The sequence below is a fragment of the Ruminococcus sp. OA3 genome, assembly GCF_022440845.1.
Lineage (GTDB): Bacteria > Bacillota > Clostridia > Lachnospirales > Lachnospiraceae > Ruminococcus_G.
The window spans coordinates 749,092-806,762 of the sequence record NZ_JAKNTO010000001.1 but is presented as its reverse complement, the minus strand read 5'-3'; the positions used below and the strand labels follow the sequence as shown (position 1 = coordinate 806,762).

The window sequence follows — 57,671 nt, the reverse complement described above, 5'->3', positions numbered from 1 at the left end:
GCAGGCTCTTGCGCAGGGGCGCTCCATCCTGGAAATTGCATCGTAAGGACAAACCTGCTTACATTTGCCGCAGCGAATACACTTTTCCTGGTCAATGATCGATTTTCCCTTTTTTACTATAATAGCTCCTTTGGGACAGACCTGGCGGCAGGGATGTGCCACGCAGCCTCTGCACATATCGCTCACCATATAACTGTTGGGTTCACAGGCATCACAGGCAGACGGGATAACCTGCATCAGCGGCGGTTCATAGTATTTTTCATCGATGTTACTCTTATCCACACCGGCAGTGATATGTACAGCACGGTTTTCCGGTCTCAGGGACATACCCATGGCAAGACGCACACGCTCACTGGCAACAGCCCGTTCGCGGTAGATACTGTCACGGTATTTTGCGCGTTCCTCAACAATATGATACGGTATCGCTTCAATCTCACCCTTAAAATGCTCCTGATCCGATTCAAATGCTATCCTTGCAATTTCCCTGAAAATCTCTTTACGGATCTTCTTAATCGGAGTGTCCAAACCTCTCATCGCTTCTCCTTTTCCCTTTCCATAAAATCCAAACAATCTGCGTCAATGATATGGTTTGATATTACCATTTTTCAAAGTATTTTACCATCCATTTTTTATGTGTTTGTAAATTAATGCATCAGAAAAGGACGGTCGCCCGTCCTTTTTTACTGCACTCCATTCTGATGCCCATGTCTTCTGATGATCACAGAAACCCCATCCGGTATCACCGTAATACCCGCATTCTTTTTCCCCAGGTATACATCCGCCAGCCCAAGCGCCTCTTCAAAATCCGCGGCATACGTCATATGCATTGCCTCTATCATCTCCCGGGGCGCCTGTGTCACCATGATCACATGATAGTTCATCAGGATGCGGCACAGAATCTGTGCTTCCCACTGATCCGGGACAGTTTCATTCCGGTCTGTTTCCAGAATACGTTTCATGATCACATTTTCAGATTTCTCATTCGCAAAGAGATCATAGAAATTCTGCCCCCCATGCCCGTCGCTGCAGCTGGAGCACATGATAATTACACCGCCTGGCCGGCATGAAGCCTCTGCGGCAGTCATTCCCTTAACTGTCTGGTAAATATTCTGGTCCAGAGGATATCCGCCGTTCGTGGTTACCACGATATCGGACATAATGGCATCAGTACCGAAAAGTTTATCAGCAAATGCACAGCCCGCCTGATGCGCCTTCTCAAAATGTCCGGCAAAAGCCCGGATCACCTTTTTATTCGCATCCAGAACGACGTTTACGATAAATGCAAGCTTCGCACGCCCGGCTGCCCAGACCATATCCCTGTGAACAGGATTCCCCTCCAGGATACCGGTCCGGGCATTCGCATCCGCAATAAATTCTGAACAGTGATTTGCCAGTACTGTCCTCCTGCTTGAAACCCCCGGCAGAACACTTTTGCGCCCTCCGGAAAAGCCGGCAAAAAAGTGCGGTTCAATAAAACCTTCTGACATCAAAAGGTCAGCGTCAGCAGCAACGCGGTTGATCAGCAGTTCTCCCCCCGAAGGCAGCGTGCCGAGCTTCACCATGTCTTCTTCCTTATCACTTTGATGTACTACAAACCGGATAGCGGGATCATTCACAATACCGTCTCCAAATTTGTCGATCAGTTCCTGCCGGGTTGTGGGACGGTGGAATCCCGTGGCGATCAAAATGGTGAGTACCGCCTTCGGGCTGCCTTTTTTTATCTCTTCCAGTACCGGCGGCAGAATGACCCTGCTGGGCACTGGCCTGGTATGATCACTGGCTATCAGTACAATATTACGTTTTCCCCTTACCAGTTCGGACAGAGGCTGTGAGCCCACCGGTGCAATCAGTGCCTCTTTTACAAGTTCTTCTTCTGATTTCTGTTCACTGTATGCATGGGTCCCTGACTGAAGGATTCCATTCAGCCGCTCCCCGGGCACTGTGATATCCATCGCTCCCCTTCCGAATGGCAGATTAATTTTAACCATTGTCATCTCCTCTTTTTACTCCTCGCATACTTTATGTGGATTCAGGATATTTTTTGGATCAAAAGCATACTTGATGCCTCTCATGAGGTTCATGACCTCTGGATCCTCAGCCTCAAACAGATACGGCTTCTTGGCATATCCAATTCCGTGTTCGCCTGAAACTTTTCCATTAAGCTCTCTGGATTTCTTATAGATAAGTTCCATCGCCCTTTTCATCCGGCATTCCCACTCTTCATCTGAAAGCTGGTCTTTCAGAATATAAACATGCAGATTTCCGTCACCTGCATGGCCGAAGCTCTTGACCCGGACTCCCGCCTCTTCTTCAATACTGTGAATATATTCCACCAGTGTATTAACCTGGCTGCGGGGAACTACAACATCAACTTCATCCATATATGTGGTCGAACCCTTGATCGCTTCCAGAAAAGCCCCTCTCGCTTTCCATATAGAATCATTTCGTTCCTCGGTATCGGAGATCAGCACGTCATATGCTCCCTGTTCCAGACAGATCTGAGCTACCCCATGATAATCTTTCTCTATCTCCTCTGTGGATGCCCCGTCAAATTTCAGCAGCAGGTAGGCATCCGCCTGATGATCCGGAAATTTCCTGCCCAGATATTCTTCAGAATCCATGATAACTTCACGCTGCATAAATTCAACCGCGGTTGGAATAGATTTTGATTTAATAATAAGGGGGACCGTGCCGATGGCCTGTTTCAGTGAGGGAAACGGTACGAGCAGGCTGATGGATTTTTTAGGAAGAGGCAGCAGCTTGAGCACTGCTTTTGTTACAATACCAAGTGTGCCTTCTGACCCCACGATCAAATCCTTTAATGCGTATCCGGAACTGTTTTTTACGACCTTTCCACCAAACTCCACAATCTTTCCATTCGGAAGCACGACTTCAAGTCCCCTTACATAATCCCGCGTTACCCCATACTTCACCGCACGCATCCCGCCTGCGTTTGTACTGATATTTCCGCCTATTGTTGCAGATTTTTCCCCCGGATCCGGCGGATAGAAAAAATCATGGTCTTCTGCAAAAGAGGCAAGCTCCATCAAAAGGACACCCGGCTGTGCCGTCACTGTCAGGTTATCCTCATCCAACTCCAGAATGCGGTTCATCAATGTCGTCTCTATTACAATACCGCGTTCCATGGGAACACACGATCCCACCAGCCCTGTTCCCGCTCCCCTCGGTGTCACAGGGATTTCCTGTTCATATGCATAACGCATCACATCCGAGATTTCCTGCGCAGTCAAAGCCCGTATGACAACATCCGGAGTACTGAAAGTACCGCTCAGTTCATCATGGCAGTATTCTTCATTTATGTGTTCTCCCACGAGCACCCTGTCATCATCACCGATCATTCTGCAAAGGGTCTGAATATCATTGTTATCGATCTTCTTATATGCCATTATGATACCTCCTTGTTTTCCCTGATGCGTGCAGTCAGTCTCGGAACTACCTTATAAATATCACCCACGATACAGTAGTGTGCAGTCTTAAAAATACTGGCCTTTTCATCTGTATTGATCGCAACTATACAGTCTGAATTGTTCATTCCGGCAGCAAACTGAACGGATCCGGATACTCCGCAGGTAATAATCAGTTTCGGCCGCACTGTCCTCCCGCTCAGACCCACCTGCTTCTTCGCATCCATCCAGCCTGCTTCAACAATGGGTCTTGTACAGGCAAGCTGTCCCTCCAGCAATTCTGCCAGTTCCCGGAGCATGCCAAGGTCTTCTTCCTTTTTGACCCCCCTGCCAGCTATCACAAGCACATCGGCTGTCTCGATCGTTTTCTCCGGCTCTTTTGCTCTCACATTGAGAACTTCAATCCCTGTGGCAAGCTTTTCCTCCGGAATCATGCAGCTGACGACCTCTCCTGATTCTGATACCTCCCTGACAGGCGCATTCATCACCTTATAACGAACGGTTGCCATCTGGGGACGGTTGTCCGGTGTACAGATTTCTGCCATAATATTGCCGCCGAATGCCGGCCTGATCTGGATCAGGTCTGTATCTTCTCTGATATCCAGTACCGTACAGTCAGCAGTCAGACCGGTCTTAAGCCTTGCCGCAACGCGCGGTGCCAGCTGACGCCCCACCGCAGTCGCCCCCACCAGGATCACTGACGGCATCATTGTTTTGATATGGTCTTCAAATGCGTTTGTATATGTCTCAATATTAAAATCCTTCAGCTTCGGCTGATCATAGACGTATACTTTATCCACACCGTAATGCAGCAGCCGGCGGCTGCATTTTTCCACTCTGTTCCCCATCATGACCGCGTAGACCGGATGATGAATTTTAGCTGCCAGTTCTCTTGCTTTTCCAAGCAGTTCATAAGTGACTGGATGTATTTCGCCATCCACATGATCAACGTAAACCGTGATCCCTGTCCACATACTTTTGTCAATCTGCTGTTTAACTTTGTCATCTATGTAAGTAACGGCGCCCTCCGGTCCCTTTTTCACACAAAGTTTACATAATTTACAAGCGGCATTAACACCGAGCTTTCCGTCCTTTTCTTCTAACGCACCAAACGGACAAATGTCAATCAGCGCCTGTATGTTCTTAATCTTACTTTGATCAATGATTAATTCTGCCATATTTCCTCCTAGATAAATTTTTGTTCCTTCAGCATGTCAAACAGCCGCTCAGCCACCGACTCACCTTCCCAGTATTCATGCCGTACATCCGATGATGGCGGGAATATACGCTGTACCTGTGTCGGAGATCCATTCAGCCCATAATGTTTTTCATCTGTGTCATCCATATCCGTAAGAGACAGTACCGTAATCTCCCTGTCTGCAGTAGCCATCTTTTTCAGATAAGAAGGAAGGCGCGGCTGAAAGATATCTTTGTCTACCGCGAGCAGACATGGAAATCTTACTTTAACGGTCTCCACATCCCTCGGCATATCCATCTCCACAGTAATGCTGTCCTCTTCCGCCATTATAATTTTCCGTACGTTGGATACACTGGGAATGCCAAGCCATTCACTGATCTCCGCGCCTACCTGCGCCGTATCGCCGTCTGTCGTCTGTTTTCCGCATAGGATCAGATCAAAATGCCCCGCCTTTTTGATTCCCTGTGAAAGAGTATAGCTGGTGGCAAGTACATCCGCCCCGCCAAATTTCCGGTCAGACAGCAGGATCCCTGCATCTGCCCCCATTGCAAATGCTTCTCTGACTACCGCTTCCGCCTGAGGCGGTCCCATGGTTATGACTGTGATCCTTCCCCCTTTTTCCTCCCGCAGCTTTAACGCTGTCTCAAGGGCATATAAGTCATACGGATTCATCTTGGAATCCACGCCGTCCCGCATGAGAACTCCCGTTACAGGGTCTACATTAACCCTGTTCGTCTCCGGCACCTGCTTGATACACACTAAAATCTTCATAATTTCCTCCCAGATATTTTATTCGCCCTTAATTGGTAGGACCAATTGTTTTTCATTATATACCTAAATCGCCCGTATGTCCAGATGTTATATGAATAAAAATAGAGTGACCGTGTACATCCGAACCAGGTTCAGATGTACACGGTCACTCTAATCGTATCTGTCACCTCAATGCAAGTTGTTCATCCACCGTTTCAAAGTGAAACTTTATTGCCTGCTCCGCTTTCTCACTATCGTGCTCTTCCAGTGCCTGCACAACCTGTTCATGTGCTTCCTGCAGCTGTTTTTTAGCTTCTGCCGACACCATGATATCACTGTGCATGTCACTGATAAAGGATTCCGTTACCGAACTTAAAGCCTGCAGAATCTGTATTATAGGCTTGTTCTTTGACGTAGCAGCAAGAACGGAATGGAATCGGGCATCCAGTCCTGCATTTATACTCTCATCGTCTTTACGCATTTCCTTTACGATGGCACCCAGTTCTTCCAGTTCCTCTTCTGTTCTGTTCAGCGCCCCGAGCTCCACAGCCTTCTGCTCCAGTCCCGCACGCAGCTTGCTGATCTGAGGATATTCAATCCGCTGCAGCATAAACATCATGGATAGAAACTCGATCAGATTTTTCTCAAAGTTCCCGGATATATAATTTCCTGCTCCCTGCTGGCTTTCAACGACTCCCATCATCCCCAGCGTCCGGAATGCTTCTCTGACCGTGTTGCGGCTGACTGAAAGCCTGGCTGCCAGTTCACGTTCAGGCGGAAGTTTTTCTCCCAGCTGATAGTCTTCGTTCATGATACCGTTTTTGATATAACGGAACACTTTTTCATATGCTTTCTCATTCATCTCTTGTTTTTCTTCCATTTCTTCCTCCCTGTGGAATAACAAATGCTGCCCCCGCCTTAAGATATCTGCAGGGTGCAGCATTTAACATTGTTATAATGTAACTGTTCGTGAAAGCGTATCTCCGCCGTCTTGAACAGTTACGTTCTATTACAGTTCCGGTACGTTCGGCCTGCTGGTATCATAAACCTCCGCTGCGTCAAACAGATCAGCCGTCTTGCGCTGTGTCGGATCTTCCATAATCTTATCCTGATACAGACGATACCCATCCAGGTTCCTTCTTCCCTGCCGTACATAGTTGTCACGGACCTGTACAAAGTATTGTGTAGAATCTACATTACAGAAGAAATTATATCCTTCAGATTTCAGGTAATTAAATTTCTCATTATCCGCCGCATAATCATGCCAGTCTCCCAAATCCTCGCCATGGGCAAATATGATCGTATCCGTTCCACCGACGAGCGGCGACACATACGTCTCCCATTTCTCCGTATCCGCTTTCAGATCGTCCAGTGAGATCTGTGCGATATGGCGATGGCCCCAGGTATGACTCGCAAATTCCCAGCCATCCTCTTTCATGGCATCTGCCACTTTCTTGGCCTGGGCACATTCTTCATCGTAGTTAAAGTCAGGATGTGCATCCAGCCATGCCTTCTGGTCCTGTCCGAGGTGCTCCGGATCACGACTCTCATATACGCCGTCTGTGCGGTATCCCAGAATGCCGTTGTAGCCTGTCAGTGCAATGATCCCTTTCGCCCCGCGGTATGAGGCGTCAGGATGTTCTGCGATAAACTGGTCCATCAGCGGTACGACGTCATACGCACCCGTCGTCACCGTCCCGTCGTCCTCAATGTATTCGCATGTCGGCTTTCCATTATCGTCGAGTACTACCCTGGATGCGATCCCCCTTCCATCATAGCTGTGATAATAGGAAAGATCGTCAAGGGATAGTACAAATGCTTTTTTACCCGGAGGCAGCATGATCTCAGCTTTTGTAAAATGAACCGTTCCATCTGCATCCGTGGTCTGATTCACCAGATCACGCAGACGAACCATCACATAGCCATTGTCATACATTGACTGCGTAATCTTGTTAAATTCGCTGACAGTTGTCATCCATTGATTAAATCCGGCAGTAAGCGGGTCGTCAGGATTACCGAAACATTTATCAGGATCGACTACGAGTGAGTGGTAAAATATATGAGTTACCTGATCGATATTCACCGGCACACAGCTGGCTTTTGTCGCCTCATATTCCTCCGTCTTTGCCGCCACGTCAGAATCATTTGCCGCATCCGGAACTTCCTGGAGCTTTGCGATGGCAGCATCATAATCATACTGCGCTGCCAGCAGTTCAGCTTCTGCAAGTATACTTTCCTTGTCCCCCTGTCCGGCCTCTGTCGTTGTCTCCTTTGCTTCTTCTGTCGGTTCCGGTGTGTCTCCCTCCGCCACTTCCGGTCCATTGCCGGCCTCCTCCTGTCCCTTCTGGCTGTTCCCCTTCATCTGTTCAGCCAGAACCCAGATAGATCCGCCAAGAATCACAAGCAATACGAGTAGAATGACGCTCTTCACCATCAAACGTTTTTTCTGTTTCCGACGTTTTTGTTCCTTCCTGCTTAAATTTTCTCCCATTTAATAACCCCTTTCTCTGACAAGAACTTTGTATGGCTCCATTGTAAACGAAAATCTGACGAAAGTCGAGCCTTTTTGCAGCACATTAACTTCTCTGCCGGTGCACCTCATACATTAGAAGCGCTGCTGCCACAGCTGCATTCAGGGACTCCAGCTTTCCCTCCATTGGTATTCTTATCCTGCGCTGGGCTCCCACTGTCAGTTCACTGCTCAGCCCATTACCCTCATTTCCAATTAAAAATGCCGTTCCTCCCCGGTAATCTTCCCTGTCATACGTATTTTGCCCATCCAGATGTGCCGCATACGTACAGATGCCTTCTTTTTTCAACATTTTCAAGATCTTCTGCAGATCATCCGCATACAGAAACGGCATCCGGTAGACTGAACCCATCGTTGATCGTATTGTCTTTGGATTGTAGATGTCTACGCTGTTATGGCTCAGAATGATGCCGTCCACACCTGCTCCTTCTGCCGTGCGGAAAATAGTCCCCACGTTGCCTGGATCCTGAAGGTCCTCCAGCACCAGGAGCAGTGGACTCTCTTTCTTCAGCAGCTCTTCCAGCGTATAATGAAACTGCCGGATCAGGCATAGTATCCCCTGTGGTGTGATAGTATCCGACATCTGTTCAAAGATCCTGTCCTCCACCACCTCGCATGGCAGATTCTCCAGCTGTTCGGGTAGTCCCTTTTCACGTTCAAAAGACTCCGACATATAAACCTGCAGAACATGTTCCGTGGGTGCCTCCAGTGCCATTTTAACGCCTTCTGCGATAAAACAGTCCTCTTCCCTGCGCAGTCTCCCTTTCTTCTGCAGTTGTATCACTCGTTTCACCTGACGATTTGCTGTACTTGTTATCATATTACTTTAATTTGCCCTTCATTCTTTCTAAATCAATATTATTGCCGATCAGTACCATTGTCGCTCTGCCGTCCACCTCTTCATCAGGATTCAGATTAACTCTTATATCCTCATCCTTCTTCAGTGCCACTACATTAATGTGACAGCGGCCCCTTAAGTCCAGTTCACGTAGTGTTTTGCCGGCCCACTGCTCCGGCACTTTCATCTCCACCATGCTGAATGTATCGGAAAGGGAAAACAAATCTTCAAATCCCCCTGATACCAGATTTCTTGCCACCCGGACGCCTGAATCCTGTTCCGGAAATACGACCTCATCGGCTCCTATCTTTTTCAGTATTGTCGCATGCAGCGCACTGACAGCCTTTGCCAGCACATACGGAACATTCGCCTCTTTTACAAGTATGGTGCCCATAATACTTGTCTCCATGTCCTCAGCCAGCGCAATCACCGCCACATCGATGCCGTCAAGACCAAGGCTGTGAACCGCTTTCGGGTTGGTCATATCTGCATGCACTGCACAAGTCACTTCATCGGCTATCGCCTCGACAATCTCCCTGTTCTTGTCGACTGCGAGAACCTCACACCCGCTCTGTGCAAGCGTCATTGCGACACTCCAGCCAAACTTTCCAAGCCCAAATACGGCATACTGTTTTTTTCCCATACTTCTCACCTATCCTATCATAATCTGTTGTTCCGGATACTGAATCTGCTGCTTTTTCCGTCTCTTTCTTACGAGTGCCAGCATCAGGGTGATCGGACCGATCCTCCCTATATACATGATCACCATTATAATAATTTTGCCGGCCCACGGCAGATGAGGCGTCAGCCCCCTGGTCAGTCCCACAGTGCCGAGTGCCGACACCACTTCGTACGCCGCATCCAGAAATGGCGCGTCTGCTGCCAGTGTAAGCAGCAGGGTCCCCGTAATCGCCACAGTCAGTCCGACCGATACGACAACCACTGCCGTTCGGACATTGTTCATGGAAATCCTGCGTTTAAACAGCACAATATTCTCTTCCCCCTGAATAAACATGCAGACCAGCAGCACCACAAGCGCTGCCGAAGTTGTCTTCATCCCCCCTGCAGTTCCGAGCGGTGAACCTCCGATAAACATCAGCACCATTGAAAGCAGTGCCGTCGCATCTGAAAAACTGGCCTGTGAGATCGTCTCAAAGCCTGCCGTCCTTGTTGTTACCGACTGAAATACGGCAGCCATCAGCTTGTCAGGAACCGACAGGTTCCCAAGAGTCCTGGAATTGCTCCATTCAAACATCAGGATCAGCAGTGCTCCCCCGGCGATCAGGATCGCAGTCACAGTCAGCACCAGCTTCGTATGCAGCCCCAGCTGACGGTTGCGCTTTCTGCCTGCTCCCCGTCTGCTTTTAATAAAATTCAGGATATCCCACCACACGATGAAACCAATACCGCCAAGTATGATCAGCAGCATGGTTGTGATGTTCATCAGGGGATTGCTGAAAAACGGCTTCAGGCTGTCCGGACCGATAATATCCATCCCCGCATTGCAGAAGCAGGAAACGGCATTAAACACAGACATAAAAACACCTTTGCGCAGGCCGTATTCAGGAACGAGACTGCATGCATACAGCACCGCCCCCGCGCCTTCTACGGTGAGTGTGCCCAGGATGATTTTTTTTACCATCCCCACCACCCCCTCCATCTGTCCGAGGTTATAACTCTCTTTCAACAGCTTCTGGTTTCCCAGTGATATCCTCCTTCGCAGAGCCAGAAAGAATACGGTCATGATACTCATAATCCCAAGACCACCGATCTGGATCAGTATCAGAATCACAACCTTGCCGAAAACACTCCAGTGCAGAGCTGTCGTGACTGTCACAAGTCCGGTCACACAGACAGAAGTGACTGCCGTAAACAGAGCGTCTATATACGGTGTCGTCTGGCCGTCAGCCGCGCTAATCGGAAGGGCAAGCAGAACACTTCCCAGTAAGATACTCAGGAAGAATCCTACAGCCACCGCCTGTTCCGCCTTTATTCTTTTTTGTTTAATGTGTAATCTGGTATCCATAATCACCTGTAAAAAATGGGGCTGCTGACGCAGCCCCATTACCTAACTGTTATTTTGCGTAATTTGCTGACAATGATCTCGCAACTTCATACTGGTATTCCGGAATTCCTTTTTCCATAGCCAGTGCTTCGTTGATATCAAAGTCCACATATTCACCATTCTTGTAAGCGACAACACGTTTCGTCTTTCCCGCTACAAGCAGATCAACTGCATACGCCCCCATTATAGATGCATAAACACGGTCTTTGCATGTAGGGCTCCCGCCCCGCTGCATGTGTCCGAGAATTGTCGCACGCGTTCCGATACCTGTCGCCGCCTCAATACGTTTTGCCATACTGGTAGAGTGACCGATTCCTTCCGCATTGATGATGATATGATGTTTTTTACCTCTTTTACGGTTTTCAATGATATTGTTGATGATCTTTTCCTCATCATAATCATATTTTTCAGGAAGAAGGATATCCTCCGCACCATTTGCAATTCCGCACCAAAGGGCTATGTATCCTGCATTTCTTCCCATAACCTCGATGATACTGCATCGTTCATGAGAGGTTGAGGTATCACGGACTTTATCGATCGCTTCCATCGCAGTATTGACTGCCGTGTCAAAACCAATCGTATAATCCGTACAGGCGATATCAAGGTCAATACTTCCCGGCACTCCAACGACATTCACTCCAAGATTTGCCAGTCTCTGTGCACCGGCAAAAGAACCATCTCCGCCGATCACTACCAGGCCGTCAATCCCATGACGTCCGCAGATCTCCACTGCCTTTTTCTGGCCGTCCTCCGTACGCATCTCCGCACAGCGGGCAGTATAAAGAACTGTTCCCCCCCGTTCTATCGTATCTGACACGTCTTTGGCTTCCATATCTATGATTTCTTCATTCAGCAGTCCGTCGTATCCTTTTAATATGCCCTTCATATGACATCCCTTGGACAGTCCGCGCCTCACAACCGCACGGATTGCGGCATTCATACCGGGAGCATCCCCCCCGCTGGTTAAAACTCCGATGGTATTTACCTTATTATTCGCCATATTTCTTCCTCCAAAAGGGTTTAACACTTTGGTTTTTTGTATCCAATTCTGGTAATATCTTATATTTTAATGCATTTTTCCATGTTTTTCAATACTCATTTCTTTAACTTTCACATTCTGCTCTCCATATTTGCGTGAAAGTGTGTCGATCAGCCGATCGTCAATACCGACACTCCTGGACGGCGGAAGCTTTTTCATCGTCTTATCCGACCGGATAAACAGGATAACCTCATCCCTTCCATCCGACTCTCTCAGTGTCTCATATAACCCGGCCACGTTGTTCTCATACTCTTTTTTGTCCGCAAACTGGATCCACAGCTGACGCGGAATCTCTCCAAACGGCGTGATGGATTCACAGATAAGCTTACTGGGCTTGTCATCTTCCGCGGAAACCCGTCCTTTTATGAATACTTTCGAGTCTTCATTCATTAAATGGGCATTTGTCTCATAATCCCGTGGGAATACGACGACTTCCACAGTCCCCACAAGGTCCTCCACTGTCAGGAAAGCCATGGTCTTATTATTTTTCGTGTATTTTATGGTTTTTTCCGTGATCATGCCGCCGACAATCTGCTTCGAACCGTCCGCAATCCTGGGATACCCGGTCTCCTCATCGGGATAAAAATCTGATGTCACAGCAGAAATCTGGGCCCGCCACTGCGCTTCATATTCCTCCAGCGGATGACCGCTGATGTAGACGCCCAGCACCTCTTTTTCAAACGAAAGCAGAAGTTCCCGGTCAAATTCACCGACATCCGGAAGCTGAATCTCATACGCCTGTTTTTCTTCTTCCCCCATCATGTCAAACAGTGACATCTGGCCGGTCATTGAATTTTTCTTTTCCTGGCTTACACCATCCAGAACCTGTGCATAGACCATCATGTACTGCTTCCTGCTCCCGCCCAGTCCGTCAAATGCACCGGCTTTAATGAAGTTCTCGAGTGTGCGTTTATTTACTTCTTTGCCTGTCAGCCGCTCAATAAAATTTTTCAGTGATGTATAAGGCCCCTGCTTGTCTCTCTCTTCAACGATCGCCTCCTGAACAGGCTGTCCGATTCCCTTAATGGCGGCCAGTCCGTAACGAATCGCTCCCCCCTCTACAGAAAACACACCCACACTCTGATTGATATCCGGCGGAAGAATATCGATTTTCATCTGCCTGCACGTTAAGATATATTCTGAGACCTTGGAAGGGTTATCTACACAGGAAGTCATCAGTGCCGCCATGAATTCAACCGGAAAATAATATTTCAGATACGCTGTCTGATAGGAAACTACAGCATATGCAGCCGCATGTGATTTATTAAATGCATACTTTGCAAAATCCGTCATGTCGTCATAGATCTTATTTGCGACCTGTTCAGAAATTCCTCTGCTGACACATCCCGGCACATCTTCCTCCACGTTTCCATAGACAAAATTCTGTCGCTCTTTGGCCATAACAGCCGCCTTTTTTTTCGACATGGCACGGCGTACCAGATCACTTCTGCCCAGTGTATAGCCTGCCAGGTCACGCACGATCTGCATAACCTGCTCCTGATACACAATGCATCCGTACGTCGCCTCCAGGATAGGCTTCAGCTGCGGGCAGTCATAAGTCGTTGTCTCTGGGTGGTTTTTTCCTTTAATATACTGCGGAATAAAATCCATGGGTCCCGGACGGTAAAGCGAGATACCCGCTATGATATCCTCAAGACTCTGGGGCTTTAGTTCCTTCATAAAGTTTTTCATCCCTGCACTTTCAAGCTGAAAGACGCCCTCGGTCTTCCCTGCACCGATCATCGCAAGCACACTGGGATCATTATAATCAACAGCATCAATATTCAACGGCTTTCCCGTACTGTGCTCTGCCAGCTTCACCGCATTCTGTATCACCGTAAGGGTGCGCAAACCCAGGAAATCCATTTTCAGCAGCCCCAGTTCTTCCAGCGTGGTCATCGTAAACTGTGTGGTGACGGAGCCATCCGACGCCTTGGACAGGGGCACATACTCATCCACGGCCTTCTGGCTGATGACGACCCCCGCCGCATGCATGGATGTATGACGCGGCAGTCCTTCCAGACGTTTTGACATATCGATCAGGTATTTCATCTGAGGATCTTCCTCATAGAGTTTCCTGAGTTCCCGGTTCATATTCAATGCTTTATCAATTGTAATGTTTAATTCATTAGGAATCATCTTGGCGATGGAATCCACCATCGCATACGGCAGATCGAGCGCCCGCCCGACATCGCGGATCACACCCCGCGCCGCCATGGTACCAAATGTTACGATCTGTACCACGCGGTCCTTACCGTATTTCTCAACCACGTAGTCTATGACTTCCTGTCTGCGCTCAAAGCAGAAATCAATATCGATATCCGGCATGGATACACGCTCAGGGTTCAGAAATCGTTCGAACAGCAGCTGATATTTCATGGGATCCAGTTTTGTTATGCCAAGCGTATACGATACCAGGCTGCCCGCCGCAGAGCCGCGCCCCGGGCCAACGATAATATCATGATCACGTGCATATTTGATAAAGTCCCATACGATCAGAAAGTAATCCACGTACCCCATGGTCCGGATTGTCTCCAGTTCATACGTCAGGCGTTCTCTTTGCTCCTCAGTAACCGGCCGATACAGTTCCTCCAGACCATCAAAACACAGTTTGTTGAGGTATTCCCAGGAAGTGTAGCCATCAGGCACATCGTATTTTGGAAGCTTTGTGACTCCGAATTCAATCTCCACATTACAGCGCATGGCTATTTTATGAGTGTTTTTTAACGCCTGCGGTGCATATGGGAAGAGTTCCTCCATTTCTTCCGGTGACTTTACATAATACTGTCCGCCCTCATAGCGCATCCGGTCTTCATCCTGTACCTTTTTATTCGTCTGAATACACAGCAGGATATCGTGGGATGTCTCATCCTCCGCATACGTATAGTGGATATCATTTGTACACACCAGTTCGATCCCTGTTTCCTGGCTCATGCGCACAAGCTGCTGATTGACCATCTTCTGGTTCGGAATTCCGTGATCCTGGAGTTCCAGGAAGAAAGAATCCTCCCCGAAAATATCCCGGTAACGAAGCGCACTTTTTTTCGCCTCATCGTACAGCCCTTTCTGAAGGCAGCGTGCTACTTCACCTGCAAGGCAGGCACTCAATGCTATGATCCCTTCATGATACTCCTCAAGCACCTCCAGATCAACTCTCGGCTTATAATAGAAGCCTTCCACGAATCCCTTGGAAACGATCTTCATCAGATTTTGATATCCCTGATTGTTCTCTGCGAGCAGGACCAGGTGGTAATATCTGTCATCCCCGCCCCCTGCTTCTCTGTCATATCTGGAATTCGGAGCAACATAAACCTCACAGCCCAGAATCGGGCGTATCCCTGCTTCCCTGGCCGCGCGATAGAAATCGATCACCCCATACATGACCCCGTGGTCCGTGATGGCAGCACTGTCCATCCCGAGTTCCTTCACTCTCGCCACGTATTCTTTTATCTTATTGGAACCGTCCAGAAGACTGTATTCCGTATGAACATGCAAATGTGTAAATTCCACGTAATTTCTCCTTCGTTCAATATTTTTCCACGGTTATCTCTGTTGATATTATACTATATGACCAGTCAAAGTTACAAGGTGCCTGCGAACATTTGTGCCCCTCATATTTGCATGTAAAAAACGGTCTGCAGGAGTCAATGTCCTGCAAACCGTCCTTTATCTGCTGTTTACCGCTCTGATATAACTTATTTTAAGATATAAATTTTGCCGTCTCTGATCGCAGCTTTCTTTTCTTTCAGCAGATGGCCGACCGCCCGTTTAAACGCCGCTTTACTAAGGCCAAACTCCCTTTTTATGACCTCAGGGGAAGCTTTATCATCGAATGGCAGTACCCCTGCGAATTCCTCGATCACACGGAAGACTGCTTCCGCATCCTCATCCATCTGAAGATACGCTTTTTTCTGAGCAGTCAGATTCAGTTTCCCGTCTTCTTTCACTGCTGTCACGCGCAGTTTCAGAGTATCTCCGACACGGTAAGTTCCCTGTGCTTCCTGTTTCGGGATCAGTCCTGAGTACTGGTCATCCACCGCCACGAACACACCGAAATTATCGCTGATCTCGTATACCCGTCCTTCCGCTTCATCTCCTATCACATATGGAGAATTTGTCTTCAGATAATGGTAGACTTTCATGGTTGCACAAAGTCTGCTGCTTTTATCAAGATAGACCGCGGCCAGCACTTCCTCTCCGGGCCGGACCTTTTTCGTCTGCTCACGAAATGGAAGCAGCAGGTCCTTTTCCAGTCCCCAGTCCAGGAAGGCGCCGATCTTACCCACATCTGACACCTTGAACACCGCTGTTTTATTGAGCTGTGCTACCGGCTCATTTACCGTAGCGATAGGGCGGTCACTGGAATCCCGGTAGATAAATACCTCCAGCTCGTCTCCTGTTTTTGCACCTTGCGGAACCTGCTTTTTAGGAAGCAGCACACGCTCCGCCTCTTTTTCTTCCCTGTTTTCTGCCAGATACACACCAAAATCTACCGTCTTCACAATTATAAGCTTCTGCTTTTTTCCTATCTGAATCATATATTCTCCTATTGAAATTCCACCACTGCGTAAGGATCTTCATCCTCTGCACACAGGGCCACTGTAAAACTGTTCTCCTCTTTGTGTACCACAGGTATCACAACACTGTCAAGCACTGCCTGCTTTTTATATTCCGCACGCATCTGGCTTATTTTAAAATCTTCCGGAAGGAACTCACGCGCCATCTGAATGTACTGCCCGTTATTTACGTGATGATAAACATCCAGGTGATGATGTTTCACTGTGAATCCTTCCATTTTATCGCCCGCCTCAGGAACCGGTACTTTTCGCGGTGCATACTCCATCGGAAACTTTTCTTCTGTCACGTACCCTTCTGCCTCCTCCGAATCAATTCTGGCCGGACTCCCCGTTTCCGTATTGATAAAGATCCACAGGGAATTGGCATACGATAAAAGTTCTCCCTCTTCTGTTTTCAGCAGAAAATTCCTATAGCCGTAAAAGCCTTTAAAGTCATACGCCCAGGTACTGACAACCAGAGGTTCCCCCATCACCGGATAACGATCTACACGGATTTGCCAGGAAGAAAGCATCCATGCCCGCTTTTTCGCTTCAAGATGCGAAAGCCCCAGCCCCACTTCTTCCGAATGAAAATTGCTGCAGTCCTGATAATAATTTAAAATGCTGTTCAGTGACATCTTCCTGTCTTCACCAATCTCGCTGAAGCGCACTCTGCTTTTGAATGAATATGGCATCTGTCTCTCCTTCTTGAGTATCAGTTTTTAACTGTCTCATTATACACCACTCACAAACGTAAATACAATCACTCTTTCTTTTCAGTATCGCAAAATAAAAAGAGCACCTCTTACGAGATGCTCTCAGCTGGGCTACAAGGATTCGAACCTTGAAATGACGGAGTCAGAGTCCGTTGCCTTACCATTTGGCGATAGCCCAATTTCGCGACAAAATGAATTATATAGCATTCAGAAAAAAAATGCAAGTACTTTTTACAACTTTTTTAAATTTTTTCCCCCAGATTTATCCGCCTTGTTTTTTCGATATTTTTCAACTGAATGTTTGCTTTGGAATTATGATATAAAAAACAATCGCTAAAGCATCTGGATATTTAGAGGAAAATTTGAGAATTAATAACTTTGGGACCATTCTCAGCTGATCGTAGTAAGAGATTTAACCGTCTAAAATCACCTGCAGCCGGCTATAAAACGACGTTTTTATTTACATTACATTTTCGCAGTGCTATAATATTTTCGTAACCGTTCAGGACGGCGGAAAGATAGCTATAAAAAACAGCATCAAGCTTGCTTGTAAGCAGTTTTTTATAGCTATCTTCCCATCGGAGGAACCTCCGATGCTTCTTGCCCGGCATCAGGTCATGCAAGAAGATGTGCGGTCGTGTACAGTTACATATTTTCATACTTTCTGACGTTTTTCAGTAAGAATTTACTTAAGGAGAAATCAAATATTATGCGTGCTTTAAACCTTACCCTGCTTACAGATCTTTATGAGCTGACCATGATGCAGGGTTATTTTAAAAATCCCACAGATCAAATGGTCGTTTTCGATGCCTTTTACCGCCGCAATCCATGCGAAGGCGGTTATGCGATCGCAGCAGGGCTTGAGCAGATCATTGAATATGTCCGGGACCTTCATTTCACACCGGACGATATTGAATATTTAAAAAGCCTGAATATCTTTGACCGTGACTTTCTGGAATATTTAAGAGGTTTTCATTTTACAGGAGACATCTATGCCATTCCTGAAGGGACGGTCGTATTTCCAAGAGAGCCTCTGCTGAAGGTAATCGCCCCGGTGATGGAAGCGCAGCTTCTCGAAACCGCGATCTTAAACATCGTCAACCACCAGAGCCTGATCGCCACCAAGGCTGCCCGCGTTGTATATGCAGCTCAGGGCGACGGTGTGATGGAATTCGGTCTTCGCCGGGCCCAGGGACCGGATGCCGGCATCTACGGTGCACGTGCCGCGGTGATCGCCGGATGTGTGGGAACTTCCAACGTACTGACAGGACAGATGTTCGATGTCCCTGTAAAAGGCACACATGCTCACAGCTGGATCATGAGCTTCCCGGATGAGTACACAGCATTTAAGACGTACGCCAACCTCTATCCTGACGCATGTATCCTGCTGGTGGATACTTATGATGTGTTGAAGTCAGGGGTTCCAAATGCAATTCGTGTCTTCCAGGAAATGAAAGAAAAACACTCTGATTTTAAGGGATACGGAATCCGTATTGACAGCGGAGACCTCGCTTACCTTTCCAAGAAAGCCCATACACTGCTGGAACGTGCCGGTTTTGGTGATGCCATTATCTCTGCCTCAAGTGATCTGGATGAGCATCTGATTGACAGCCTGAAAGCCCAGGGCGCCAAAATCAACTCCTGGGGTGTGGGTACAAATCTTATCACATCGAAAGACTGCCCGGCATTCGGGGGTGTTTATAAACTGGCTGCGATCAGAGAATCCGGAGATGATGATTTCATTCCGAAGATTAAACTTTCTGAGAATTCGGAGAAGGTGACCAATCCCGGAAACAAAACGATTTATCGGATTTATGATAAAGAAAACGGAAAAATCCGGGCAGACCTGATCTGCCTGGCAGACGAAACATTTGACGATTCCAGGGATATGATTATTTTTGATCCGCTTGAGACATGGAAGAAGACAAAAATTGAGGGAGGTACCTATACCCTGCGGGAGCTTCTGGTTCCGGTGTTCCTGAAGGGTGAATGTGTCTATCAGTCCCCGAGTGTAATGGAAATCCAGGGGATCTGCAGGAAGGAGCAGGAGACACTGTGGGATGAGACACGGCGTCTTGTCAATCCACATGAGGTATACGTCGATCTGTCAGACAAGCTTTTTAAGATTAAAAGTGAATTGTTGGAAGAGATGGGAACCGAAGCTTTAAAATATCAATAACATACTTTGCCTCCGGTCGTCATACGCTGTAAAAAGCTAAGATACCGGAGGTTTTTTATGAATTCCTATGCCCGTCTCATCAATCGCGAACACCGTTTATCAGAAACCTACGTACCAAAAGACCTGACGGAAGCCGTCTTCCCATTCTGCGCTCCCCGCGGGGACAGCAAAAAGCTGATGCGCAAAGAGGCCGCCGATTGGGCTGCCCTTCTCTTCGCCCAGGCGAGGTGGGAAGGGATTCAGCTGTACGGGGTTTCCGGCTACCGGTCGTATGCACGCCAGAAAGAAATCTACGACGAAAGAATCGCAATACTTGAAGATCCGGAAGATAACCTGTTTATCGCACCGCCGGGTGCCAGTGAACATCAGAGCGGACTGGCCCTTGATGTCTCGTGCAAAAGCATTGACTATGATCTGACCGACGAGTTTGCACGCACCAGAGAAGGTAAATGGCTCGCCAAAAATGCTGCTCTTTTTGGTTTTATCCTGCGTTATCCGGCCTGCAAGACGGAAATAACCGGATATGCCTGGGAACCCTGGCATATCCGGTATGTGACACGTTCACTGGCTCTTTACCTCACACTGACTGGTCTGACACTCGAAGAGTTTTATCTGATGTAGACAGATGCCAGCTCAGCATACGCGATGAATTCAGCACTACAAATATAGAAGAAGCATTGTGGATCAGTGCGCCGACAACCGGGTTCAGAAAGCCCAGCCCAGACAGCAGTACACCGCATATATTGACAATACAGGCAAATACAATGATGTTCTGCCGGATAACATGCGCGGTCCGTCTTGAAAGCGCGAGCGTAAACGGAAACGCCTCTATATTATCAGCCATAAAAGCGATATCGGCCGTTTCCACCGCCACATCTGTTCCGGCAGCTCCCATTGCAATCCCCACATCTGCAAGTGCCAGCGCCGGCGCATCATTGACTCCATCCCCCACCATCGCCACTTTCTCGCCTTGTTTTTTCAGTTCTTCCAGATACTTCAGCTTCTCATCCGGTAAAAGTCCTGCATGATATTCTGTGATGCCCGCCTGGCTGCATATTTCCTTAGCGGTGGCTTCATTGTCCCCCGTCAGCATCACAATCCGGTCAATCCCCATCTCCCGCAGTGACTGTATCGTCTCCGGGACAGATTCCCTCAGCGTATCTGCCACGGAAATCCCGCCCAGTATTCTCCGTCCGCTGACAATCAGCATGGCTGTCCTTCCAAGCTTTTCTTCACGGTCCAGAAATTCCTCTGCCTTTCCATCATCAGGCTCACAGTTCTCGAGAATTTTCCTATTGGACACCTCATAAACTGCGCCCTGCACACTCACCCGGACTCCCCTGCCAAAAAGCATTTCAAATTCGCCGTCAGCAACCCCGGACATATCCATCTTCTTTACATTTTTTAAATAGTCTATGACGGCACCCGCTATCGGATGCTGCGAATTTTTCTCGGCAATTCCAAGCGCCTCCAGCGTCTCTGGCTCAGAACCCCACGAGACAAAGGATACCACTCTCGGTCTGCCCTTTGTCAGCGTACCCGTCTTGTCAAGGCAGACCGCCGTAATTTCAGCGCATCGTTCAATCGAACTGCCGCCCTTCAGGATAATTCCGCGTTTTGCCGCGTTTCCTACACTGGCGATCACTGCCGTGGGCGTCGCAAGGACCAGTGCACACGGACATGCAATCACAAGAATTGTCATCACCCGCATAATGTCTCTGGTGGCAATCCCTACGATTGCACAGATAATAAGTATCACCGGCAGAAAATAATTTGCAAATGTATCTGCGATTCTCTGTGTACTTCCCTTATTCTCCTGTGCTTCCCGAACAGTACCGATGATCTTACCCAGAACTGTATCGCTTCCGATCTTAACAGTTTTTATTTCGATAACACCGTTTTCATTCAGCGCACCCACAAATACCGTATCATCGACCGTTTTATCTACAGGCAGACTCTCCCCGGTTATAGAAGCTTCATTGACAGAAGCCTGCCCCTTTATTATGACACCGTCTACGGGTATCCGTTCTCCCGGAATGACCTTCAGGATATCTCCGGGGCGGACTGTCCTGATAGATACTTCCCTGAACTCCTCATCTATGTACTTTCTGCATACAGGCGGAACCAGGGATATCAGATCCCTGACTGCATTTTTTGTGCGTTCCATCGTAAGCTCTTCCAGCGCTTCCCCAAAGATCATCATAAATGATACGATCGCTCCCGACAGATATTCACCTACATACGTAGTCCCGACAAGTGCAAAAACTACCAGAACACCTGCGGTAACCTTCTTTAAAGAAATTACCGCGGACACTGTCGACCAGCAGACATATCCCCCTGCCAGGGTTAGTGGAATAACCGAAAACGGTATGGTAAACGGTATGTGCAGACCAAAATCCAATAGTGCAGCAACAACAATCAGAATCGCTATAAGCGCCGGGAACCTCATGGTCTTCCATAACATTTTTTTCATCATCAGGACTCCCCGCGGCGATGTCTCCTGAAAATGGAATCTTTCTTTTTCCCTTTATTTTCGCCGCTTTCCTCATGGCGATGGCGGTGATGGCGTTCCTCATCCGGGACGCCAAAGATATCGTCCATATCCTCCACCCCATCCAGTACTCCGTGTTTTCCTTCATGCAAAATAAGTGTATCCGGCACTACGGTTTCATTCATTTTGTTCATCTGTACTAACATAACAGTCCCTCCTTCTCATATCCCCCCTGGGGGGATATTTTACTAGTATTATAACACTTCTGAAGAAGGTGTCAAGAAGGAGTCCGCACATTATTAGTTTTCCATCTGCTTACCGAGAAAAACAGCCGCCATCTGTGCCATTTTCTTCTCCGCTTCGCCTATCTCTTTTTTCCCGCTTGCAATGATAACGGACCCGATGGCGTCACCGGCACTGATGATCGGCTGAATAACTGCTGACATATGATTCTCATCCTGTGATTCCACGAAACGAATGTGTTTATCGCTGTTTGCTGCAATCTGCGCACTTTCCCTGTTTGCGATCATTTTTTCCAGTTCAGGGCTGATCGCTTTCTGATTATATTCCTTCTGTTCCGGACCCGCCGCTGCCACGATCTGATCATGGTCAGAGATACAGGCAAGACATCCCGTAACAAAAGAAATTGCATCTGCAAATTCTCTGGCATATTTACTCAGTTCTCCTATAGGTGAATACTTTTTCAGAACGATCTCGCCTTCCCGTCCGGTGAAAATTTCCATCGGCTCACCTTCCCGGATGCGAAGTGTCCTTCGGATTTCTTTCGGCACCACCACACGTCCCAAGTCATCAATACGGCGTACAATTCCCGTTGCTTTCATATTCCGATTCCTCCGTTGTCTTTATCTGTTAATCCGTTTATACGATTTGATACTATTATCTGTTATAAAATGGATTAATATACACATAACGACATAGGAAAAGGAAGATTTTCCTTGCTTTTATTTTTTAATCTGATTATTCAGTTTTCGCATTTCAGGAACAATAAAAAGCGCAACGATGACTGCAGACGCGACATCCGCAACAGGCGCGGAGTAGAGTATTCCATCCAGTCCCATGAAAAGCGGCAGAATGAGGATCAGTGGTATCAGCAGGAGCAGCTGGCGGAGCATGGAAAGCAGTGAAGCCTTTAATGGCTGTCCCGTTGCCTGAAAATAATTCGTGGATACAATTTGAAAACCGGCACAGAAAATGCTGAACAGATAAGTCCGCAGGCATTTTACTGCAAAATCAGTAAACTCCTGGTTTTCTTTTCCAAAAAGCCCGATTATCGCCTCCGGCCGGGTCTGGCATACGATCCACCCAAGAAAGATCAAAACCGTAGCCGATACTGCCGCCCATATGTATGTCTCTTTGATCCTGCGGTATTTTCCGGCTCCCCGGTTATATCCCAGGATGGGCTGTGCTCCGATTCCAACTCCTATACCAACCGCCCCCATAATCATGGCTATTTTCATTACGATACCCATTGCGCTCAAAGCAACATCTCCGCCAATCGGACTTTTATCGCCATAGTACACAAGGGAATTATTCATCACCACCTGCATGATACAGGCGACGGACTGTGTGATCCCGGAAGATATGCCAAGTGTCAGAAAACTTCCGATAAGTTTTCCTTTCAGCCTCATCTGCTTTCTTCTGATCCTCATATGGAGAGGATTCTTCGACGAACGCATAAAGTAAACGCTCAGGACGATCGCTGAGATGATCTGCGAGGTAATGGTCGCAACCGCAGCTCCCTTTACACCCCAGTGAAATACAAAGATATATATGGGGTCAAGAATTGTATTTAAACCAGCTCCAATGAGCATGCCATACATGGAAAGCCTGGGATGGCCATCAGTTCTTGCCAGATTTGAAAGCACAATGCTGACCATGTTGAACGGGGTTCCCAGCAGTATGATTGATGTATAATCAACAGCATAGGGCATCACTGTCTCTGTTGCCCCAAATACCTTTAATATCGGACGGAGAAATGTAAGCCCGAGCGCCATTAAAACAACGCTTATTAAAATGGTAAAGACAAAGGCATTGTTTAAAGTTTTTTCTGCCTCATCTTCTTTTTTCTCGCCCAGCCTTATCGCCGCGTGGGCGCTGCTTCCGGAACCAATCAGTGTTCCAAATGCAAGCAGAAGCGTCATAATCGGGAATGCTACTGTTGTCGCAGCATTTCCCAGGTAACCGATGCCCTGCCCGATAAAAATCTGGTCAACAATATTATAGATAGAATTGATCAGACATGAGATGATAGCCGGCACCGAAAAGGTAATCAACAGCTTCCCTATCGGCTGTGTCCCCAGCGGATTTTCTGTTTTTGTTAATCCATTATTGTTTTCCTGTATCTGTTTTACATGTGTCATATTTTTCGTTCTGCTCCTTTCCTGTCAAATTATCCAGCGCCATGCAGGATCTCTCTGCCATCCCCTTAAGCGCCTCATAGACCATACTCTCTTCCTCTTTAGAAAAGCCGTCAAACAGCAGCTCCTGCCAATGTTCTCTGATTTTATATATTTCCTGAATATACTTCATCGCCCCGTCCTCAACGAACAGATGCCGGATACGCCGGTCTCGGCTGTCTGTTTCTATACGGATGCATCCCATATCCAGGAGCTTCTGCACTGCTTTTGTCACCGTTCCCTTGTCAAAATTCCCCAGTCTGGCAAGATCATACATCGTGATCCCCTGGTTTTCATATATCCTCAGCAAAAAAAAATGCTGACCGCTACCGACAAGATCCTCCTCCATTGCCATATCAAAATATCTGCGGGAATTTCGGTATAAAATTGAAATATATTTTGCGATTGTGACTTTCTGTTGCTTCATACACTCCCCTCCATCTGTCAAATTTACTTTTTAAGGCACAAAAAAAGTTGACTCCGCAACTTTTTATATGCATATTATATCCCACCATAGTTGAAGAGTCAACTTTTTATTTTTTCTGTTATACGGCTCCGCCGTTCTCAAAGGTCATTTCTGTCAGTTGAATCCCCTGGGACAGCCATGTTATAATGAATCCATCACAAAAAAGGAGAAACAACAATGGAAAAATCCCCGCTTCGAAAGAGAATGTATGACATCGTCTTTTCAATCGCACGTTACACGGAATTGATCATTTCCATTATCATCATGGCAGTCATCGCCATCCTGATTCTGGACCTGGTATACGACCTGACACAGATTCGTACCTTCCAAGCCGAAACCGAATATTTTTCAACATTTCTGGCTAAAGCACTGAATCTGGTAGTCGGCATAGAATTTGTCAAAATGCTCTGTAAGCATACCCCTGAAACACTCGTTGAGGTGCTGATGTTCGCTACCGCCAGACAGATGGTCGTTGAACATCTCGATACCTGGCAGACTCTTATCGGAGTCCTGTCCATCACGATTCTGTTTGCAACCAGAAAATATCTGTTCCTGCGCTCCGGGGAAAGTGACAGGCTTACAGATAAGTTTTAAATAAACCGCTTAGGATAGCTGTTATAAAAAGTTCCTGTGCACAGCCTCGGACCGGTCAGCCGAACTGCAGACTTTGATTTCAGCACCATGTGCTGAAAGCTGAATAACCGAAACAAAAAGAGAACCTGCTGCGGGTGATATTGTCCCGCAGCAGGTTCTCTTTGCCTGTTCATAAAAGTTCTTTTTTTAATTCCGCAATATAGGCGGGTGTCGTCCCGCAGCATCCTCCGATGATCCCTGCTCCTGCTGCAACCAGCTTCTTCATGTGCTGCGTGAAGGATACTTCATCCATGCTGTAGCTGACTTTTCCATCACTATCCGTCCTGGGAAGTCCTGCGTTTGGCTTTGCGATAACCGGAACAGATGCCTTATCTTTTAACCGGATAATAACATCTTCCAGCTGATCCGGCCCCAGTGAACAGTTCACACCGACGGCGTCTGCCCCGTGTTCTTCCAGCTTTGAGACGGCTTCCACAACGTCTGTTCCATACAGCGTCATTCCGTTTTCATTCACAGTAAAGGAACACAGCATCGGAAGGTCGCAGACTTCATTTGCCGCATCGAGTGCTGTCAATGTCTCATCCAGGCTCAGCATGGTCTCAATACCGAGCAGATCCACGCCTCCCCTGACCAGTGCCCTGATCTGTTCTGAATATACAGCAAACAATTCATCACGCGTCATATCGCCCAGCGGTTCCAGCAGTTCTCCCGTCATTGTAAGATCTCCCGCCACATAGGCTTTCCCCCGGACCGCTTCTTTCGTAAGCCCGGCAAGACGGATATTCAATTCCTCCACCCGGTCCATCAGACCATGTTTTTTCAGACCGATCCCATTGGCAGTAAAGGTGCATGCATATACGATCCGGCTGCCAGCCTCAGCATATTCTGACTGAAGCTTTTTAACAATCTCAGAATTCTCTAAAATCCACAGTTCTGCAGATTCCCGCTGCGACATACCCGCCGCCATCAGATTAGATCCCGTCGCTCCATCCATCAGTATCAGTTCCCGGCCTGTCCACCGCGCAAACTCCTGTTTCGTCATTTTGTCACCCTTTATTCCGCGTCCGTTCCCCCATCTGTTCCCTGGTCAGCCGCGTTCCCTGCACCGTCTTCGGTTCCTGTTTCTGTCTCATCACCAGTAGTTCCGTCATCTGATGTACCCGCCGCCTCCGGAGTCATCATACTAAACGACTCTTTATCTGTCAGCGTGACTTTTTTCCAGACTTTTTTATTCAGTGTAATATCCGCCTCATCATACCATCCCTGTACGATCTCATCGAATGCTTCCTGCTGCTTTTCTTTCTTTATAGATTCCTTTTTGGAATCAGTAGCTTCCTGATCCAGTTTCTTATCCATCCTTACCAGAAAATAACTGGATTCACCTTCTACAACACCATCGTACAGCTGACCGTCTTCCAGATCTGCCGCTTTCTCTTTCAGTGTCTCATCAAGTGAAGTATCATCCTCTCCATATGAATATGTTGTCACGATGAAAGAATCATCCAGCTCCTTAGCCATGGTCTCTATATCAGCCGATGCCGGATCCGCTTCCGCCTTAAGGTTTTCCAGAAGTGTTTCCATTTTGCTGTAGGCTTCCTTCTTGGCATCTTCCTCGAGATTGCTCATCGTCAGAGCCGCATAAGTCAATGTGGACTGTGCCGCCTCCTCATCTGTCACCTCGATTTCAACATCTGCTATTACCGGCTCATACGCTTTTTTGTAGTAAGTGCTGAGTTCAAGATATTCTCTGACATCACTTTCCGTAACTCCGATTTTTTTCAGGGTCTCTGCGTCATTAGCCTCAATAAATGTTTTTGCGGCTTCGTCCATTGCTGTCTTCTCTTCATCAGTTATGGTAAGGTTATACTCTTCCGCTTTTGCACGCGTCAGATACATTTTTTCCAGGGTCGCTAGACACTCATTCTTTGTCTGCTCCCCATAAGTAATTCCATCCTCTGTCTCCTGGTCCCACATTCCCTGGCTGGAATCCATGCCATACATGGAGTAAATCGATTTATAATAGTATTCCGTCTGGGCCTGCTGATATCTGAGCGCGAAGCTTGCGACTCCAAGTGGTACCTCTTCCTGATCCACCGACGCCACAGTCTGTGTGCCGTCCAGATCTTTGGATCCGCATCCGGCCATCATCGTTATTCCCAGTGCCGCTGTCATCACTGCACACACTGCTTTTATGCTGAATTTTTTCATTTCTTCCTCCTGTACCTTCATGTACTAATTCATTTCAGTATTATACCCTATCCTTCCGAAAAACTCAATATTTGACGCAGCAATTCTTCCGTATGCTCCATCATTGGCAACACTTCTTTTGACTTCCGCTTTGCAGGGCGGTAGATGAAATACGGGTTATTTTCGACCTTAAAATTAAGATCTCCTTTAAACCGCTCCAGCAGCTGCGGGATTTCAGCAGGATTCAGCCTCGCACGTTCGTGCATGGTGAGCCTTACTTCCTCTCCGCGCTGCTTCACCTCAACCACATAAGCCTGATGGGCAAGCGCTTTCATGTTCGCAATGGCTAGAAGATTCTGCACACATTTTGGCGGATCTCCGAAACGGTCCACAAGTTCCTCCAGAATATCCTCATACTCCTCCTGAGACTCAATTCCCGCAATCCGCTTATAGATATCAAGCTTCTGTATTTCATTCATAATATATTTGTCCGGAATAAACGCATCAATGTTCATATCGATCGTAGTCTCAAAATCCTCCTGCTGCGGAATGCCTTTCTCCTCTTTAACAGCTTCGTTCAGCATTTTGCAGTACAGATCATAGCCGACCGCCTCCATATGTCCATGCTGCTCTGCACCCAGAAGATTTCCTGCACCCCTGATTTCGAGATCCCGCATGGCTATCTTGAAGCCACTTCCGAGTTCCGTAAATTCCCTTATGGCATGCAGACGTTTTTCCGCAATCTCTTTAAGCACCTTATCACGTTTATACATCAGAAATGCATACGCTGTACGGCTGGAACGGCCAACCCGCCCCCTCAACTGGTACAGCTGCGATAATCCAAGCTGATCAGCATCATGGATGATCATCGTATTGACGTTGGAGATATCAAGACCAGTCTCAATGATCGTAGTCGAGACAAGCACATCGATCTCTCCGCTGATAAATCCATACATGATCTTTTCCAGTTCGCGTTCATTCATCTGTCCATGTGCAAATGCCACATTTGCCTCCGGTACAAGTTTGGCAATTTTCCCTGTAATATCAGCAATCGTCCGGACACGGTTATACACGTAGTATACCTGGCCGCCGCGCGCCATTTCCCTGCTGACCGCCTCCCTCACCATCTCATCATTATATTCCATTACATATGTCTGTATTGGCATCCGGTCCATCGGAGGCTCTTCCAGCACACTCATATCCCGAATCCCGATCAGGCTCATATGAAGTGTACGGGGAATCGGTGTCGCTGTCAGCGTCAGTACATCTACATTCTGTTTCAGCTTTTTGATCTTTTCCTTGTGTGTGACGCCAAAGCGCTGTTCCTCATCAATGATCAGTAATCCCAGATCCTTATACTGCACATCGGCAGAGAGCACGCGATGCGTACCAATGACGATATCCACCCATCCCTTTTTCAGATCTTCCACCGTCTTTTTCTGTTCCGCTGAAGTTCGAAATCTGCACAGCAAGTCAACACGGACCGGAAAATCTTTCATTCTCTGCAGGAATGTATTATAATGCTGCTGCGCCAGTATGGTTGTCGGAACCAGATAAACAACCTGTTTTCCTTCCTGAATCGCTTTAAATGCAGCCCGGATTGCAATCTCCGTCTTTCCGTAACCGACGTCTCCGCAGATCAGGCGGTCCATGATCTTTCTGCTTTCCATATCCCTCTTGGTCGCCTCAATGGCAAGAAGCTGATCCTCAGTCTCCTCAAACGGAAACATCTCCTCAAATTCCTTCTGCCATACGGTATCCTCCCCGTACATATGCCCGTCTTTCTCCTGCCTGGCTGCATAGAGCGCCACCAGGTCTTTCGCGATATTTTTTACCGCACCGCGCACACGTGTCTTTGTCTTATTCCATTCCTGACCGCCCAGTTTATTTAGCTTCGGCTTTTTGGCATCGGCTCCCGCATACTTCTGCAGCATATCCAGCTGTGTCGCCAGGATATAGAGGTTGCTTTTGCCTGCGTATTCGATCTTGATATAGTCTTTCATGACTTTATCAATCTCTACTTTTTCAATCCCCCGGTATACGCCGAGACCGTGATTCTCATGAACAACGTAATCCCCGATTGACAGCTCTGTAAAACTGCTGATTTTTTTCCCGCTGTACTCAGTCTTACGTTTTCGCTTCTTCTTTTCTTTTCCAAATATATCAGTCTCAGTTATAATGACAAACTTGATCATCGGATACAGAAATCCCCGGTGGGCATGACCATAAGTCACCATAATTTCTCCAGGCTGCACCTGGCGGTTCAGATCTTCTCCATAAAAACTTCCCAGCCCTTCATTCTGAAGGTCCTGTGCCAGCCTCTGTGCCCGAGTCCTTGACCCGCACAGCAGGATCACACGATAACCTCCGCGTTTCCATCCCGCCAGATCTTTGACCAGTAATTCGAAACTGTTATTATATGAATTTACCGATTTTGCAGTAATCTGATACTTATCACCGACATCCCACTCGCCTTTTCGGGGTTCAATAGATGCGAGTGTGATACACTTACACAGATTCAGCATGCCGACGACACTTTGGCAGGATTTCAGCAGTTCCACCTGACCCGGGAGCACATATCCTTTTTCCAGCCGGTTTGCCATGCTCTGGCGAAATTCCTCCTCCACTGCATCTGCATTTTCCACGACACGGTTTGGTTCGTCAACACAGAACAGCGTGTTTTCTCTGTCAAAATAGTCCAGAAAACAAACCGTATCCCTGTAAAAATAATGCAGATAATTTTCCGCACCGGACATATCATACAATTCATTGAACTTCTCGCTGATCTCCTCGACCGCTGCTGAAAGTCTGGCCGCTTCCTCGGTTTTCATATCTGCACGGAATTTTTTGATCAGCTGTGATGCCTCTTTTTGAATCTCTTTGACTCCGGCCGCTGCGCACTCCGAAGATAATACCATCTCGGAAGCCGGGTAAAGACGGATCTCTTCCAGATTCTCAATAGACCGCTGACTCTCTGCATCAAAGCTGCGGATCGAATCAATCTCATCTCCCCACAATTCTATTCGCCAGGGATTTTCCTCCGTCAGCGGAAATACATCGATAATACCACCGCGAACAGAGAACTGCCCCGATGTCTCCACCTGTGCACTTCTCTCATATCCCATAAACACGAGCTGCTTTTTTAATTGTTCTACGTCAATGGCACTGTCATTTTTAAAAACCAGAATCTGTTTCTCGATCACAGAAAGCGGCAGCAGATAATCCATACAGCCCGGCATACTCGTTACAACTGTAACCTCATCCTCCTCGAGAAGCGCTTTGATAACCTGCATACGCTGTTTTGTGAGCAGGTTCCCATGGATATCAGCCTGGAAAAAAATCAAATCTTTTGCCGGGTATAAAAGGGCCTTAGGCTCATAAAACCTCAGGTCCTCATAAAATTCTTTCGCTTTTATATCGTTTTCTGCAATGACCAGCCGGCGGCCAAACACCCGCCCAAGCCCGTGTGCTATATGTGCCTTCTGTGATTCGATACAGCCGGCTATCTGCCGCACTCCGGCCTTCCCTTTTTTCAGACTGTCCGCAATCTCCTGGAACTCAGCTAATTCCTCCAGCGGTTTTTGCAATGCATCCATCTTTATTCCTTTACTGTCTGTTTTATACAGTTATACTCATTCATAGCCTTATCAACTTCACCCTGAAGCATCAGCTCTACGGCTTTAGCCGTACGTTCGATCGCCTCATCGACCATCTTTCTCTCGTCATCCGGAAAATGACCGAGCACATACCGGGCAAGATCCCAGCCCTCAGGCTTTTCACCGACCCCAATCTTCACACGCATAAAATTCTGCGTTCCAAGCTGTGCAATGATGTTTTTGATCCCGTTATGCCCGCCCGCACTTCCTTTTTTTCTGATGCGGATCTGCCCTGGTGCAAGGCTGACATCGTCGTAAATAACGATCAGTTCATGTTCCGGGTCTATCTTATAATAATTCGTCAGTTCCCGCACGGATTCACCGCTTAAGTTCATATACGTTACAGGTTTTGCTACGATCACTTTCTGTGAACCGATCATACCTCTCCCGTACATCGCCTTATGCCCGACGCCAGAATAAGGGATCCGATAAGTATCGATCAGATAATCGATCACATCAAATCCAACATTATGGCGGGTGTGTTCATACTGCCTGGTGGGATTTCCAAGACCTACAATTATATACATGGTAGTTTTCCTCGCCTTATCAATTGAAATAAACCAGTTCTTCCTTCGGCTTTTCTGCCGGTCTGATCTCTTTTGCATAGAGCACAGGTCCTTCATCGTGGTATACCTGCATATATTCCCGGTGAATAGATGCAGTGACCAAAACCCAGCTCCCCATCTCAAGAGACGGTGCTTCCTGGTATTTGCACACGTATCCAATAAAGCTGGTATCATCTGCGCAGCACGTCATCGCCATCCTTCCGGCCACAAAATAATCCGCATCCAGATCTTCACTTTTCAGCACCATTCCTTTATAACGGACTGTTTTTCCTTCGTAGTCCTCAGGATTATCCATCATATCCACATACCAGATGCCGTAATCCTCTTCCAAAATGTCAATGACATCCGCATCCAGATCAAAAGGCATGCAGTCTTCGAAAATATCTTCCACTTCTCCATCTTCGTTTTCAAAAATGATCTCCGCCGCCGGATTGACAACTTTGACGCTGCGCCTGAAAGATGCCAGCGGCTGCTCTTTATTGCAGCGGTTAAACAGGACAAGCTCAGCATCCCTGACCATCTCCACAAACAGGGACTTCAGATTCTTCATATAGATTTCAAAGCAGCTTGCATCCACAGTCACAATCTGTTGAATGATCCCCCACCCTTCCGGGAGTTCCATCTGCAGAAGCTTTGACACAGACCACAGCGGATTGAATTCCAGAAGTACGCGCTCCGGCCGATGCTTTTTTGCAAGATAGCGCAGCGTATCTTCGGTAAAGTCTTCCGCCTCCTCGATCACTTCAATGACCGTTCTCCGGCGTCTTCTGAGCTCCGCTTCATCATATTCTATTTCGCCCTCTTCACACAGGATCAATAGCGTTGTCTCAGGTATATTAAAATAATTCTGATGGATCGTTCCATCCAGAAACGTCGTTTTTCCACTCTCCAAAAATCCGGTCACGAGATATACCGGCACGTCAATATCATTATATGCCATACTCTTTCACACCACCTGTCTTTAAGAAAGCGCGAACAGCTCTTCCAGTTTTGTTTCGTTGAGCCGGGATCCGATCACACAGAGTCTGCCCGTAAATTCAGGACTTCCGTCTCGAATCTCATACTCTTCCGGAACCATATCAAAGTAATGCCAGGTCCCGGCTGCATCAGGGACCATTCCCTTGGCACGCAGTACTGTTCCATACGCTCCGTCGTCTGAAAGTGTCTTTAAGATTCTGTCAATCTCATCCTTCTCGTACGTTCTGGCTGTTTCTGTTCCCCAGCTGGTGAAGACTTCATCCGCATCATGATGGTGATGGTCATGCCCACAGCTGCATGTCTCTCCGTGTTCGTGGTGATGGTCATGGTCGTTCCCGCAGCTGCATGTCTCTCCGTGTTCGTGGTGATGATCATGGTCGTGGTCATGGCCATGCCCGCAGCTGCATGTCTCTCCATGCTCATGATGATGATCTTCTTCCAGTTTCCTCACCTCATCTTCCATCACTTCCAAAACCTTTTTCCCGCCAAGCTGTGCGATCGGCGTGGTGATAATATGTGCATGGCTGTTAATCCCCCGGATAGAATCAACTGCCTTCTTTACTTTCTCTGCAGAGGCCTTGTCTGTCCGGCTCAAAATTACAGTCCCTGCATATTCTACCTGATTCTCATAAAACTCACCGAAATTGCGCAGGTACATTTTACACTTATTCACATCCACTACCGTAATATGACTGTTAAGACGGATATCACACTCTTTTTCCACTTTTTCTACTGCTTTCATTACATCTGAGAGGAGTCCGACTCCAGAAGGCTCGATTACAATGCGGTCCGGATGATACTTCTCAATGACCTCTTTCAGGGATGCCCCAAAATCCCCTACAAGTGAGCAGCAGATGCATCCGGAATTCATCTCGCGGATCTCGATGCCTGCATCTTTTAAAAACCCTCCGTCAATGCCGATTTCTCCAAATTCATTTTCAATCAGCACCACCTGTTCATCCTTCAGCGCATCTGTAAGCAGCTGTTTTATCAGTGTTGTCTTTCCGGCTCCCAAAAATCCGGAGATAATATCTACTTTTGTCATGTCTTTTCCCGTCCTCTCTTTTAAAATTCATTTAATCAAAAGAAAGAGGCTGTTATTCAACAGCCCCTGCACTTTGCTTAATTAAATCATTAACCATTAATCATAAAGTTAAACAGTTTATCGATATCTTCTTTCTCAGAAGCAATGATTTCCAGTTCCGGAATCTCCCCACCTGAAAAAATATTCGCCAGGGATACATACTGGCAAAGCTTTGATTTCAGGTTCAGTCTGTCACCTTCTCCTGTTACCAGTTCCACTTTTCCTTTACAGCTGTCTACTACTTCAAAAAATTTGTCAACATCATTAATATTCTTAATTTTCATGATGATTACTCCTTTCTAAACCCAATCTGTTATTTGTCTTGCTTAGCCATATTATATACCACAATCCCGCTAAATGCAAAGCTTTTTACAGAAAATTAATTGCCGCATTCGATACTGATTTCGTTAAATTTGCCCAAAATCTCATCGATTTTTATGTCGTTTCGTGCGGTCCCTGACGCATCGATTATATTTTCCCCCTGATGCATCATAATCAGCCTGTTTCCATACTCAACGGCATATCGAAGATTGTGTGTCACCATGATTGTCGTAAGTTTTTTTTCTTTTACGATTTGGTCCGTCAGCTCCATGATGATCTCAGCTGTCTTCGGGTCAAGAGCCGCCGTGTGTTCATCCAGGATTAAAAATTCAATCGGAGTCATAGTTGACATAAGAAGGGATAACGCCTGGCGCTGGCCACCCGAGAGCGCACCGACTTTCGTATCAAGCTTGCTTTCCAGACCTAAATTCAGAGGACGGAGCATATCAGCATACCGGTCTTTCTGCTTACGGTTCAAGCCTCTGCCCAAATTATACGGTTTTCCTTTATTATCCGCAATCGACATGTTTTCCAGTATGGTCATGCTGGGACACGTTCCCTTTGCAGGATTCTGATATACCCTTCCTATGCTGCGCAGGCGTGTGAATTCTCTCTGGTTTGTAATATCCACACCGTTCATGATCACCTGCCCCTGATCCACATCAATACTCCCACAGATAATATTCAGCATAGAGGTCTTTCCTGATCCGTTGCTGCCTACCACAGAGACAAACTCACCCTCATCCACGGTCAGATCATATCCTCGGAACAGACACATCTCATTGACAGAACCCGGATTAAAATATTTGTGTATATTTTTAAGCTGCAGCATCTGTCTTCACCTTCCTTTTGCGCTCCATTCCCAAGACCAGAATAATCAGGAACAGCACTGCCGTTATAAATTTTAAATCGCTGGCTGCAAATCCTCTGCTGATCGCTATTGCCACGCATCCTTTGTAGAGGATCGATCCGATAATCACACTTGAAGTCACTCGCAGCAGCGTGACTTTTCTAAACAGGCTCGTTCCGATAATCACGCTGGCGAGCCCGATGACCACCGTTCCCGTCCCCATAGAGGCGTCAAAGTAACGCTGCTGCTGTGCGTAGATACAGCCACCAAGTGATACCAGTGCATTGGAAACTGCCAGCCCCACAATTTTGACGATTCCTTTATCGACACCAAGCGATGTGATGATTGTTGGGTTATCTCCGACTGCCCGAAGCAGAAACCCCGATTTTGTACTCATATACCAGTCAAGCGCGTATTTGGCGACAAGTGTAATCACCAAAATAATAATAACTGTTTTAAATGGCGCCAGACCACCAGTAAAAATTTTATTTACAATCTGATTGTCAAAAATTGTCTCGTTATTATAGATAGGAAGATTTGCTTTACCCCCGGCAATTCTCAGATTAACCGTATATAATGCAGTCATCATGATGATTCCGGATAATAAATCCCTGACTTTAAGTTTTACATGGATCAATCCTGTCAGAACACCGATCAGCGCGCCTGCCAGCAAAGATACCGGCAAAGTCAGCAGCGGATTGACCCCCTTGCTGATCAAAACCGCAGTAACCGCAACTCCCATCGGAAAGCTGCCGTCTACCGTAAGGTCCGGAAAATCCAGAATCTTATACGTGATATATACCCCCAGCGCCATGATACCGTATATCATGCCCTGTTCCAATACACTAATCAGTAATGCCACAATACTCCCCCATTTCTGCTTTCATTTATTCTGCGCCGACGCTGTCAAATACTTCCGCCGCTTCTTTTACTTTTGTATCATCCAGCTGAAATCCAATGTTCTCTGCCACAGCCGTATTAACATAGAATTCCGCCCCAGAACAGATTTCATACTTCAATTCTTCGGCCTTTGCCTCGCCTGTCAGGACTTTTGCAGCCATCGCACCGGTCTGTTTGCCAAGTTCGATATAATCGATTCCCATAGAAGCCAGACAGCCGTTTTTCACCTGCTCTATTTCACTTCCAAAAACCGGAATTTTAACCTCATTTGCATAGGAAAGAACAGTCTGCAGTCCTTGAACTACTGTATTATCTGTGAGGTTTGTAATACAGTCTACTTTTTTAACCATATCAGCGGCGGCAAGATCTATATCCGCCAGGGCACTGATACCTGTTTCGACAATCTCAAATCCATAGTCCCCGGAAAGCTTCTTGTACTCAGCGATCGTGCTCACCGAATTCGCCTCACTTGTCGTGTAAATGATGCCGATTTTTTTTGCATCCGGCATCAGTTCCCTGATCATCTGCAGCTGTTCGGAGACCGGCAGCGCATCCGAGGTTCCCGTAATGTTTCCCACGGAATTCCCTTCCTCATCTGCAAGCCCCGCTTCCACAGGGTCAGACACTGCTGTATAAATTACAGGAATATCAGAATTCATACAAGCGTTATACGCACTTCCTGCACTTGGAGTAGCGATCGCGCAGATCATATCTACCTTCTTGGACACGTAGTTGCTGGCAATCGTACTGGCAGTTCCCGTGTCCGCCTGTGCATTGTCATACAACACCTCCAGATTCTTATCTTCTTCAATACCCGCTTCTTTCAAACCCAACAGAAAACCTTCCCTGCAGTTGTCAAGAGATCCGTGTTCTGCAAACTGTGAGATTCCGATCGTATAAGCCTCTTCATCGCCTGATGCACTGCCGCCTTTGCTGCTCCCGCATCCTGCCATCGCTATTGTCATCGCTGTTGCCATCATTACCGCTAATACTTTTTTCTTCATAATTCTTCTCCTTTTTTCTCCGCCGGAAAAGTTTTCGTCCATCTCGGTCGCGGCTGTCGTCTCCCTTTGCCCCGCCAGGCACCTCGATTCCGCTTCGCTACCTCTCGGTCGCGGCTGTCGCCTCCCTCTGCCCCGCCAGGCACCTCGATTCCGCTTCGCTACCTCTCGGTCGCGGCTGTCGCCGCATACCCGTAAGCACAGAACTTGCGGGATATGCAAGCACCTCCCGCAAGTTCTGTGCCTACGGGTGCCCGGCTCATAGATAACGCGCAAAAAACCGCCTCAAGCTGTTTAGCCTGAGACGGTAATAATCAACATTATTATCGCGGTACCACTCAAATTGACGAAATGTCCACTTTCTCACGTACTAACATACGCTCCTGATTGATAACGGGTTCGGTTCCCGGCAGCGCCTACTTTTTTCATTTCAGACTGCCCTCAAAAGTCCATTCAGTTAAAAACTCCATATGGCAATCCCACCACCTGCCACTCTCTGAAATTTCGTTTGAAACCTACTCTTCTTTCTCGACGGTTTTATAATTTATGTATACACTCTAGTACAGAATTTTGTGAATGTCAAGAAATATTTTCTGTTTTTTTACTATGATCCGACTCTGCATTATATCTTTCTGGCAAATTCTTTATACCACACTGTGACCGTTTCTATATTTTCTTCTATTATGGACGCTGCCTCCTCAGCTGAAAAACCCTTTGCAAACAGATTATTTGCTGTTATACGTCTTTCCTCCTGTCTTCCTTCTTGTCTCCCTTCCTCGATCATTTCCTTAATAGCCTGACACATATTAATTCCTCCATTCTCATTTTTATATACCATCTTTTGTTCTGTCAATTCCTTTGCGTTTGTCATAACGCTGATCACATCATAGGCGTCCTCCCTGAGGTCAGCGAACTCTTCGCTGTGTTTTTCTATGAATTCTTTCAGCCCTTCCCGCTTTTTTGCATTTTGCAGGAATCCGAAGACCAGCCTCAAATCCGTCTGGAATTGCTCTGTATTCGGGTACTTCAACACTTCCAGGACATGTAGCGGGTAATCTGCTACCGCAATTTTAAACTGATCAGACAGCCCTGTAAAATCAAGCATCTCGTGCAGGCTTCGCGCTCCGTCCCACTCCCCGCCGAAATAAAGTACCAGTGTCATAGTCGGCAGCAGCCGGTCATCACGGGATATTCCAGAGATAAATGCTGCCCCGCCAAGATCTTTTTTTACCCTGTGCCGCTTCCTCTTCTCCCGAATCTGACGTCCATACTCTGCAGCATCATATTCCAGTATCCGCACAGGCATCGCGTAATGAACCTCGCTTTGTTCCTCAAGTCCCACAACGGCAAACTGCGTTCCAAATGCCACCTTTCGCAGAATATCACGGAACCCGGAAGACGTTAACAGATCATCTGCATGTCTCCTGATAGTATTTGATTCGCTGTCCATCTCCCGTACATCCTCCTGACAGATAACTGGTTGTCCCCCAAAGTAAAATACATTCAGTAAATCCGCAAATCGGCTTCTGTCACTTAAATATTCTTTTGTCAACACATCTTTTTTTCGCACGCACACTCCATTTCTTCAAATGCACATTATTACTTTGCATAATTATATCAGATACGCCGCTGCATTGGCAATCCCCACATGCATTTGATGTTCTTTAATTTTAATCAACTGGAATACTTGGCCGAATGGCCATTGATACCGACAATCACATCGGTCATAATTTAAGTATACTTATTCTATCACAGCATGCAAAAATAAGCAACACTGACTAAAACCCAAGTATTTGACACCTGTTATAATTCCAAACTTTATCATCTTTATGCTATACTGATTACAACATCAAACAAGGAGGACTGCCGCTGTGAAGTACCGGAACATCATGAACATTTCCCTCCAGCAGATTCAGATATTTCTGAAATGCTGCAGGTATCTGAACTTCTCCCGTGTTGCAGAGGAATATAATTTTACCCCTTCCATGATCAGCAAGACTATTAAAAATCTGGAGGATCTTCTGGGGATTCCGCTTTTTGTTCGAAAATACCACCGTCTGGAACTCACCCCGGCGGGAAGGGAGCTGGAAAAGGGCTGGGAATCCATCTGTCAGACACTGGTAGAAGCTGTTACCAGAGCCTTTGATATCCAGGAACAGCTGTCTGCCCGTCTCCGGATCGGAATACTGGAAACCACCAGATTCTGTGCAGATTATATCACCATGAAGCTGGAAGACAATCTGTCTGACAGTATCATGAAAAATATTCAGTGGGAGCGAAGAGATATGCACCATCTGCCTCAGGCGCTGGAGGATGGGCAGGTAGATCTGATCATTACGTGGTCCGGTGAGGTCCCGTATCTGGATGCCCGGATCAGCAGCTGGAAAAAAATTTTTGACTCGCCTGACGCAGTATTTATTCCCCGCGGGCATCCGCTGTTCGATAAGCCGCTGACATCCCTTGCAGCGTGCCGGCCCTACCCGTTTATCACGCTCTCCCCTGCGAGCTACCCTCACTATTATGAATATCTGGAAACACTCTGTAACGCATATGGGTTCTCACCTCTTCTCTCCACCCTTTGCGGCAGCACAGACTCCGCCCGCTATAACCTTTCCATGGGAAAAGGTATCTACGTAGCCCCCAGCCTGCTCTGTGCAGACTGGGAAACCGAGGATATTCGCAAGCTGGAACTTCAGGGGGAGGCCCAGTCCGGGCTGATCGTGGCGTGGAAAAAAGGAACTTTGACTCCGGTCATGGAACAGATCATCAGCCTGATCGCCAGCTGATCCGTCCGCTATACTCTCACTGTGCCATTTTGGAATCGTGTATTGCTTACCTTTCGTTTTACGGCAACTCCTTCCACCGTTACAATAAAAACAGTTATTAAATCAGTGACATACTTGGGAGGTAATCAACATGACAGACGAGAGAAATTTTTTAAGCTACTCCGCAGCAACCTTTGAAAATCTGGCCAACTGGCCCAATGCAGAGGTCCCGCTGATGGCGCTTGTGACTGAGCTGATTCCGGAACTGTGTCAGGTTCCGTATGACTATCTTTTACGGGACGACCCTGAGGCTATGGCGGAGTGTACACTGCTGGTTCAGGAATATCTGAATCTGGACACCATCATTGCCAACCTGGATATCTACAATTTTGAGGCGGAAGCTATGGGTGCCAGGCTCCGTTTTTACCCTGACCACTGTTCCGATATTGACCGAAGCGAATACTTCATCCAGACCCCCGCAGATCTGAATAAGATCAAATTCCGCGGATTAGATACCGGGCGGTTTCCTTATCTGCTCCGCTACTGTGAAGCCTATAAGAAATATACCGGTACGGACACCTTCCCCATGTTTTCCGCTCCCTGGACTTTAGCCGGTAATCTGTACGGAGTTGACAACCTGATTATGGATACCGTAGAGGACCCTGAATTTGTAACAGAATTTCTGAATAAGATTGTAGATGATTTTCATGTTCCCATGTTCCATGCGCTGGCTAAAGTTCTCCCCGGTTTTCATCAGGTATCTCTGGCAGACGCTTTCGCCTCAATTCCTGTAGTCACCCCGGAAATCGTACGCAAATTCATCAAGCCCTCACTGGAGCGCCTGATGGAACGGCTGAATATGCCCGGCATATCCATGCAGGACACCGCCTTTTTCGGAACGGCCCAGCTGTCCGGCGAAGAGCGGAAGGAATACGAGGAATTTATTATCTGGTCCAACGATATGTTTTTCTGCATTGACCCGGATCTGACTGAGCTGACGCCGGAATATGCCCGGCAGGTGGCCACGGACCATCTGGTTCCCCTGATGGCGGGAATTTCCGCTAAACAGGTGGAATTCGGCGCCATCAAGGAGACCGTAGAGATCATCAAAAATTTTGTCCTGAAGGGCAAAAACGGCCCCACACCGCTGTTTTTCTTCTTCAACAACCTTTCACCAAAAACAGCGATTGATCAATTACTGGCCGCGACCAGAGCAGTGCGTATCTACGGTGCCCCCGGAGCCGATGAAAACACCCCTTATGAGCTTCCTTCCGTCATCCCGTTTGAGGAATTTCTGAGGGATAAGATCAGACACAATCAGGCTGGTTATGCATTTCACTGGCTCAAAGTCTCTTCCATATCCCTGTAAAGATACTTCAGAGGGAGACCGGTTAACCGGTCTCCCTCTGCTTTTACATCATCTCCTGATTACGGTCTGTGCTTCACCCGTCCCCTGAAAACACATATCATACTGTCATATTTCCGAATAGATTCGTAGGTTTCTGCTGGTCAGCTGATATACATCTCCCCTTACGTTGCCAAGCGACGGTATCTGCTGTCTTGCATTCGCAACCTCATCCGGGGCGATCCAAGCCATAACCAGGGTTTCTTCATCCCCGCCTTCTGCCAGGACCTCACCCATGGGACTAATGATCATAGAATGACCGTGTGCCGTAAACGAAGGTTTATCTCCGCACTGACAACACGCCAGCACATAGCAGGTGTTTTCAATCGCACGCGCACGCAGCAGCGTTTTCCAGTGTTTTTGTCCGGTCGCCCTCGTAAAATTTGCAGCCACGATCATTACTTCTGCTCCATTTCCCGCCATGATCCGGTACAGCTCCGGAAACCGTACATCATAGCAGATCGACAGCCCAAAGCATGCAAGTGCAGTATCCGCCAGCACAATTTCGTTTCCCGGCTCTATACCGTCCGACTCCCGATACGCCGGCCCGCCTGCCACCTCAACATCAAACATATGTAATTTCTTATAATCACAGATACAGGATCCGTCGGGTCCAAATATCAGGCTTGTATTATACGGATTCCCGCGATCATTTCCCTGCGTGATGCTTCCCCCGTGAATATAGATACCGTAATCTTTGGATTTCGAGGAAAAGAACTGATCCCACTGTCCGGGAACCGTCTTTGCGTGCTCCCTCATCTCTGTTCCGATATAGTCGACTGTCTCAGGAAATACCACAAGAGAAGCACCTGCTGTGGCTGCTTTATCCAGCAGCGCTTCAGCACGCCACATATTCCTCCGTTCATCCGCCCCGGAATCCATCTGGACCAGGGCAGCTTTAAATGAATTCTTTCTCATAAGACACTCTCCTGCCTGCTGCATCCCTTGCAAAACAATTAAAACAGAAAAACCGCTACTCCATATGGAGGAAGTTTATACTCAAAAGAATACGGTCTTCTGTCACACGGTTTTGCCTGTGCAGTGTACTCCACTTTACGAATCACGGTTTCGCCTCCGAATTTCGGATCAGCGCTGTTTAAGATCAGACGGTACTTTTTCTTTTTCGGTACACCCACGCGGTAATCCCTGCGTTCAATCGGCGTAAAATTGCAGACAAACAGCAGATTATTCCTTCCCGTAGGAGAATGTCTGACAAAACTAAAGATGCTCCGGTCCCCGTCATCAGCATTGATCCACTCAAAGCCCTCCGGATTTCTATCCATCGCATACATTGCCGGATATTTCTTATACAGGTTTAAAAGCTCCGCCACAAATGCCTGCAGTTTTTTATGCTTATCCTCCCGCAGAAGATACCAGTCGAGCTCCCGTTCCTCACTCCACTCACGAAGCTGGCCGAATTCCTGACCCATGAACAGCAGTTTCTTGCCGGGATGCCCGAACATGAAGGAATATCCTACCTTCAGATTCTCAAACTTGCTCTCCAGAAGTCCCGGCATCTTATTGATCATGGAGCATTTTAAATGAACCACCTCATCATGTGAAAGCACCAGTACATAGTTCTCGCTGTAGGCATATGTCATGGAAAAAGTCATCCTGGTATGGTTGTATTTTCGAAAATACGGATCCAGCTTCATATATTCCAGAAAATCATGCATCCATCCCATGTTCCATTTCAGGCTGAAGTTCAAACCATCTTCCTCAACCGGACCGGTCACTTTCGGCCACGCGGTCGATTCCTCCGCGATCATCACCGCCCCCTTATTGCGTCCCAGGATTACGGTATTAAGATGTTTAAAGAATTCGATAGCCTCAAGATTTTCATTCCCGCCATACTTATTAGGCACCCACTGCCCGTAATCCTTTCCGTAATCCAGATACAGCATGGAAGCCACCGCATCCACGCGCAGTCCGTCTATATGGAAGTATTCAATCCAGAACAATGCACTGCCGATCAGGAAGTTTTTGACCTCATTTTTTCCATAATCAAAGATCTTTGTCCCCCAGTCCGGATGCTCACCCTTTCTCGGATCTGCATATTCATAAACCGCCGTACCGTCAAAATCGGCAAGACCGTGCGCATCCCTTGGAAAATGTGCCGGCACCCAGTCCAGAATAACACCAATTTTATTTTTATGAAGATAATTAATTAAATATTGAAATTCTGCCGGCGATCCGTAACGCGAAGTCGGAGCATAATAGCCTGTCACCTGATATCCCCAGGAACCGTCAAATGGATACTCAGCGATCCCCATCAGCTCCACATGTGTATACCCCATCTGTTTCACATAATCTGTCAGCGCGTGCGCAAACTGTTTATAGTCGTAAAATCCATCTTCATTTTCATCTGCGACCGGATGTTTCATCCAGCTGCCCGGATGTACCTCATAGATCGACATAGCTTCATCTCTTGGTTCACTCTCCGCACGTTTTTTCATCCATGCACTGTCACCCCATTTAAGATTTGAAACATCCGCAATCCTGGATGCCGTACCCGGACGCTTTTCAGCCCAGTTAGCAAACGGATCTGCTTTGTACAGACCTTTCCCATTCTTAGAAGTGATATAAAACTTATACAGATCACCGACTTTTGCTTCCGGAATAAAACACTCAAACACACCGATGTCACCTGCTTTTATCATCGGATTAGCCTCTTCCACCCAATCATTGAATTCTCCGATCACAGAAACAGCTTTAGCCTTTGGCGCCCACACGGCAAAGTAAACGCCTTTCTGACCGTCAAATGTCATTGGGTGCGCACCCAGCTTTTTATAAATCTCATAATGCGTTCCCTGGCCAAATAAATACTGATCCAATTCCCCAAAATACGTCTTTTCCATACCTATTCTCCTTCCTTGGCGGATGTATATAAAATAACCGATCCGCTTTCTTCCAGCTGGACAGCCAGGCGGCCCTCCTCCACCGGACAGATCTCACCGGAAACGGCATTGATATATGTTTTTTCCGGCAGTGGTACCGGCACCTGTATCTCTGCGGGAACTTCGTCGTTGTTCACCGCGATAACAACCGCTTCTTCCTCTGAGGTTCTTGCAAACGCATACTGCCTGTTTGTCAGAAATATTTCCCTGTATTCTCCATATATGGAAACAGGATGGGTGCTCCTGACTTCCCCAAGCTTTATGATCCATTCCATCAGATCCGGGTGTGGGTTATCATCCAGAACCTCCTGGAGATTGACAGCCGGCCGCAGGTAATCATCATTCGGTCCTTCCTTACGACCGTCAATGCCCCATTCTGATCCATAATATATGGATGGAATGCCGGGCAGCATATAAAGAAGTGTGTACACCACAAAGCAGTGCGAGAACACATTCAGTTTGCTCGCAATACGATCCACATCATGGTTATCAACAAAAGAATACAGCTTTAATCCTCTGTAAACTCCCCCGCTGCTGTCAAATTCACGCCGGATGGTATGAGCGATTTCAAAATAATTGTGATCGTTATGTCCGGAATACAGCCCCTTATGAAGCTCATAATTGGTAACACTGTGCAACATATTTGTTCCATCGCCAATGTAACGCGAATAATCCCCATGAATCACTTCGCCCATCAGCCAGAAATCGTCTTTCCACTGTGAAGTCCGGCGCCTCATCTCCTCCATGAAATAAAAGTCCAGGCAGTCGGCACAGTCCAGACGAATACCGTCTATATCAAATTCCGTGATCCAGTAGCGGATCACTTCCAGCAGATATTCACGGACGGCTTCTTCCTGAAGGTTCAGATTCACAAGTTCGAAACAGTTTCTCCATGCCTCATAAGAAAACCCATCATGATAAGGGTTATCTCCTCCGAACCAGATACCTTTATACCAGCTGCAGTACGGGGAACTCTCCCTGTTTTTCCGGATGTCCTGAAACGCGAAAAATTCTCTTCCCGTATGGTTAAAAACCCCGTCAACCACCACTTTTATTCCCCGGCTGTGGGCATCCTCAACGAATGCCTTGAAATCTTCATTATCACCGAGCCTCCGGTCCACCAGCTTATAATCCTTCGTATCGTATCCATGGGATGTGGATTCGAACAGCGGTCCGATGTAGATGGCTGTACAGCCCAGGTTATCTACATGATCCAGCCACGGATGCAGCTGTCTGAACCTGTGTTCCACCCCTTCCTGTGTATTTTCCCTTGGCGCTCCCGTCATACCGATCGGATACATGTGATAGAAAACTGCCTCTTCATACCATTTTCCCATAATCTGCTACCCCTTTTTCCTTCTTTATTTTCTGCCCTAAGAGTAAATACCATACATAAACTGATGAACGATGCTTCTTATCTGTTCATCGGTAATTTCCATCATCTCATCTTCGCCGAATTCCTGCTGACGCATCATCAGATAGTGATCCATAATCCCTATGAACCCGACAGCAAACTGCTGCTGGCGCCCGTTCATATTGCCCAGCTGTCCGGACGCATCATCGAAAATACAGACAATTCTGTTGTAATAGTTCTGTATCAACGGATAGACAGTCTTAAATCCCTCATTTTCTCTGCCGGAATAAAACAATGCCAGCATCAGCAGGTAACACTTCCGGTATCTCACTGCAAAATCAAAATATGCCTTCGCCACATGAAACAACAGGTCCGGAATCTTGCCCTGAACCTGAACTGCCTCATCCAGATTTTTATTCAACACCTCACAGTAAACCTTTAGTACATTTTCCAGCAGGCCCCTTTTACTCCCAAAATAATAATACAGTGTGGGTTTCGTTATACCGGCAGCATCCACAATCTCCTGAACACCCACCGCATCATATCCCTTCATGTAAAAAAGGCCGAGCGCACACTGTAAAATATTTTCTCTATTATCCATAAGCAACTTCCTTTCGGATTTTCCCTGACTTTAATTATACCAATCGGTATAGAAACTGTCAATGTTATCGGGGCATTCGCGTCTGTTAAAATGACCCATTACACAAAACCGGGAGGACACCGTATTATGTTTCCGATGTTCTCCCGGTTTCTCATTTTACCCTGGTAAAAAGTTGTTTTGCATTTTCACTGGTGACAGATACCACCTCTTCATACGATATTCCCTTCAGCCGGGCAATCGCCTGTGCGACATAGGTCAGATATAACGAATGATTCCGTTTTCCCCGATACGGCACAGGTGCCAGATACGGACAGTCCGTCTCAAGAAGCAATGACGAGAGCGGCGCATATTCCACCACTTCTTTCAGCTTTTTCGCATTTTTAAATGTGATAACGCCTCCAATGCCAAGATAAAGCCCCATATCCAGATATTCCCGTGCAGTTTCTTTTGAATAAGAAAAACAGTGGATAACACCCCCGATTTCTCCACCGCGCAGCGCTTTGACCATATCAAGCGTATCTGCGGAGGCTTCCCTGCTGTGCACGATAAGCGGCAGCTTTTCTTCCCTTGCAAGCTCCATCTGGGCTTCAAACCACTTCTTCTGGAGTTCATGTTTTTCCTTATCCCAATAATAGTCAAGGCCGATTTCCCCAACCGCAGCCGTCTTCCCATGGCGGCACAGCATACGGATCTCTTCCATCAGTTCATCCGTCATGTCCCCAACTTCATCGGGGTGCAGTCCCACCGCCCCGTAGATAAATGGATACTGTTCCATCAGCTTCACGGTTGCATAAAGTCCCCGTACGCTTGCGGATGCGTTAACAATGTATTCAACCCCATGATCCCTCATCATACCAAGCAGTTCTTCTCTGTCCGCATCAAATGCCTCATCATCATAATGCGCGTGACTCTCAAATATCATGACTGACTCCTCTGCCATTAACAGATCTCTGCCCCTGCCGGCAGATCCTTCTCAGGCACCATGAGGGACAGCTTTCCATCTTCATCTTCCGCACACAGAATCATCCCCTCGGACATCACGCCTGCCAGCTTTGCAGGTTTTAAGTTAACGAGTACCATGACCTTCTTGCCGATCATATCCTCCGGTTTATAGTCCGATTTGATACCGGATACGATCTGACGCACCTTACTTCCGATCTTCACCTGGGAGCAGAGAAGTTTTCTGGACTTCGGTACTTCCTCACACGCTATGATCTCACCCACCTGGAACTGCATTTTCATGAAGTCATCATAAGAAATTTCTGCCTTCGGTTCGATATCAATAAATGGGCTTTCGGGCTCTTTACTCTGAGCTTCCTCAGCCTGCTTTGCTTCTACCTTTTCCAGAACTTCCTGAATGTCAAGACGTGCAAACAGAATCTCCGGTTTTTCCGTGACTTTGGTGCCGGACGGATACAATCCAAACCGGTCTAATTCATCATAAGATCTTCTGCCTGCGTTCAGCTGACCAAAAATCTTCTCTGCAGTTTCCGGCATATAGGATTCCAGCAGTGAGGTACCTATGCAGATACTTTCTACCAGATTATAAAGAACTGTTGCAAGCCGGTCTTTTTGGCTCTCTTCTTTTGCGAGTGCCCATGGCATGGTTTCATCAATATATTTGTTACAACGCTTAAACAGGGTGAAAATTTCCGTCATGGAATCTGCCACACGGAGTTCTTTCATTTTATTCGCTACTTTATCTCTTGTTGCCTGTACCACAGCCTTCAGCTCATCATCCACTGCTTCATTTACCCCGGTATCCGTGACAACACCGCCAAAATACTTGTTTGACATGGAAATTGTGCGGTTTACGAGATTGCCCAGAGTATTGGCAAGTTCAGAATTCATGCGCTCAACCATCAGCTCCCAGGTGATCACACCATCATTTTCAAACGGCATCTCATGCAGTACGAAATAGCGTACGGCGTCAACTCCAAAAAATTCTACCAGTTCATCTGCATACAGCACGTTACCTTTTGATTTACTCATCTTTCCGTCTCCCTGAAGCAGCCACGGATGCCCGAAAATCTGTTTCGGCAGGGGAAGATCAAGTGCCATCAGGAAGATCGGCCAGTAAATGGTATGGAAACGGATAATATCTTTTCCGATCAGATGAAGATCCGCCGGCCAGTTTTTGTTAAACAGTTCTGTGCTGTTTCCATCACAGTCATAGCCGATTCCCGTAATATAGTTTGTAAGTGCATCCAGCCACACATAGGTCACATGCTTCGGATCAAAGCTTACAGGGATACCCCAGCTGAATGAAGTCCTGGAAACGCACAGATCCTGTAGCCCCGGAAGCAGGAAATTGTTCATCATCTCATTTTTCCTGGAGACCGGCTGTATAAATTCCGGATGCGTATTGATATGCTCAATCAGACGGTCAGCATATTTGCTCATCTTAAAGAAGTACGCTTCTTCTTTGGCCGGCGTCACTTCACGCCCACAGTCCGGACATTTTCCATCCACCAGCTGAGATTCCGTGAAAAAGGACTCACATGGTGTGCAATACATTCCTTCATAATGCCCTTTATAGATATCTCCCTGATCATAAAGCTTTTTAAAGATCTTTTGTACCTGAGCCTCATGGTCCTCATCTGTAGTTCTGATAAATTTATCATAGGAGGTGTTCATCAAATCCCAGATCCTTCGAATCTCTCCCGCAACATCATCTACGAACTCTTTAGGTGTGATACCGGCTTCCTCCGCCTTCAGTTCAATCTTCTGTCCGTGTTCATCCGTTCCCGTCTGAAAAAACACATCATATCCCTGCTGCCTTTTGAATCTTGCAATACTGTCCGCCAGCACGATCTCATATGTGTTCCCAATATGCGGTTTTCCAGAAGTATAGGCAATCGCCGTCGTCATATAATACTTTTCGTTTTTCATTTTCTTCCTCCTGATCTTGATTTTTCTGAAACAAAAAGACCCGTCTTCCACAAAGAAGACGAGCCGTATCACCCGTGTTACCACTTCCGTTCGTCCATACCTCACAGTATGAACCTCCCTGGGTACAACTATACCCGCTCGCTGTAACAGGCGAATCCTGTCGCAGCCTTGCAGTGCCGTGCACTGTTCGGTGCGCCTCTCAGAAGCCATCTTCCCAGGGTATCTGTTCATCCCTCTCAGCATTCGGGATTTCTCTGTAAAACCGGTTACCATGGTACTCTCTTCGTCACGGTGTTTATATCAGTTTTATTTCCTATGTATATAGACTAGCACAAGGAAGCGGTTTTGTAAATAATACATTTCCAGGAAAAATCCAAAAAACTGTTGACAGCCCTGAAAAATGTGATATACTATAACAGTAATCATTATCATTATTGAAAGGAGGATGCATGGGAGCTTTAAAATATAGTCGCCAGCGCGAATCCATTAAAGAGTTTTTAGCCTCCCGTAAAGATCACCCCAGTGCGGATACCGTTTACGAGAATATCCGGCAGATTTACCCTAATGTAAGTCTGGGTACTATTTATCGTAACCTGGCCTTACTTGAAAGTATCGGGGAAATCATGAGAATTACGACAGGAGACGGAGCAGACCGATATGACGGCAACATAAAGCCGCATCATCATTTCATCTGCACCAGATGTCACAGTGTCATTGATCTGGATATGGAAAACATCGATTACATCAAAGAAGCGGCATCAAAAAATTTTAATGGCAGCATCGATAATTATATCGCACATTTCTATGGTATCTGTGAAAATTGTACCGCATCATCCAACGATATGTTATAATTCAAAATAAATAATTATAAAAAAGGTATTGACATTCTTGGAAGGATGTGGTAATTTAAAATAGTAATAATTACTATTATTAATTCAAAACAACTGTTAACAAATATATCAAAAAGAAAAGGAGAAACAAACAATGAAAAAATTCGTATGCAGCGTATGTGGTTATGTTCATGAGGGAGATGCAGCACCAGAAAAATGTCCACAGTGTGGAGTACCAGCTGAAAAATTCACAGAGCAGTCCGAGGGAATGTCATGGGCAGCAGAACATGTTGTAGGTGTAGCTCAGGGCGTAAGCGAAGATATCATAGAAGATTTAAGAGCAAACTTCAACGGAGAGTGTTCAGAAGTAGGTATGTACCTTGCAATGGCAAGAGTTGCCCACAGAGAAGGATATCCGGAAATCGGCCTCTACTGGGAAAAAGCTGCTTATGAAGAAGCAGAACATGCTGCGAAATTTGCTGAATTACTCGGTGAAGTCGTAACAGACAGCACAAAGAAAAACCTGGAGATGAGAGTTGCTGCAGAAAACGGCGCCACAGCAGGAAAATTCGATCTTGCAAAACGTGCTAAAGCTGCTAACCTGGATGCGATCCATGATACAGTTCATGAGATGGCAAGAGATGAAGCTCGTCACGGAAAAGCATTTGAAGGCCTGTTAAAAAGATACTTTGGTTAATTTAAATACATAAGGAGGCGGACTTTCCGCCTCCTTTTATTATGTCTCCACAGATGATTGACTTATGCCTCATGCCGTAATATACTTATATCAATCCATATTTTGACATAATTGTATTATATTTCATATCGGAAACCAACGAACAAATTATGAACCCACAGCCGCAGCAGACAATCCCGATAGGAAGTATGCGCATGGTCACATGCTCACGGTAACAGAAGGAAATCTGAATTGTTAAAGAAAGACATTCCGGTATGAAATCGAAAAATTCTTCATCCAAATCCAAATTCCGCCTCAGTATCCTGTGCACACTGATTTTTATCATTTCAGTCGGCACTCTTTTTGTTGTATATCAGCGTAGTCTGAATACCCAGTTTAAGCATATGGAGACAGAGAACCTCACTGCCCATGCACTCACCCAGAGCCAGTATATCAGCACTTTACTCGCAGATCTGCAGGGACGCATGAGTGCGGCGGCGAAAGTACTGAGCTCTCCTGCCGTAAATCCGGAAGGAAAGTGGGCAACAGAGTATCTGGAACAGCTCTGTGAAACTTCTGAGTATTCTGTACGGTATGTAACTGCTGAAGAATGTTATGATATGGCCGCGAGCCCCGCTGCTTTGGCGGAGGATATTAATATTTACAAAAAACTGATATCTGGTGAAAGCGCCATTTCCTCCATACATTACTCTACAAAGCTGAATGATTATTACTTCGCACTCGATCATCCTGTTCAGAAAGACGGACAGACGATCGGCATTCTGCGATGCATCGTCAGAGCAGAACTGCTTCTGACTCCCATACCGACATCTTCTTTCTATGAAAACTCAGCACAATGTATTGTGGACTCTGATGGAAATATTCTCTACGGTGACTTTATCCAAAACTGGATGGGCGTAAATTTCCTTGAGGCACTTGCAGAAAAAAATGTATCCGCTGCATCCCTCGACAGCCTTAAGCCTGCATTAAAAGCCGATTTTAACACCACCGTCAAGCTCAGGATTAATCATACAAGTTATTTCTGTTCCAGCGTCTCTTTGGGTTATAGCGACTGGAACCTGGTACAAATATACAAAACAAGTGCCGTCGATGAAGTATTGCAGAAAATCTTAAAGAATACCATTGCCGTCAGTTTAGCGGTCATATTTTTAACAGTACTGATTGCCATGCTTGTTTTTCGGGTAATTATTAAACAACATAAGAAAATCCAGCTTGAGGAGGCACGTTATACGGCATTATCCAACTTTACCGACACCATTCTGTTTGAATATGATGTAAAGTCTGACCAGATGGAGCTTACTCCCAATGCCACTCAGCTGCTTGCACTTGAAAAAACTACGATTGAAAATTTTATGAGCCACAACTTTCAGGCGCTTTATTCTGACGACCTCCTTCCGCTTAAGAAAATGATGGCATCCTGCATGAACAGTACCAGCCAACAGTCTCTGGAAATCCGTCTGCTGCAAAAAAACGGGCAGTGGGTATGGTGTGAATGTCTGGTGCAGCCGGTAGCTGCGGAGGACACGGTTGTGAAACTGATGGGAAAACTTTCTGACATCAGCAGCAGAAAGGCCAGAGAACTAAGACTGCTGAAACAGACCAAAACAGACCCTTTAACGGATCTGCTGAACCTCGACGGAATCCGGTCTTCTGTCGATCAAGAACTCGCAGAGAAGAAAAACGGCTTTTTATTTATGATGGATATTGATAACTTCAAATCTGTGAACGATACTTACGGTCACGACATCGGCGATCAGATTCTAAGGGAAGTGGGCAGTCTTCTGCATCAGTCATTCCGGGAATACGATCCTGTCGGACGGATTGGCGGAGATGAATTTATAGCCTTTCTGGGCGACACCTGCAGCAGAGATATCGCCTGTATGAAAGGAGAGCTGATTATTCAGCGTTTTTCTGAGCTTAAGCTTGACGGTATTCCCCGGATATCGATCAGTGTAGGAATTGCTGCCTGTCCTGCCTGCGGTACTTCTTATGATGCATTATATAAAGCGGCAGATAAAGCGATGTACGAAGCTAAGAGCCGCGGAAAGAATCAGTTTTATTTTTATGAGTGTGAATAGAAACGCAGCTGCCTTCCGATACTTTTATTATATATAAACGCTATCGGAGAATAACAGATATGGAAAAACTTTTTAAACTGAAGGAACACAATACCACCGTCCGCACTGAAGTCACAGCCGGTATCACCACATTCCTGACCATGGCATACATCCTCGCCGTCAATCCAAACCTTCTGGGAGCCTCCGGTATGGATTCCGGAGCAGTCTTTACAGCAACAGCCCTGGCCTCTGCTCTGGCGACCTGCATTATGGCTTTATGGGCTAACTACCCCCTGGTTCTGTCAGCCAGTATGGGGCTGAATGCCTATTTCACCTATACGGTCTGCTTACAGGACCTGAAGGGAATCGAAGACCCCTGGCGTATAGCCCTGACCGCTGTGTTCATTGAAGGTGTTATTTTTATCATATTGTCTTTCTTCAGGCTGCGTGAGTCGATTGCCAACGCTATTCCAACCAACCTGAAACACGGTATTACCGCGGGTATTGGACTGTTTATCGCACTTATCGGTTTAAAAAGTTCGGGTGTCGTAGTGGCAAATGACGCTACCCTGGTGGATCTCGGACATTTTTCCAGCCCGCAGATGGTATTATGCATGGCTGGTGTTCTTATCATAGCCATTATGAACCACTTTCATATTAAGGCTTCTATCTTATGGGGCATTCTGATCACCTGGGGACTCGGTATCCTTGCTCAGCTGACCGGCTGGTATGCGGTCAACGCGGAGAATCCCTCTTTGCTTCCCACATTTACTGCCGCCTCTTTTGTTCCTCCGTCCATAGCGCCTACTTTTTTAAAATTTAACTTTTCCTGGATGATGGAACATCTCTCACAGTTTATCGTGATCGTTTTTTCATTTCTGTTTGTTGATATGTTTGATACCATTGGCACAGCGATCGGTGTGGCTGACAAAGCAAATCTGCTCGATAAAGACGGAAACCTGCCGAAAGCCGGGTGTGTGCTGACATCCGACGCGATCGGGACCGTTGCCGGCTCTATTATGGGTACCTCTACGATCACCAGCTTTGTTGAATCCAGCTCAGGTGTCGCGGAGGGCGGCAGAACAGGACTGACCGCTCTGACATCCGGAGTTTTGTTTATCGCCGCCTTATTTTTATCCCCGGTTTTTTTGGCAATTCCCTCTTTTGCTACAGCCCCTGCGCTTATCATGGTAGGGTTTTTCATGGCATCTTCCATTCGGAAAATGGATTTTGAAAGTGACGTCGCCGACGCAATCGGTGGATATCTGGCATTTTTGATGATGCCTCTCACCTATTCCGTAGCAACAGGCATCATGTTTGCGATGCTTTCATGGTTTATCATTAAGTTCTGTACAGGTCAGATTAGAAAGATTCACCCGGTAATGTATATTGTATGCGCGCTCTTTATTATCCGGATTATGATACAGATCCTGTAGCAAAAAATCAGACCTGAATTTCCCATGCCCGGGCAACTCTGTATAACTCACTGAATATCTGACAGACAGAATCGATATTGTTTTCTTGTTTTGCCATCGGGCGCCGTCACTGAAATGCAAAAACTTTCGCCCTTTACGACAGGCATTGAAAACTCTGATTTTGATCTCACTTCCCTTTGATCAATATAGATCCTGCTGTTGGTCGACGATGAAATCGGGCATAATATCATATCGTTTCCTTTGCTCTTCAGGATATACTCTGTTTGGTAAGGATTGAACGGTGGTTCGCACTTCGCATCCGGAAAATGTACGTAGCTCAGCAATGCATTATTACTTTCATTTAAGCCCTCGGTAAATAAAATGCCCAGATTCAGCGCTGCATAATGCAGGTCCACACAGAAATCCCCTTCTATGGTAATCTTTGTTGATCCAAAAGAATCTGCCGCCGGCCGAAGGGTAGGTCTAAGACCTTTTTCGCCCTCATCCACTGCCCGCTGGACCGCCCGCTCAAGATTATTCAGATAAAGGCGCGCATCCAGCACATGGTCGTCATGACCATTATACAGTCTTCCGTCTGGACAATGACCAGTCTTACACCGAAATGCCTGAAGTGCAGACAGATAACGTTCCATCGCACTCTCAGGATTCCCAAATTGCAGCCACCCGGAACCCGGTGCCAGTTCAATATTGCAGCCAAATGCATCTGATGAAAAGATGTCACCCGTCTCTTCATTGACCAGCAGAACAGACCCGGGCGTATGTCCCGGCATCGCATATGTTTTCAGACGGCATCCGCCCAGGTCGAACACATAACCTTCGTCAACCTCCAGGAAGCCTTCCGGTTCATATCCAAAAGACCGCACCAGTTCATTATCCCTGGAATTCATGTAAACTTTAACCCCTGCATCCAGCATCCGCTTCCCCTGTTGAATATGATCCGGATGACCGTGAAGTACGATGGCGTCCCATGGCACGCCGCCTGCCAGCAAATCTGCAAATCCTTTCAAATCCCCGTCTGGATCGTACCCCAGATCAATCAGCAGACCCCGTTTTTTCCCTAACACAAAGTACAGCTTATCACGGTCAAAATCCATGATTCTCAGAATTGTCGGCTGCCCTTCTTTCTGCTGCATCACACGATAGCGGTACTGTGTACGCGCGGGCAGCTTGATACAATAACGAAAGCTTACTTTCTCACTGTCTTCCCATCCTTCCCGGACTGCAAATGCACGGATCGTGGTCTCTGTTTTTACTGTTTGATCACGGTCGCTGGCGCTTGGAAGTGTAATCAGTCCGTCCTCCTGACGGTAAACAGGACTGTTTCTCGTTGGTTCTGATCCATCCGCAGTATAGTGGATTACCGCCTCCGGCGTAGCTGTCCGAAGATCTACATGTACACCACTGTAGTCATATGTACCGGGTTCTGGATAACTGGTTGGTACTGCTGTTTTCAATTTGATTCCTCCCACCATAAAATCTTTTATGTTCTATATCATTCATCTTACCATCACAAAATCCCCTCGGCTAGAAGGCCTTTCTCTGTATAAGCTCTCATAAAAGGAGAAGACCCGCTGTAGGAAGCGGGTCAATGTCAAAAAAGAGTTTATATAACTTGCTTTTTAACGTTTATTATAATATGCCTTTTCATCCAGTCTTTCAATGTTCAAACTTGTCTAATAGTTTATGTATTTTGCTTTTATCGGGTTTCGTCAATCCATCTGCGGACATCTCTTACCCATGCATGAAATCTCAACGGATCATTCTGACAGGTATGGGTATCTTTCAGTACAATCTCCGCGCAGTTATTCTTTGTTTGGTTCAGCATGTTTTTAATATATCCTTCCATAAACTCCGTATTATCCGGCTTATAATTGTTCAGGTAATAGGATGGATTTGGCTTCCAGGAATACACCGTCTTTTTGCCGATTCTATCAGCACACTTTTCAATATCCGCCCACGGGGATACGGAAATCCTCCTGATACAGTCAAATGTGAGCACATATTTCAGCTTGTCCTCCACGGGTTCACAGCACCCGTAAGATGTCAGGCCAAAACGATCCGCGACACTCTTTTCATGTTTCTGTACAAACTCCCAGTGCTGCTCTGGTCCCACCATGGTGAACTCCTGAGACTCGGTAAAACCCCAGAAATCCTTCAGGTCCGTGCAGACTTTGTTTTCATTTGGCAGATCATGTGTATAACTCATTCCGCCCGACCCGTTGTACGCCTGGTTTCCATTGGTTGTCAGAAGCCCCATTTCAAGATATTGGTCCAGCAGTCTATGATAACCCTCCTCCATGATTGCCATAGCTTCATGCAGCATCTGCGGCTCCTCATAGACATCGTACATTACCTGCTCCAGACCGCGGAAATCTGAATATGTCTCCATCATGGCAAAGTAAAGGAATTTTTTCCCGACCAACTGTACATCCAGAATATCTCCGAGTAAATCCTGATGCAGTTTAAGTTTTTCCATCGTTTCTTTTTCGTGGTAAATGATTTCCGGGGCGCCCAGTCTTGAAAGCTGATCAGGTTCCTCAATTACAGGCTCAAAATGCATTCCCCGTGCTTCAAAATCAAAATCATTTTTCCACGCAAGGGGTACGCTTCCCAGACAGTTATCCACATAACTTGCATTTCCAAACGCTGAATTCTTGTGATTTGGATTCTGCTTATCCCAGCCTGTATCTGAAATTAATTTTTGTACTTCCCAGATATTTTCCACCGGAATGTCATCCCTGATCACATCTGCGCGAAACAGTCTTGCACGCAGCAGCCACTCGATCTCTCTGGCCTCATCACTTCTACACTGCAGTGATTCCGGCCTGATGATCTCCCACCATGACATTTCGGGAAATACCGCGACAACCGGGTCTGTTGTCTTAAGATCGTTGTGAGCAAACCAGAGCTCTCTCTTTTTTTCCATGTCCGGACGCTGCGATACATCATGTACCTGTTTTGCCAGTTCCCGGATAACACATCTTTCCTCTGTTGTGATTCGTGTCTCTGTCATTGAACAATCTCCTCCAAAAGTATTGTTTGTTTGCCTGTTTCTTGTTTCAGTATATCCTTTGCTATCAATATATTCCATACTTTGATTTGCCCAAAACTTAGGCAATATTGCCTTTTTCTTTTGTCTGTGCTATTCTGAAAAATAATAATATTTTACGGACAGGGAGGTACTATGAGTATACTGACAAACCCAAAAGAAGCAGGTGTTCTTCCGAAATCCTCAAGATTTTACTTTGCCGCACCTACATTGGATGGACAGGAATGTGATATGTTCTATTATCTTGTGTGGTGCGGGCACTTTTTCTGCACCCATGAATACTTTTATCAGCGTAAATCCTATCCTTACTGCTTATTGATCTATGTCGAGTCCGGTCTGTTCCATATTAAATTTCGAAACTGTGAATTTGATGCTCAGGCCGGGGATGTTGTGCTGCTGGACTGTCGGGAAGAACATTGCTATTCTGCCCATGACGACCTGGAATTTTATTATATTCATTTCGACGGAGTCAATTCCCATGAACTGTGTAAGTATATGTTAGACAGATCCGGTCCTCTGATTCGATCTCAAAGCAATGTTTTGATACGCAGCCTTATGGTGGATACGGTATCCTATTATGAAAATAATAGCTATGAAAATCCGATGGACACTTCTATGCGGGTATACAGATTTATTCAGCTTCTCATGGCACCAAAGGATCATAATTCCGAGGACAGCAATCCCATCCTGAGAACACTGCAATACATTCACAGGCATGTTTCAAAGCAGCCTTCCCTGAAAGAATTGTCGGAGATTGCTCATTTGAGCCCTTATTACTATTCACGCCTCTTTAAAAAAGAGACCGGTCTGTCACCGCTTGAATACTGCCTCAATCTCCGTCTCAGTCAGGCAAAAATTTTACTTGCCACAACAGACAAACC

The 57,671-nt window shown here is 46.7% G+C and carries 48 protein-coding genes, 1 tRNA gene and 2 other annotated features (2 of these 51 only partly in view); of the genes, 10 read left to right on the top strand and 39 right to left on the bottom strand.

Annotated features, from left to right (window positions below; all coding sequences use genetic code 11):
- The 15 genes from MCG98_RS03730 to MCG98_RS03660 all read right to left on the bottom strand — a co-directional run.
- Positions 1-534, bottom strand: partial view of a 4Fe-4S dicluster domain-containing protein gene (locus MCG98_RS03730; protein WP_240300490.1) — the beginning only. It extends 981 nt beyond the left edge of the window; only the first 534 of its 1,515 coding nucleotides appear in the window; it begins with the start codon at positions 532-534; the stop codon falls past the left edge of the window.
- A 146-nt stretch (positions 535-680) separates the two neighbouring features.
- Positions 681-1,988 (bottom strand): nickel-dependent lactate racemase, encoded by a 1,308-nt coding sequence (gene larA / locus MCG98_RS03725; RefSeq protein WP_240300489.1) that lies wholly within the window; start codon positions 1,986-1,988, stop codon positions 681-683.
- A 15-nt stretch (positions 1,989-2,003) separates the two neighbouring features.
- Positions 2,004-3,407, bottom strand: coding sequence for an FAD-linked oxidase C-terminal domain-containing protein (locus MCG98_RS03720; RefSeq protein ID WP_240300488.1), 1,404 nt, complete (start codon positions 3,405-3,407; stop codon positions 2,004-2,006).
- A complete protein-coding gene (locus tag MCG98_RS03715; protein WP_240300487.1) occupies positions 3,407-4,603 on the bottom strand; it encodes an electron transfer flavoprotein subunit alpha/FixB family protein in 1,197 nt (398 codons plus the stop codon). The genes MCG98_RS03720 and MCG98_RS03715 overlap by 1 nt, the downstream gene beginning before the upstream one ends.
- Positions 4,604-4,611: 8 nt before the next feature.
- Positions 4,612-5,394 carry an electron transfer flavoprotein subunit beta/FixA family protein gene (locus MCG98_RS03710; protein ID WP_240300486.1) on the bottom strand — a complete coding sequence of 261 codons (783 nt, stop codon included), beginning with the start codon at positions 5,392-5,394 and terminating at the stop codon, positions 4,612-4,614.
- A 163-nt stretch (positions 5,395-5,557) separates the two neighbouring features.
- Positions 5,558-6,253, bottom strand: a complete 696-nt coding sequence (locus MCG98_RS03705) for a FadR/GntR family transcriptional regulator (RefSeq protein WP_240300485.1) — start codon at positions 6,251-6,253, stop codon at positions 5,558-5,560.
- Positions 6,254-6,382: 129 nt separating this feature from the next.
- A complete protein-coding gene (locus MCG98_RS03700) occupies positions 6,383-7,864 on the bottom strand; it encodes a polysaccharide deacetylase family protein (RefSeq protein ID WP_240300484.1) in 1,482 nt (493 codons plus the stop codon).
- 85 nt (positions 7,865-7,949) lie between these two features.
- Complete coding sequence (locus MCG98_RS03695) at positions 7,950-8,687, bottom strand: RNA methyltransferase (protein ID WP_345891617.1); 738 nt, start codon at positions 8,685-8,687, stop codon at positions 7,950-7,952.
- 37 nt (positions 8,688-8,724) lie between these two features.
- Entirely contained in the window at positions 8,725-9,384 is a 660-nt protein-coding gene (locus MCG98_RS03690) for a TrkA family potassium uptake protein (protein WP_240300482.1), read from the bottom strand.
- A 9-nt stretch (positions 9,385-9,393) separates the two neighbouring features.
- Positions 9,394-10,767: a potassium transporter TrkG gene (locus MCG98_RS03685; RefSeq protein ID WP_240300481.1), complete on the bottom strand. Its 1,374-nt coding sequence runs from the start codon at positions 10,765-10,767 to the stop codon at positions 9,394-9,396.
- Positions 10,768-10,816: 49 nt separating this feature from the next.
- A complete protein-coding gene (pfkA, locus tag MCG98_RS03680) occupies positions 10,817-11,806 on the bottom strand; it encodes a 6-phosphofructokinase (protein ID WP_240300480.1) in 990 nt (329 codons plus the stop codon).
- A gap of 66 nt (positions 11,807-11,872) precedes the next feature.
- Complete coding sequence (locus MCG98_RS03675; RefSeq protein WP_240300479.1) at positions 11,873-15,355, bottom strand: DNA polymerase III subunit alpha; 3,483 nt, start codon at positions 15,353-15,355, stop codon at positions 11,873-11,875.
- 185 nt (positions 15,356-15,540) lie between these two features.
- Complete coding sequence (locus MCG98_RS03670; protein ID WP_240300478.1) at positions 15,541-16,383, bottom strand: S1-like domain-containing RNA-binding protein; 843 nt, start codon at positions 16,381-16,383, stop codon at positions 15,541-15,543.
- An 8-nt stretch (positions 16,384-16,391) separates the two neighbouring features.
- Positions 16,392-17,096 carry an acyl-ACP thioesterase domain-containing protein gene (locus MCG98_RS03665; RefSeq protein ID WP_240300477.1) on the bottom strand — a complete coding sequence of 235 codons (705 nt, stop codon included), beginning with the start codon at positions 17,094-17,096 and terminating at the stop codon, positions 16,392-16,394.
- 127 nt (positions 17,097-17,223) lie between these two features.
- Positions 17,224-17,295, bottom strand: a tRNA-Gln gene (locus tag MCG98_RS03660).
- Positions 17,296-17,826: 531 nt separating this feature from the next.
- Here MCG98_RS03660 and MCG98_RS03655 point away from each other — a divergent pair.
- The gene (locus tag MCG98_RS03655; RefSeq protein WP_240300476.1) at positions 17,827-19,296 is read left to right on the top strand and encodes a nicotinate phosphoribosyltransferase; all 1,470 of its coding nucleotides are present in this window, start codon (positions 17,827-17,829) and stop codon (positions 19,294-19,296) included.
- 57 nt (positions 19,297-19,353) lie between these two features.
- A complete protein-coding gene (locus tag MCG98_RS03650; RefSeq protein ID WP_240286038.1) occupies positions 19,354-19,917 on the top strand; it encodes a M15 family metallopeptidase in 564 nt (187 codons plus the stop codon).
- Here the strand turns inward: MCG98_RS03650 and MCG98_RS03645 are convergent.
- The 5 genes from MCG98_RS03645 to MCG98_RS03625 form a co-directional block, all read right to left on the bottom strand.
- Positions 19,874-21,769 (bottom strand): cation-translocating P-type ATPase, encoded by a 1,896-nt coding sequence (locus MCG98_RS03645; protein ID WP_240286036.1) that lies wholly within the window; start codon positions 21,767-21,769, stop codon positions 19,874-19,876. The genes MCG98_RS03650 and MCG98_RS03645 overlap by 44 nt on opposite strands.
- Before the next feature lie 2 nt (positions 21,770-21,771).
- A complete protein-coding gene (locus tag MCG98_RS03640; RefSeq protein WP_240286034.1) occupies positions 21,772-21,993 on the bottom strand; it encodes a hypothetical protein in 222 nt (73 codons plus the stop codon).
- Positions 21,994-22,086: 93 nt separating this feature from the next.
- Positions 22,087-22,629: a stage V sporulation protein T gene (spoVT, locus tag MCG98_RS03635; protein WP_240286032.1), complete on the bottom strand. Its 543-nt coding sequence runs from the start codon at positions 22,627-22,629 to the stop codon at positions 22,087-22,089.
- Positions 22,630-22,749: 120 nt separating this feature from the next.
- Positions 22,750-24,168: an MATE family efflux transporter gene (locus MCG98_RS03630; RefSeq protein ID WP_240300475.1), complete on the bottom strand. Its 1,419-nt coding sequence runs from the start codon at positions 24,166-24,168 to the stop codon at positions 22,750-22,752.
- The gene (locus MCG98_RS03625) at positions 24,134-24,631 is read right to left on the bottom strand and encodes a MarR family transcriptional regulator (RefSeq protein WP_240300474.1); all 498 of its coding nucleotides are present in this window, start codon (positions 24,629-24,631) and stop codon (positions 24,134-24,136) included. The genes MCG98_RS03630 and MCG98_RS03625 overlap by 35 nt, the downstream gene beginning before the upstream one ends.
- 216 nt (positions 24,632-24,847) lie before the next feature.
- Here MCG98_RS03625 and MCG98_RS03620 point away from each other — a divergent pair, with 216 nt between their 5' ends.
- The gene (locus MCG98_RS03620) at positions 24,848-25,264 is read left to right on the top strand and encodes a phosphate-starvation-inducible PsiE family protein (protein WP_240300473.1); all 417 of its coding nucleotides are present in this window, start codon (positions 24,848-24,850) and stop codon (positions 25,262-25,264) included.
- A 169-nt stretch (positions 25,265-25,433) separates the two neighbouring features.
- Here MCG98_RS03620 and MCG98_RS03615 read toward each other — a convergent pair whose 3' ends face one another.
- From MCG98_RS03615 to MCG98_RS03565, 11 genes are all read right to left on the bottom strand, one after another.
- Positions 25,434-26,306, bottom strand: coding sequence for a homocysteine S-methyltransferase family protein (locus MCG98_RS03615; RefSeq protein WP_240300472.1), 873 nt, complete (start codon positions 26,304-26,306; stop codon positions 25,434-25,436).
- Between the two features lie 11 nt (positions 26,307-26,317).
- Entirely contained in the window at positions 26,318-27,472 is a 1,155-nt protein-coding gene (locus tag MCG98_RS03610; RefSeq protein ID WP_240300471.1) for a hypothetical protein, read from the bottom strand.
- 47 nt (positions 27,473-27,519) lie between these two features.
- Positions 27,520-31,047 carry a transcription-repair coupling factor gene (mfd, locus tag MCG98_RS03605; RefSeq protein WP_240300470.1) on the bottom strand — a complete coding sequence of 1,176 codons (3,528 nt, stop codon included), beginning with the start codon at positions 31,045-31,047 and terminating at the stop codon, positions 27,520-27,522.
- Between the two features lie 2 nt (positions 31,048-31,049).
- Positions 31,050-31,634: an aminoacyl-tRNA hydrolase gene (gene pth, locus MCG98_RS03600; RefSeq protein ID WP_240300469.1), complete on the bottom strand. Its 585-nt coding sequence runs from the start codon at positions 31,632-31,634 to the stop codon at positions 31,050-31,052.
- A gap of 19 nt (positions 31,635-31,653) precedes the next feature.
- The gene (locus tag MCG98_RS03595; RefSeq protein ID WP_240300468.1) at positions 31,654-32,613 is read right to left on the bottom strand and encodes a GTP-binding protein; all 960 of its coding nucleotides are present in this window, start codon (positions 32,611-32,613) and stop codon (positions 31,654-31,656) included.
- A 21-nt stretch (positions 32,614-32,634) separates the two neighbouring features.
- Positions 32,635-33,696 (bottom strand): CobW family GTP-binding protein, encoded by a 1,062-nt coding sequence (locus tag MCG98_RS03590; RefSeq protein WP_240300467.1) that lies wholly within the window; start codon positions 33,694-33,696, stop codon positions 32,635-32,637.
- Between the two features lie 89 nt (positions 33,697-33,785).
- Positions 33,786-34,019 carry a hypothetical protein gene (locus MCG98_RS03585; protein ID WP_028527720.1) on the bottom strand — a complete coding sequence of 78 codons (234 nt, stop codon included), beginning with the start codon at positions 34,017-34,019 and terminating at the stop codon, positions 33,786-33,788.
- A gap of 95 nt (positions 34,020-34,114) precedes the next feature.
- Positions 34,115-34,888, bottom strand: a complete 774-nt coding sequence (locus MCG98_RS03580) for an ATP-binding cassette domain-containing protein (protein WP_240300466.1) — start codon at positions 34,886-34,888, stop codon at positions 34,115-34,117.
- A complete protein-coding gene (locus tag MCG98_RS03575; RefSeq protein ID WP_240300465.1) occupies positions 34,875-35,768 on the bottom strand; it encodes an ABC transporter permease in 894 nt (297 codons plus the stop codon). The genes MCG98_RS03580 and MCG98_RS03575 overlap by 14 nt, the downstream gene beginning before the upstream one ends.
- A 25-nt stretch (positions 35,769-35,793) precedes the next feature.
- Positions 35,794-36,810: an ABC transporter substrate-binding protein gene (locus MCG98_RS03570; RefSeq protein ID WP_240300464.1), complete on the bottom strand. Its 1,017-nt coding sequence runs from the start codon at positions 36,808-36,810 to the stop codon at positions 35,794-35,796.
- A 294-nt stretch (positions 36,811-37,104) separates the two neighbouring features.
- Positions 37,105-37,348: a binding site (T-box leader), on the bottom strand.
- Positions 37,349-37,429: 81 nt separating this feature from the next.
- Positions 37,430-38,257, bottom strand: a complete 828-nt coding sequence (locus tag MCG98_RS03565) for a transposase (RefSeq protein ID WP_240300463.1) — start codon at positions 38,255-38,257, stop codon at positions 37,430-37,432.
- 421 nt (positions 38,258-38,678) lie between these two features.
- On the opposite strand from MCG98_RS03565, the gene MCG98_RS03560 reads away from it, so the two are divergent.
- Together MCG98_RS03560 and MCG98_RS03555 are read left to right on the top strand one after the other, a co-directional pair.
- Positions 38,679-39,593: a LysR family transcriptional regulator gene (locus MCG98_RS03560; RefSeq protein ID WP_240300462.1), complete on the top strand. Its 915-nt coding sequence runs from the start codon at positions 38,679-38,681 to the stop codon at positions 39,591-39,593.
- A 130-nt stretch (positions 39,594-39,723) separates the two neighbouring features.
- Positions 39,724-40,941 carry a uroporphyrinogen decarboxylase family protein gene (locus tag MCG98_RS03555; protein WP_240300461.1) on the top strand — a complete coding sequence of 406 codons (1,218 nt, stop codon included), beginning with the start codon at positions 39,724-39,726 and terminating at the stop codon, positions 40,939-40,941.
- A 105-nt stretch (positions 40,942-41,046) separates the two neighbouring features.
- Here the strand turns inward: MCG98_RS03555 and MCG98_RS03550 are convergent, their stop codons facing one another.
- The 6 genes from MCG98_RS03550 to metG all read right to left on the bottom strand — a co-directional run bounded on the left by MCG98_RS03550 (position 41,047) and on the right by metG (position 48,742).
- Positions 41,047-41,895 (bottom strand): carbon-nitrogen hydrolase family protein, encoded by an 849-nt coding sequence (locus MCG98_RS03550; protein WP_240300460.1) that lies wholly within the window; start codon positions 41,893-41,895, stop codon positions 41,047-41,049.
- A 38-nt stretch (positions 41,896-41,933) separates the two neighbouring features.
- A complete protein-coding gene (gene glgB, locus MCG98_RS03545) occupies positions 41,934-43,835 on the bottom strand; it encodes a 1,4-alpha-glucan branching protein GlgB (protein WP_240300459.1) in 1,902 nt (633 codons plus the stop codon).
- Positions 43,836-43,837: 2 nt separating this feature from the next.
- On the bottom strand, positions 43,838-45,211 hold the full coding sequence (locus MCG98_RS03540; protein WP_240300458.1) for an alpha-amylase family glycosyl hydrolase: 1,374 nt from the start codon (positions 45,209-45,211) through the stop codon (positions 43,838-43,840).
- 36 nt (positions 45,212-45,247) lie between these two features.
- Entirely contained in the window at positions 45,248-45,829 is a 582-nt protein-coding gene (locus MCG98_RS03535) for a TetR/AcrR family transcriptional regulator (RefSeq protein WP_240300457.1), read from the bottom strand.
- Between the two features lie 151 nt (positions 45,830-45,980).
- Entirely contained in the window at positions 45,981-46,751 is a 771-nt protein-coding gene (locus tag MCG98_RS03530; protein ID WP_240300456.1) for a TatD family hydrolase, read from the bottom strand.
- 17 nt (positions 46,752-46,768) lie between these two features.
- Positions 46,769-48,742, bottom strand: coding sequence for a methionine--tRNA ligase (metG, locus tag MCG98_RS03525; RefSeq protein WP_345891708.1), 1,974 nt, complete (start codon positions 48,740-48,742; stop codon positions 46,769-46,771).
- 30 nt (positions 48,743-48,772) lie between these two features.
- Positions 48,773-49,020 (bottom strand) — a binding site (T-box leader).
- A 150-nt stretch (positions 49,021-49,170) separates the two neighbouring features.
- On the opposite strand from metG, the gene MCG98_RS03520 reads away from it, so the two are divergent.
- The 4 genes from MCG98_RS03520 (at position 49,171) to MCG98_RS03505 (ending at position 53,741) form a co-directional block, all read left to right on the top strand.
- Positions 49,171-49,572, top strand: a complete 402-nt coding sequence (locus tag MCG98_RS03520) for a transcriptional repressor (RefSeq protein WP_240300454.1) — start codon at positions 49,171-49,173, stop codon at positions 49,570-49,572.
- A 133-nt stretch (positions 49,573-49,705) separates the two neighbouring features.
- Positions 49,706-50,248: an NADH peroxidase gene (locus tag MCG98_RS03515; RefSeq protein WP_240300453.1), complete on the top strand. Its 543-nt coding sequence runs from the start codon at positions 49,706-49,708 to the stop codon at positions 50,246-50,248.
- A gap of 254 nt (positions 50,249-50,502) precedes the next feature.
- Positions 50,503-52,326 (top strand): diguanylate cyclase, encoded by a 1,824-nt coding sequence (locus tag MCG98_RS03510; protein WP_240300452.1) that lies wholly within the window; start codon positions 50,503-50,505, stop codon positions 52,324-52,326.
- Between the two features lie 59 nt (positions 52,327-52,385).
- Positions 52,386-53,741, top strand: coding sequence for an NCS2 family permease (locus tag MCG98_RS03505; protein ID WP_240300451.1), 1,356 nt, complete (start codon positions 52,386-52,388; stop codon positions 53,739-53,741).
- A 47-nt stretch (positions 53,742-53,788) separates the two neighbouring features.
- Here the strand turns inward: MCG98_RS03505 and MCG98_RS03500 are convergent, their stop codons facing one another.
- The gene (locus MCG98_RS03500) at positions 53,789-55,195 is read right to left on the bottom strand and encodes a chitobiase/beta-hexosaminidase C-terminal domain-containing protein (RefSeq protein WP_240300450.1); all 1,407 of its coding nucleotides are present in this window, start codon (positions 55,193-55,195) and stop codon (positions 53,789-53,791) included.
- Positions 55,196-55,437: 242 nt separating this feature from the next.
- Entirely contained in the window at positions 55,438-56,754 is a 1,317-nt protein-coding gene (locus MCG98_RS03495) for a hypothetical protein (protein ID WP_240300449.1), read from the bottom strand.
- 171 nt (positions 56,755-56,925) lie between these two features.
- Between MCG98_RS03495 and MCG98_RS03490 the strand changes: the two genes are divergently transcribed.
- Positions 56,926-57,671, top strand: the 5' portion of a protein-coding gene (locus MCG98_RS03490; protein ID WP_240300448.1) for an AraC family transcriptional regulator. 112 nt of this gene lie beyond the right edge of the window; the window shows 746 of its 858 coding nt (coding positions 1-746); the start codon lies at positions 56,926-56,928; the stop codon falls past the right edge of the window.

What these genes read in the sequence shown, in the direction of transcription:
- MCG98_RS03590 (WP_240300467.1), bottom strand. Translation starts at nt 33,696, where the DNA reads ATGACAAAAGTAGATATTATCTCCGGATTTTTGGGAGCCGGAAAGACA.
- MCG98_RS03535 (WP_240300457.1), bottom strand. Translation starts at nt 45,829, where the DNA reads ATGGATAATAGAGAAAATATTTTACAGTGTGCGCTCGGCCTTTTTTAC.
- MCG98_RS03625 (WP_240300474.1), bottom strand. Translation starts at nt 24,631, where the DNA reads ATGAAGCAACAGAAAGTCACAATCGCAAAATATATTTCAATTTTATAC.
- MCG98_RS03555 (WP_240300461.1), top strand. Translation starts at nt 39,724, where the DNA reads ATGACAGACGAGAGAAATTTTTTAAGCTACTCCGCAGCAACCTTTGAA.
- MCG98_RS03720 (WP_240300488.1), bottom strand. Translation starts at nt 3,407, where the DNA reads ATGGCATATAAGAAGATCGATAACAATGATATTCAGACCCTTTGCAGA.
- MCG98_RS03585 (WP_028527720.1), bottom strand. Translation starts at nt 34,019, where the DNA reads ATGAAAATTAAGAATATTAATGATGTTGACAAATTTTTTGAAGTAGTA.
- MCG98_RS03505 (WP_240300451.1), top strand. Translation starts at nt 52,386, where the DNA reads ATGGAAAAACTTTTTAAACTGAAGGAACACAATACCACCGTCCGCACT.
- MCG98_RS03540 (WP_240300458.1), bottom strand. Translation starts at nt 45,211, where the DNA reads ATGGGAAAATGGTATGAAGAGGCAGTTTTCTATCACATGTATCCGATC.
- MCG98_RS03510 (WP_240300452.1), top strand. Translation starts at nt 50,503, where the DNA reads ATGAAATCGAAAAATTCTTCATCCAAATCCAAATTCCGCCTCAGTATC.
- MCG98_RS03620 (WP_240300473.1), top strand. Translation starts at nt 24,848, where the DNA reads ATGGAAAAATCCCCGCTTCGAAAGAGAATGTATGACATCGTCTTTTCA.
- mfd (WP_240300470.1), bottom strand. Translation starts at nt 31,047, where the DNA reads ATGGATGCATTGCAAAAACCGCTGGAGGAATTAGCTGAGTTCCAGGAG.
- MCG98_RS03650 (WP_240286038.1), top strand. Translation starts at nt 19,354, where the DNA reads ATGAATTCCTATGCCCGTCTCATCAATCGCGAACACCGTTTATCAGAA.
- glgB (WP_240300459.1), bottom strand. Translation starts at nt 43,835, where the DNA reads ATGGAAAAGACGTATTTTGGGGAATTGGATCAGTATTTATTTGGCCAG.
- MCG98_RS03580 (WP_240300466.1), bottom strand. Translation starts at nt 34,888, where the DNA reads ATGCTGCAGCTTAAAAATATACACAAATATTTTAATCCGGGTTCTGTC.
- MCG98_RS03495 (WP_240300449.1), bottom strand. Translation starts at nt 56,754, where the DNA reads ATGACAGAGACACGAATCACAACAGAGGAAAGATGTGTTATCCGGGAA.
- MCG98_RS03655 (WP_240300476.1), top strand. Translation starts at nt 17,827, where the DNA reads ATGCGTGCTTTAAACCTTACCCTGCTTACAGATCTTTATGAGCTGACC.
- larA (WP_240300489.1), bottom strand. Translation starts at nt 1,988, where the DNA reads ATGGTTAAAATTAATCTGCCATTCGGAAGGGGAGCGATGGATATCACA.
- MCG98_RS03715 (WP_240300487.1), bottom strand. Translation starts at nt 4,603, where the DNA reads ATGGCAGAATTAATCATTGATCAAAGTAAGATTAAGAACATACAGGCG.
- MCG98_RS03520 (WP_240300454.1), top strand. Translation starts at nt 49,171, where the DNA reads ATGGGAGCTTTAAAATATAGTCGCCAGCGCGAATCCATTAAAGAGTTT.
- MCG98_RS03515 (WP_240300453.1), top strand. Translation starts at nt 49,706, where the DNA reads ATGAAAAAATTCGTATGCAGCGTATGTGGTTATGTTCATGAGGGAGAT.
- MCG98_RS03550 (WP_240300460.1), bottom strand. Translation starts at nt 41,895, where the DNA reads ATGAGAAAGAATTCATTTAAAGCTGCCCTGGTCCAGATGGATTCCGGG.
- MCG98_RS03630 (WP_240300475.1), bottom strand. Translation starts at nt 24,168, where the DNA reads ATGACACATGTAAAACAGATACAGGAAAACAATAATGGATTAACAAAA.
- spoVT (WP_240286032.1), bottom strand. Translation starts at nt 22,629, where the DNA reads ATGAAAGCAACGGGAATTGTACGCCGTATTGATGACTTGGGACGTGTG.
- MCG98_RS03530 (WP_240300456.1), bottom strand. Translation starts at nt 46,751, where the DNA reads ATGATATTTGAGAGTCACGCGCATTATGATGATGAGGCATTTGATGCG.
- MCG98_RS03700 (WP_240300484.1), bottom strand. Translation starts at nt 7,864, where the DNA reads ATGGGAGAAAATTTAAGCAGGAAGGAACAAAAACGTCGGAAACAGAAA.
- MCG98_RS03615 (WP_240300472.1), bottom strand. Translation starts at nt 26,306, where the DNA reads ATGACGAAACAGGAGTTTGCGCGGTGGACAGGCCGGGAACTGATACTG.
- MCG98_RS03645 (WP_240286036.1), bottom strand. Translation starts at nt 21,769, where the DNA reads ATGAAAAAAATGTTATGGAAGACCATGAGGTTCCCGGCGCTTATAGCG.
- MCG98_RS03670 (WP_240300478.1), bottom strand. Translation starts at nt 16,383, where the DNA reads ATGATTCAGATAGGAAAAAAGCAGAAGCTTATAATTGTGAAGACGGTA.
- MCG98_RS03705 (WP_240300485.1), bottom strand. Translation starts at nt 6,253, where the DNA reads ATGGAAGAAAAACAAGAGATGAATGAGAAAGCATATGAAAAAGTGTTC.
- MCG98_RS03665 (WP_240300477.1), bottom strand. Translation starts at nt 17,096, where the DNA reads ATGCCATATTCATTCAAAAGCAGAGTGCGCTTCAGCGAGATTGGTGAA.
- pfkA (WP_240300480.1), bottom strand. Translation starts at nt 11,806, where the DNA reads ATGGCGAATAATAAGGTAAATACCATCGGAGTTTTAACCAGCGGGGGG.
- MCG98_RS03685 (WP_240300481.1), bottom strand. Translation starts at nt 10,767, where the DNA reads ATGGATACCAGATTACACATTAAACAAAAAAGAATAAAGGCGGAACAG.
- MCG98_RS03710 (WP_240300486.1), bottom strand. Translation starts at nt 5,394, where the DNA reads ATGAAGATTTTAGTGTGTATCAAGCAGGTGCCGGAGACGAACAGGGTT.
- MCG98_RS03570 (WP_240300464.1), bottom strand. Translation starts at nt 36,810, where the DNA reads ATGAAGAAAAAAGTATTAGCGGTAATGATGGCAACAGCGATGACAATA.
- MCG98_RS03565 (WP_240300463.1), bottom strand. Translation starts at nt 38,257, where the DNA reads ATGGACAGCGAATCAAATACTATCAGGAGACATGCAGATGATCTGTTA.
- MCG98_RS03595 (WP_240300468.1), bottom strand. Translation starts at nt 32,613, where the DNA reads ATGGCATATAATGATATTGACGTGCCGGTATATCTCGTGACCGGATTT.
- MCG98_RS03640 (WP_240286034.1), bottom strand. Translation starts at nt 21,993, where the DNA reads ATGTTAGTACAGATGAACAAAATGAATGAAACCGTAGTGCCGGATACA.
- MCG98_RS03610 (WP_240300471.1), bottom strand. Translation starts at nt 27,472, where the DNA reads ATGAAAAAATTCAGCATAAAAGCAGTGTGTGCAGTGATGACAGCGGCA.
- MCG98_RS03690 (WP_240300482.1), bottom strand. Translation starts at nt 9,384, where the DNA reads ATGGGAAAAAAACAGTATGCCGTATTTGGGCTTGGAAAGTTTGGCTGG.
- pth (WP_240300469.1), bottom strand. Translation starts at nt 31,634, where the DNA reads ATGTATATAATTGTAGGTCTTGGAAATCCCACCAGGCAGTATGAACAC.